The 56,912-nt window shown below is 71.6% G+C and carries 47 protein-coding genes, 3 pseudogenes and 1 riboswitch; of the genes and pseudogenes, 24 read left to right on the top strand and 26 right to left on the bottom strand.

Annotated features, from left to right (window positions below; all coding sequences use genetic code 11):
• Positions 1-159: 159 nt before the first annotated feature.
• Positions 160-609: a nuclear transport factor 2 family protein gene (locus ACIQE0_RS34100; protein ID WP_402339183.1), complete on the bottom strand. Its 450-nt coding sequence runs from the start codon at positions 607-609 to the stop codon at positions 160-162.
• 276 nt (positions 610-885) lie between these two features.
• Between ACIQE0_RS34100 and ACIQE0_RS34095 the strand changes: the two genes are divergently transcribed.
• A complete protein-coding gene (locus ACIQE0_RS34095) occupies positions 886-1,476 on the top strand; it encodes a hypothetical protein (protein WP_366329717.1) in 591 nt (196 codons plus the stop codon).
• 38 nt (positions 1,477-1,514) lie between these two features.
• Positions 1,515-1,685, top strand: a pseudogene (locus ACIQE0_RS34090) (transposase); the annotation flags it as partial.
• A 433-nt stretch (positions 1,686-2,118) separates the two neighbouring features.
• Here ACIQE0_RS34090 and ACIQE0_RS34085 read toward each other — a convergent pair.
• The 3 genes from ACIQE0_RS34085 to ACIQE0_RS34075 form a co-directional block, all read right to left on the bottom strand.
• Positions 2,119-3,594, bottom strand: a complete 1,476-nt coding sequence (locus tag ACIQE0_RS34085) for an alpha/beta hydrolase (protein ID WP_402339181.1) — start codon at positions 3,592-3,594, stop codon at positions 2,119-2,121.
• A gap of 333 nt (positions 3,595-3,927) precedes the next feature.
• Positions 3,928-4,578: a response regulator gene (locus ACIQE0_RS34080; RefSeq protein ID WP_402339179.1), complete on the bottom strand. Its 651-nt coding sequence runs from the start codon at positions 4,576-4,578 to the stop codon at positions 3,928-3,930.
• 4 nt (positions 4,579-4,582) lie between these two features.
• Positions 4,583-5,746 carry a sensor histidine kinase gene (locus ACIQE0_RS34075; protein ID WP_402339177.1) on the bottom strand — a complete coding sequence of 388 codons (1,164 nt, stop codon included), beginning with the start codon at positions 5,744-5,746 and terminating at the stop codon, positions 4,583-4,585.
• Positions 5,747-6,025: 279 nt separating this feature from the next.
• Between ACIQE0_RS34075 and ACIQE0_RS34070 the strand changes: the two genes are divergently transcribed.
• Positions 6,026-6,391, top strand: a complete 366-nt coding sequence (locus ACIQE0_RS34070; RefSeq protein WP_366329713.1) for an SH3 domain-containing protein — start codon at positions 6,026-6,028, stop codon at positions 6,389-6,391.
• A gap of 153 nt (positions 6,392-6,544) precedes the next feature.
• Here the strand turns inward: ACIQE0_RS34070 and ACIQE0_RS34065 are convergent, their stop codons facing one another.
• Positions 6,545-7,306: a sulfite exporter TauE/SafE family protein gene (locus ACIQE0_RS34065; RefSeq protein WP_366329712.1), complete on the bottom strand. Its 762-nt coding sequence runs from the start codon at positions 7,304-7,306 to the stop codon at positions 6,545-6,547.
• A gap of 84 nt (positions 7,307-7,390) precedes the next feature.
• Between ACIQE0_RS34065 and ACIQE0_RS34060 the strand changes: the two genes are divergently transcribed.
• Both ACIQE0_RS34060 and ACIQE0_RS34055 read left to right on the top strand, forming a co-directional pair.
• Complete coding sequence (locus ACIQE0_RS34060; protein ID WP_366329711.1) at positions 7,391-8,341, top strand: LysR family transcriptional regulator; 951 nt, start codon at positions 7,391-7,393, stop codon at positions 8,339-8,341.
• A 91-nt stretch (positions 8,342-8,432) separates the two neighbouring features.
• Complete coding sequence (locus ACIQE0_RS34055) at positions 8,433-8,828, top strand: GNAT family N-acetyltransferase (protein WP_402339174.1); 396 nt, start codon at positions 8,433-8,435, stop codon at positions 8,826-8,828.
• Positions 8,829-8,951: 123 nt separating this feature from the next.
• Here the strand turns inward: ACIQE0_RS34055 and mdlC are convergent, their stop codons facing one another.
• The gene (gene mdlC, locus ACIQE0_RS34050) at positions 8,952-10,583 is read right to left on the bottom strand and encodes a benzoylformate decarboxylase (protein ID WP_402339172.1); all 1,632 of its coding nucleotides are present in this window, start codon (positions 10,581-10,583) and stop codon (positions 8,952-8,954) included.
• A 499-nt stretch (positions 10,584-11,082) separates the two neighbouring features.
• Between mdlC and ACIQE0_RS34045 the strand changes: the two are divergent.
• Positions 11,083-11,241 (top strand): annotated as a pseudogene (locus ACIQE0_RS34045) (ISL3 family transposase); the annotation flags it as partial.
• A 70-nt stretch (positions 11,242-11,311) separates the two neighbouring features.
• Here ACIQE0_RS34045 and ACIQE0_RS34040 read toward each other — a convergent pair.
• On the bottom strand, positions 11,312-12,301 hold the full coding sequence (locus ACIQE0_RS34040) for an alpha/beta fold hydrolase (protein ID WP_402339170.1): 990 nt from the start codon (positions 12,299-12,301) through the stop codon (positions 11,312-11,314).
• 608 nt (positions 12,302-12,909) lie between these two features.
• On the opposite strand from ACIQE0_RS34040, the gene ACIQE0_RS34035 reads away from it, so the two are divergent.
• The 4 genes and pseudogenes from ACIQE0_RS34035 to ACIQE0_RS34020 all read left to right on the top strand — a co-directional run bounded on the left by ACIQE0_RS34035 (position 12,910) and on the right by ACIQE0_RS34020 (position 15,742).
• A complete protein-coding gene (locus ACIQE0_RS34035) occupies positions 12,910-13,353 on the top strand; it encodes a YciI family protein (RefSeq protein WP_402339168.1) in 444 nt (147 codons plus the stop codon).
• Entirely contained in the window at positions 13,350-14,579 is a 1,230-nt protein-coding gene (locus ACIQE0_RS34030; RefSeq protein ID WP_402339166.1) for an RNA polymerase sigma factor, read from the top strand. The genes ACIQE0_RS34035 and ACIQE0_RS34030 overlap by 4 nt, the downstream gene beginning before the upstream one ends.
• A 295-nt stretch (positions 14,580-14,874) precedes the next feature.
• Positions 14,875-15,021, top strand: a pseudogene (locus ACIQE0_RS34025) (ferredoxin); the annotation flags it as partial.
• Positions 14,954-15,742, top strand: a complete 789-nt coding sequence (locus ACIQE0_RS34020) for a serine hydrolase (RefSeq protein ID WP_402339164.1) — start codon at positions 14,954-14,956, stop codon at positions 15,740-15,742. The pseudogene ACIQE0_RS34025 and the gene ACIQE0_RS34020, both read left to right, overlap by 68 nt.
• Positions 15,743-15,879: 137 nt before the next feature.
• On the opposite strand, the gene ACIQE0_RS34015 is transcribed toward ACIQE0_RS34020, so the two are convergent.
• Entirely contained in the window at positions 15,880-16,584 is a 705-nt protein-coding gene (locus tag ACIQE0_RS34015; RefSeq protein ID WP_366329706.1) for an HdeD family acid-resistance protein, read from the bottom strand.
• A gap of 237 nt (positions 16,585-16,821) precedes the next feature.
• On the opposite strand from ACIQE0_RS34015, the gene ppk2 reads away from it, so the two are divergent.
• A complete protein-coding gene (gene ppk2, locus ACIQE0_RS34010) occupies positions 16,822-17,649 on the top strand; it encodes a polyphosphate kinase 2 (protein ID WP_366329705.1) in 828 nt (275 codons plus the stop codon).
• 51 nt (positions 17,650-17,700) lie between these two features.
• Here the strand turns inward: ppk2 and ACIQE0_RS34005 are convergent, their stop codons facing one another.
• Together ACIQE0_RS34005 and ACIQE0_RS34000 are read right to left on the bottom strand one after the other, a co-directional pair.
• Positions 17,701-18,483, bottom strand: coding sequence for a sirohydrochlorin chelatase (locus ACIQE0_RS34005; RefSeq protein ID WP_402339162.1), 783 nt, complete (start codon positions 18,481-18,483; stop codon positions 17,701-17,703).
• Entirely contained in the window at positions 18,480-19,631 is a 1,152-nt protein-coding gene (locus ACIQE0_RS34000) for a uroporphyrinogen-III synthase (RefSeq protein WP_402339160.1), read from the bottom strand. The genes ACIQE0_RS34005 and ACIQE0_RS34000 overlap by 4 nt, the downstream gene beginning before the upstream one ends.
• A gap of 191 nt (positions 19,632-19,822) precedes the next feature.
• On the opposite strand from ACIQE0_RS34000, the gene ACIQE0_RS33995 reads away from it, so the two are divergent.
• The 6 genes from ACIQE0_RS33995 (at position 19,823) to ACIQE0_RS33970 (ending at position 31,646) form a co-directional block, all read left to right on the top strand.
• On the top strand, positions 19,823-21,970 hold the full coding sequence (locus ACIQE0_RS33995; protein WP_402339158.1) for a molybdopterin oxidoreductase family protein: 2,148 nt from the start codon (positions 19,823-19,825) through the stop codon (positions 21,968-21,970).
• Positions 21,967-23,190, top strand: coding sequence for an FAD-dependent oxidoreductase (locus ACIQE0_RS33990; protein ID WP_366329701.1), 1,224 nt, complete (start codon positions 21,967-21,969; stop codon positions 23,188-23,190). The genes ACIQE0_RS33995 and ACIQE0_RS33990 overlap by 4 nt, the downstream gene beginning before the upstream one ends.
• On the top strand, positions 23,187-25,808 hold the full coding sequence (gene nirB / locus ACIQE0_RS33985) for a nitrite reductase large subunit NirB (protein ID WP_402339155.1): 2,622 nt from the start codon (positions 23,187-23,189) through the stop codon (positions 25,806-25,808). Before ACIQE0_RS33990 ends, nirB begins: the two co-directional genes overlap by 4 nt.
• A complete protein-coding gene (gene nirD / locus ACIQE0_RS33980) occupies positions 25,805-26,248 on the top strand; it encodes a nitrite reductase small subunit NirD (RefSeq protein ID WP_366329699.1) in 444 nt (147 codons plus the stop codon). Before nirB ends, nirD begins: the two co-directional genes overlap by 4 nt.
• Before the next feature lie 469 nt (positions 26,249-26,717).
• Complete coding sequence (locus ACIQE0_RS33975) at positions 26,718-27,530, top strand: GNAT family N-acetyltransferase (protein ID WP_366329698.1); 813 nt, start codon at positions 26,718-26,720, stop codon at positions 27,528-27,530.
• Between the two features lie 675 nt (positions 27,531-28,205).
• Positions 28,206-31,646 carry a hypothetical protein gene (locus ACIQE0_RS33970; protein WP_402339153.1) on the top strand — a complete coding sequence of 1,147 codons (3,441 nt, stop codon included), beginning with the start codon at positions 28,206-28,208 and terminating at the stop codon, positions 31,644-31,646.
• A gap of 121 nt (positions 31,647-31,767) precedes the next feature.
• Here ACIQE0_RS33970 and ACIQE0_RS33965 read toward each other — a convergent pair whose 3' ends face one another.
• The 5 genes from ACIQE0_RS33965 to ACIQE0_RS33945 all read right to left on the bottom strand — a co-directional run bounded on the left by ACIQE0_RS33965 (position 31,768) and on the right by ACIQE0_RS33945 (position 35,719).
• A complete protein-coding gene (locus tag ACIQE0_RS33965) occupies positions 31,768-32,619 on the bottom strand; it encodes a class I SAM-dependent methyltransferase (RefSeq protein ID WP_402339151.1) in 852 nt (283 codons plus the stop codon).
• Positions 32,620-32,663: 44 nt separating this feature from the next.
• Positions 32,664-33,311, bottom strand: coding sequence for a TetR/AcrR family transcriptional regulator (locus ACIQE0_RS33960; protein WP_402339149.1), 648 nt, complete (start codon positions 33,309-33,311; stop codon positions 32,664-32,666).
• 199 nt (positions 33,312-33,510) lie between these two features.
• A complete protein-coding gene (locus ACIQE0_RS33955) occupies positions 33,511-34,275 on the bottom strand; it encodes a chitinase (protein ID WP_402339147.1) in 765 nt (254 codons plus the stop codon).
• 387 nt (positions 34,276-34,662) lie between these two features.
• Positions 34,663-34,923: a hypothetical protein gene (locus ACIQE0_RS33950; RefSeq protein ID WP_366329693.1), complete on the bottom strand. Its 261-nt coding sequence runs from the start codon at positions 34,921-34,923 to the stop codon at positions 34,663-34,665.
• A gap of 364 nt (positions 34,924-35,287) precedes the next feature.
• Complete coding sequence (locus ACIQE0_RS33945; protein ID WP_402339145.1) at positions 35,288-35,719, bottom strand: hypothetical protein; 432 nt, start codon at positions 35,717-35,719, stop codon at positions 35,288-35,290.
• A 501-nt stretch (positions 35,720-36,220) separates the two neighbouring features.
• On the opposite strand from ACIQE0_RS33945, the gene ACIQE0_RS33940 reads away from it, so the two are divergent.
• Entirely contained in the window at positions 36,221-36,823 is a 603-nt protein-coding gene (locus tag ACIQE0_RS33940; protein WP_402339143.1) for a hypothetical protein, read from the top strand.
• A gap of 75 nt (positions 36,824-36,898) precedes the next feature.
• Here the strand turns inward: ACIQE0_RS33940 and ACIQE0_RS33935 are convergent, their stop codons facing one another.
• The 4 genes from ACIQE0_RS33935 to ACIQE0_RS33920 all read right to left on the bottom strand — a co-directional run bounded on the left by ACIQE0_RS33935 (position 36,899) and on the right by ACIQE0_RS33920 (position 41,845).
• Positions 36,899-38,122 (bottom strand): glutamate--cysteine ligase, encoded by a 1,224-nt coding sequence (locus tag ACIQE0_RS33935; protein ID WP_402339141.1) that lies wholly within the window; start codon positions 38,120-38,122, stop codon positions 36,899-36,901.
• A 959-nt stretch (positions 38,123-39,081) separates the two neighbouring features.
• Positions 39,082-39,846 carry an ABC transporter ATP-binding protein gene (locus ACIQE0_RS33930; RefSeq protein ID WP_366329689.1) on the bottom strand — a complete coding sequence of 255 codons (765 nt, stop codon included), beginning with the start codon at positions 39,844-39,846 and terminating at the stop codon, positions 39,082-39,084.
• A complete protein-coding gene (locus ACIQE0_RS33925; RefSeq protein WP_402339138.1) occupies positions 39,843-40,862 on the bottom strand; it encodes a FecCD family ABC transporter permease in 1,020 nt (339 codons plus the stop codon). The genes ACIQE0_RS33930 and ACIQE0_RS33925 overlap by 4 nt, the downstream gene beginning before the upstream one ends.
• On the bottom strand, positions 40,859-41,845 hold the full coding sequence (locus ACIQE0_RS33920) for an ABC transporter substrate-binding protein (protein ID WP_402339136.1): 987 nt from the start codon (positions 41,843-41,845) through the stop codon (positions 40,859-40,861). The genes ACIQE0_RS33925 and ACIQE0_RS33920 overlap by 4 nt, the downstream gene beginning before the upstream one ends.
• Positions 41,846-41,881: 36 nt before the next feature.
• Positions 41,882-42,054, bottom strand: a riboswitch (cobalamin riboswitch).
• A 28-nt stretch (positions 42,055-42,082) separates the two neighbouring features.
• Here ACIQE0_RS33920 and ACIQE0_RS33915 point away from each other — a divergent pair.
• Positions 42,083-42,793, top strand: coding sequence for a ferric iron reductase (locus tag ACIQE0_RS33915; protein WP_402339134.1), 711 nt, complete (start codon positions 42,083-42,085; stop codon positions 42,791-42,793).
• Between the two features lie 164 nt (positions 42,794-42,957).
• Here the strand turns inward: ACIQE0_RS33915 and ACIQE0_RS33910 are convergent, their stop codons facing one another.
• The gene (locus ACIQE0_RS33910) at positions 42,958-43,167 is read right to left on the bottom strand and encodes a cold shock domain-containing protein (RefSeq protein ID WP_366329685.1); all 210 of its coding nucleotides are present in this window, start codon (positions 43,165-43,167) and stop codon (positions 42,958-42,960) included.
• 206 nt (positions 43,168-43,373) lie between these two features.
• On the opposite strand from ACIQE0_RS33910, the gene tpx reads away from it, so the two are divergent.
• Positions 43,374-43,874, top strand: coding sequence for a thiol peroxidase (gene tpx, locus ACIQE0_RS33905; RefSeq protein WP_366329684.1), 501 nt, complete (start codon positions 43,374-43,376; stop codon positions 43,872-43,874).
• A gap of 72 nt (positions 43,875-43,946) precedes the next feature.
• Here the strand turns inward: tpx and ACIQE0_RS33900 are convergent, their stop codons facing one another.
• Positions 43,947-44,804, bottom strand: a complete 858-nt coding sequence (locus ACIQE0_RS33900) for a helix-turn-helix transcriptional regulator (RefSeq protein ID WP_402339132.1) — start codon at positions 44,802-44,804, stop codon at positions 43,947-43,949.
• Between the two features lie 133 nt (positions 44,805-44,937).
• On the opposite strand from ACIQE0_RS33900, the gene ACIQE0_RS33895 reads away from it, so the two are divergent.
• The gene (locus ACIQE0_RS33895; protein WP_366329682.1) at positions 44,938-45,840 is read left to right on the top strand and encodes an MBL fold metallo-hydrolase; all 903 of its coding nucleotides are present in this window, start codon (positions 44,938-44,940) and stop codon (positions 45,838-45,840) included.
• 52 nt (positions 45,841-45,892) lie between these two features.
• Complete coding sequence (locus ACIQE0_RS33890; RefSeq protein WP_402339129.1) at positions 45,893-47,320, top strand: carboxylesterase/lipase family protein; 1,428 nt, start codon at positions 45,893-45,895, stop codon at positions 47,318-47,320.
• Positions 47,321-47,501: 181 nt separating this feature from the next.
• On the opposite strand, the gene ACIQE0_RS33885 is transcribed toward ACIQE0_RS33890, so the two are convergent.
• The gene (locus ACIQE0_RS33885) at positions 47,502-48,272 is read right to left on the bottom strand and encodes a PIG-L family deacetylase (protein ID WP_402339127.1); all 771 of its coding nucleotides are present in this window, start codon (positions 48,270-48,272) and stop codon (positions 47,502-47,504) included.
• A 274-nt stretch (positions 48,273-48,546) separates the two neighbouring features.
• Here ACIQE0_RS33885 and ACIQE0_RS33880 point away from each other — a divergent pair, with 274 nt between their 5' ends.
• Positions 48,547-53,391, top strand: coding sequence for a CHAT domain-containing protein (locus ACIQE0_RS33880; RefSeq protein WP_402339125.1), 4,845 nt, complete (start codon positions 48,547-48,549; stop codon positions 53,389-53,391).
• A gap of 12 nt (positions 53,392-53,403) precedes the next feature.
• Here ACIQE0_RS33880 and ACIQE0_RS33875 read toward each other — a convergent pair whose 3' ends face one another.
• From ACIQE0_RS33875 to ACIQE0_RS33865, 3 genes are all read right to left on the bottom strand, one after another.
• Complete coding sequence (locus tag ACIQE0_RS33875; RefSeq protein ID WP_402339123.1) at positions 53,404-53,598, bottom strand: hypothetical protein; 195 nt, start codon at positions 53,596-53,598, stop codon at positions 53,404-53,406.
• The gene (locus ACIQE0_RS33870) at positions 53,582-54,229 is read right to left on the bottom strand and encodes a DUF6338 family protein (RefSeq protein WP_366329677.1); all 648 of its coding nucleotides are present in this window, start codon (positions 54,227-54,229) and stop codon (positions 53,582-53,584) included. Before ACIQE0_RS33870 ends, ACIQE0_RS33875 begins: the two co-directional genes overlap by 17 nt.
• 207 nt (positions 54,230-54,436) lie before the next feature.
• Complete coding sequence (locus ACIQE0_RS33865; protein ID WP_402339121.1) at positions 54,437-55,561, bottom strand: hypothetical protein; 1,125 nt, start codon at positions 55,559-55,561, stop codon at positions 54,437-54,439.
• 434 nt (positions 55,562-55,995) lie between these two features.
• Between ACIQE0_RS33865 and ACIQE0_RS33860 the strand changes: the two genes are divergently transcribed.
• Entirely contained in the window at positions 55,996-56,556 is a 561-nt protein-coding gene (locus ACIQE0_RS33860; protein ID WP_402339119.1) for a GNAT family N-acetyltransferase, read from the top strand.
• A gap of 22 nt (positions 56,557-56,578) precedes the next feature.
• Here ACIQE0_RS33860 and ACIQE0_RS33855 read toward each other — a convergent pair whose 3' ends face one another.
• Positions 56,579-56,884, bottom strand: coding sequence for a hypothetical protein (locus tag ACIQE0_RS33855; protein ID WP_402339117.1), 306 nt, complete (start codon positions 56,882-56,884; stop codon positions 56,579-56,581).
• Between the last annotated feature and the right edge of the window lie 28 nt (positions 56,885-56,912).

Raw genomic sequence — 56,912 nt, 5'->3', positions numbered from 1 at the left:
CGGGATCCCTGCCCCCTGGCCGGAACTCCCGTCGCGTGAATGCCAGTTGATGGTGAGCTGAACCGCCCCCTCGGCTTTGACGCAACACCCGTTCCGGAAATCGGGTGCGGGACCACCGCGGATTTCCATGAGCCATGTCAATGCCCTGACATCAGACCATCAGTCGCGGCCTTCCAGCGCGCGGGCGATCGGAAGGGTGTCGCAGGTCTGCTGGAGCCGTGTGATCTGGCCGTTCCGTAGCGTGAAGACGTGGGCGAATCGCGAGGTCACCGCTGCGCCGCCGTTGGTGACGCCGACGTAGCGGCCGAGCACGATGACGCGGTCCTCGGCCTCGAAGTACTCGTCGCCGATGACCTGGAACTCCCTGAAGTCGGAGAGAAAGCCGAAGAAGTCGTCGAGGATGCGGTCCAGGCCCTGATAGACCCCACCCTTCGGGAACGCCTCGACCACGTCCCATTCGGCGTCGGGCGCCACCACCGACCTGATGACCTCCCGGTCACCCTTGGCCCCGTAGAACCGGCGGACGATCTCGACCTGCGAGGTCTGCGAGGCAGACGGGGTCTGCGAGGGCGAAGAAGTCCGAGGGGTCTGCGCGTTGTCGTCCGGCATGTCGCTCCTCCTGGTGCCTCGTGACGCTGCTGATGGCCGGCGGGTCACCGTGCCGGCTGCGCGCCGCGATCACCGCGCGGACACCTGTGAGGCGGTCGAGGCACGCAGGGGCCAGTGTGACGGCCGACCACCTGGCCCGCCCATGGATTGGGCATTTGGGTACCCATGGGCGGGCCATCACCTAGTGACCTGTCCGTGCGATCATGACGCGATTACCCTCGCCTTGTAACTGATCACGCCAGTTCCGCACCAGACCGAGGACCAGGACACCGCTTCATGACCTCAACTCCGGACGCCGTCCGCGCCAGCGCCGCTGCCGTCTTCGACCTCGATGCCAGGTTGCCCGCGCGGGTCTTCCGGGAACTCGCCGACGAGGCGGTGTTCTGTGAGTTCGACCTGCTGCTCACCCCGGATGCCTGGCCGGCGCTCTCCGCGCTGGCCAGGCTGCACGGGGACCGGCAGGTCGACCTGCTCGTGGTCGAGGCGGACGGCATCGCCGGACCCGCGCTGTCGCTGTCCGTCGAGGCCACGCCGGACGACTACTGGGCGGAGGTCGGGTTCGACTCGGGCCGGGAATTCCTGGATTCAGTCACCATCGCGGCGCGGGCCGTTGCACTGACCGGCCCTTCCGGCTGTTGGGGCTGCTGGGGCGAACGGGACCCGGAGGTCGCCGTCGTCCGAGGCTTCCCGGGCGAGGCCGCGCGGCACGATTGGCGCGTCCGGTACGGGTCGTGCGCCGACGCGGCCTACGCGCTGGCGGCCTGGCTGCCGCAGGTTTTCCGCAATCGGCGCGTCCCCGACGCCTACGCAGCCGAGCTGACCGCCAACTACGGTGCGCCGCAGAGGAACCGGGACTCTTCTCCCTAATAGTGCGACTATTGCCTGTCTTGCTCGTTGGTCGAGGCATGGGGCAGGGTGACCTGACGGATGCCGAGTGGAAACGGCTGCGGCCGTTCCTCCCGGTCAGCAACAGGCGTTGTGGCAGATGGCGGGATCATCGACAGGTGATCGACGGGATTCTGCACCGGGTGCGGGCCGGCGTTCAGTGGCGTGATCTGCCCGAACGGTTCGGCCCGTGAAAGACGGCCTATGAACGTCACCGCCTGTGGTCGGCCGACGGAACCTGGGAACGCCTGCCGAAGGTGCCGGCGATGCCGCGACCGCGCAGAAGGACGCCGCGGAAGCCGCTCGCGTTGCCGCCATTGCGAGAAGACTGCCGCCGAAGCCGACAAGTACGCCAAGCAGGCCGATTGACAACGGAGGGAAAGGTGGCTACGTGGGTGCAGTATCGTATTCTTGCGCCGTTTGCTTTGATGATGTCGCCGAGTCGGACCCTGAGTTTCTTCAGCTGACCGCATCTCGGCCCGGATCAGTGGCATCGCAAGAGTTCTATGTTCACAGAAGGTGCCTGCTCCCGAGTCTGCATCGAAGGATTCCGCTTGGCGAGTTGTTCGAGGATGAGCAGCATCTGGTAAGTGGATGGGTCGACTTAGGCGAACGCGGGAGATCCTAGGCAGTGCATCGCAGGTCGGTCGTCGGGCGGCGCCCGGATACGAGGTATTCCGTCACCGCCCGGTCGCCGCAGGCGTTGCCGTTGGCGAGGTAGGCGCCGTGGCCGCCGCGGTCGACGGTGACCAGGCGGGCGCGTCCGCCGAGGGCGGTCCGCATGCGCAGAGCGCCGAAGTAGGGCGTGGTCGGGTCCCGGAGGTTCTGGAGCATCAGGATGTTGGACGGTCCGTCCGAGGTGATGCGGACCGGCTTGTCGGCCGGCTTGCTGTGCCAGAAGGCGCACGGGGTGATGGTCACCGGCTCCCCGGCGGTGAGCGGATGCCGGACGCGGTCGACGGCCACGTCCTGGGCGTAGCCTGGAGCGTCGCGAGGCCAGCTCACGTCGTTGCACTGTGTCGCGATGAACACCGTGGTGGCCCGGTCCTCCAGCGGCATGGCGTACCCCGGGGGCAGAGCAGGTGTGGTGCGGGGGTCCTTCGCCTCCTTGATCAGGCGGGCCAGCCAGGGGAAGTCGGCGTCCCCGTTGAGCGCCTGCTGGACGGCCTGGCGCAGGATGTTGCCGGTGAGCGGTTTGTTCGGCGAGGTGGTGGCCCGGGGTGTGCGGTCCAGGCGGTCGGCGAGCACCAGCACCATCGGCCGTATCGCGCTGGGGAGTTCGGCCAGACGCAGCCCGTCGCGGTCGCGGGCCGGGTCGGCGGCCCAGCGGGCGAAGTCGGGGAACCGCTCGTCCGCGCCGGCCGCCGTGTTGGCCCGCCAAGCACGCTCCACCTGGGCCGGGTTGGGATCGTCGGTGCTGTCCAGTACGACACGGTCGGTGTTCTCGGGGTGCTGCTGCGCGTAGGTGGCGGTCACGTACGTGCCGTACGAGACCCCGTACATCGAGAGCTGCGCGGTGCCCAGGGCCTGGCGGATGCGGTCGATGTCGCGCACCTGGTTCGCTGTGGAGTAACTGCGCACCACGGCACCGCCGTTGCGGGCGCAGGTGTCGGCCATGCGATGGGTGCGGGCGACGCCGTCGCTGATGTCGCCGCCGGGCCCCGGCCAGGCGAGGGAGTTGATCACATCCCGGTCGTCTGCGCGGAATCCGCAGCCGGTTCCTTCGGAGCCGCCCACTCCGCGTGGGTCGAGGCTGACCAGGTCGTAGGCGCCGTGCAGGGCCTTGCGCAGTGCGTTCCCCCGGTGGGCGAGTACCTCGACGCCGGAGCCGCCCGGGCCGCCGGGGACCACGAAGAGGACGCCGCGCCGGGCGGCCGGCCGGTCGCTCGGCAGGCGGGTGACGCGCAGGGTGAGGCGGGCGCCGTCCGGCTCGCGGTAGTCGACGGGGACGGACATGGCGGCGCACTGCTGGTCGGCGGGTCCGTTCGGCTGGGGGCACGGCGTCCAGGACAGCGGGGCCGCTGACGGTGACGTGGCGAGGGCGAGGGAGACCGCGCTGAGGGAGAGGACCCCCAGTGCCAGGGCGAGTGTGCGCTTCATCTCTGCTCCACGTTCGAGGAGTTGACGGGTTGCTGGAGCGCCCGCACGGCTACGCGGTCCCTCCGGTGGGCCGTGGGCGCCGACGGGCCTTGCCGTGTTCCCCACTCTGCTGTGCGAGGCTGCGGCTGCGCCTCCCCCGCGCGTGGGAGCGGTCTCCTTCCCACGAGGGAAGCTGCCGGGTGGCAGGCAGGCGCGCCCTGTTGCGGTCTGTGCCCTGCACGCCGTGTCCGCACGAGGAAGCTCGACGACGTCCACCGCTCGTACGTAGCCGGGGCGTTGCGCGTCACCGGCCCCGCTGAAGGAAGGCATCGCGGCCACTGGGGCCGCAGCTGCTCAGCCGGGGGTGACGAACCCCGACTCGTACGCAGTGATCACCGCCTGGGTGCGGTCCCGTGCCCCCAACTTGGCCAGTACCGCGCTCACATGCGTCTTGACGGTTTCGGTGCCCAGCACCAGTTCCGCGGCGATCTCCGTGTTGGACATCCCACGGGCCATCAGGCGCAGGACACCGGTTTCACGGTCCGTCAGTGCGGCGCGCTCCAGCACGGCGCGGGCCTGTGGGTTGGTGTGGGCGGCGGCCATGCGGCGCAGGGCGGTGGGGAAGAGCAGCGAGGAACCGGCGGCGACCAGCCGGATCGCCTGGACCACCTCCGAGGGGTGTGCGCGCTTGAGGAGGAAGCCGTCCGCGCCGGCGCGCAGTGCCTCGTACACGTACTCGTCGTTCTCGAACGTGGTGATCACCAAGATCTTCGGTGGGTTCGGGAACGCGGCCAGGATGGCGCGGGTGGCCTCGATGCCGTCGAGCAGCGGCATCCGGACGTCCATCATCACCACGTCCGGGCGCTGTTGGCGGATGAGCGGGATGACGGCGGCGCCGTCAGCGGCCTCGCCCAGCACCTCGATGTCCGGCTGTGCCTGCAGGATCGCCTGCAGGCCGACTCGGACCAGGGGCTCGTCGTCGACGAGGAGCACGGTCAGCGGCATGGGATCACCTTATGGCGGTCGGCAGTCGGACATGGACCCGCCAACTGCCCGCGTGCGGTCCGGTTTCCGCGTGTCCGCCCAGCAGACTGGCCCGTTCGCGGATGCCGCGCAGTCCCCTGCCTGCGCCTGACACGGGACTGGGGGCGCCCAACTGGTTGCGGATGTCCAGTTCGACGACGTCGTCGTGCACGGCGATCCGCACGGTGACCGGTACCGGGCCGGCGTGCCGGAGCACGTTGGTCAGCGATTCCTGGACGATGCGGTAGCCCTCCCGGGACACCGGGCCTGCGAGGGTGTCCAGTGGGCCGGACACCTCGGCCGTCACCTCGGCCCCGGATCCGCGCGCGGCGTCCAGCAGTCGCGCGGTGTCGGTGAGCGCGGGACGTTCTTGGGGCGGTGAAGAGTCCTCGCGCAGTACCTCCAACACGCGTTCCAGCTCTTCCAGGGCGTGCCGTCCCGTCTCCTCGATGGCGGTCAGGGCCTGTTCGGTGAATTCGGCCGAGCTGGCCGCCCGGGCCGCACCCGCCTGCACCACCACCACGGTGAGCGCGTGGCCGATCGAGTCGTGCAGTTCCCGGGCGAGCCGGTTGTGTTCCATCAGTCGTTCGGTGCGCTCCTCCAAGGCAGCGATGCGTTCGACCGTTGACGGCGCGAGCAGCCACCGCGCCGCGGCGGCGATGAATTCGCCCGCGCCCACCGCGACAGCTGCCAGGCCCAGCAGGGGCAGCGGTGCCAGCAGGGCGTACCCGTCGTCGCGGCGCGCAAGACGGACCGTCAGCACGGGAAGCCATCCCGAGGCGCTCAGCGTGAGCGTGCCCAGCTGCACCCTCAGCACCAGCCAGCACACGGTTCGCCACACGTCGGCGACCGATGCCGCCGGTGCCGTCGTGATCCTGGCACGGCGGGCATCCCGTTGGGGAGAGGGCCGCCCTGCGATGAGCATCAGTTGCGCCTGCATCCCCTCGGCGCGCCGCACCACCGGTACCAGCCCAAGGAGGACGAGCAGCGGCACTGACACCAGTGCCGCGTGCAACAGCACGATCTGTCCGTGGGCGGCAGGCATCGGGGAGACGAACATGCAGAGCACCGCGAGCATGCCGCCGGTCACCAGATGCAGCCAGCGACTGCACACGTTGGCGAGGGTCACGGGGCGAAGCAGCCTGTGCATGGCCGTCATCCTGACACCCCGTGCGGCACCTGACCTCCCCCGCATGGGGGAGGTCCTTCCACCGCTGGGGGGATGTACGACCGCATGTGGGGCGCCAGGGTGGAGCCATGGCTTCGATCGACGGGCACGCCGGTGGGACGGCACGCGCCGTGTGACGGAGTTCGGGCCATGCGCCACGGCCCGTCCGGCTGACGCGACTTCGGCGGAAGACGCGGACCGGATGATGCTCGACATCCAACAGACACAGGACACTCAACGGACACAGAGGACAGTCTCAACATGAAGAAGTATCTGGCCGGTACGGCCCTCGCCGGACTCGCGCTCATCCCCTTGATGGCAGCGACAGCCACGTCCGCGCAGGCGGCACCGGGGCCAGCCACGAGCCCGGCCCATGCCTCAACCCGGCTTGCCGGCTCCTGCACCGTGCGGGCCGAAGAGTCGCTCAACCTACGCCAGAAGCCGACGACCAGAAGCGTCGCACTCGGCGTGGTGCCCAAGGGCGCCACTGCCAGATGCTACGGACGCATCGTGGACGGTGGCACCTACAGGGCCTGCAGCCGGTACAGCGACAACTACTGGATGCCGATCTCGTACAAGGGCACCTACGGCTATGTGCCAAGGACCTGCATGGACTTGGTGTCCTGACTGCCGCAGGATCTCCGCGGGCCCGTGAAGGAGCGGAGCGCACACCGGAGACATCGCGACAACCGCCCTGGTCCGGAACCACTACGGGGGTGTGGGTCCGTATCAGGGCGCCTGCCGCATCCGTGCGCGCCGCAGCGACTGCTCCCCGCACGCTCAGCCGCGTACGACATACATGACGGTCATGATCACAGCGATGGCCAGGATGATGCCTCGCAGCAGCGAGGCGGAGAGGCGGCGGGCGAGATGGGCGCCAGCCCAGCCGCCGGCGACCGCGCCGACGAGCATGGCGGCGAGGACGAGCGGAGCGGTGAGTATGTCCGATGCGAAGAGGAAGAGCACGGCGGCACTGAGGAAGACGGCCGCGAGTTGCACGACCCGCATCGGGTTGCTGGTCGCGGCGTCGAGTCCGAGCCCGATGCTCCACAGCGCCAGCATCGTGATGCCTACGGCGCCGCCGAAGTAGCCGCCGTACACGGCGAGGAAGAACTGACCGATCAGGACGGCTCGGGAACTCATGCCGACCGGGCGGCCCAGCACAGTACTCAGCATCTGAGGAAGGCGGCGGCCGAAGGCGAGGATCAGTGTGGCGGTGGCGAGCAGCCAGGGCGCCGCGGCGTCGAACGACGATGCCGGCAGTGCCAGCAGCAGACCGGCGCCGACTCCGCCGCCGACCATGCTGACCACCGTCAGCGTCTTCGTGGACGTCCCCCCGACCGGGGCGAGTTCACGGCGGTAGACCCACGCGCTGGCCACGGCCCCGGGTACGAGGGCGACCCGTGACACCGCGTTCGCGGCCACCGGTGGCAGGCCGAACGCGACGAGGGCGGGCAGCGCGACGAACGTGCCCCCGCCACCGATGGCGTTCAGCGCTCCGGCAACGATTCCGGTCAGCAGAACAAGCGATATCTCGATCACGGAGCGAGCATCGCGCCGCGGCCGGCGGGTCCACAATGCGTAATCGGCGTACCCAGCCTAAGGCTGGACCGTAGGCTGGGGTGGATGCGCTATGACTTGGACGACCTGCGGCTCTTTCTCCACATCGTGACCGAGGGGTCGATCACGGCGGGTGCTCACCGGATGCACCTGAGCCTGCCTTCGGCCAGCGCCAGGGTGCGCTCCCTGGAACACCACGCCGGCGTGGCCCTGTTGATCCGCGGTCGGCGCGGCGTGCGACCGACACCGGCCGGGACGACCCTGGCCCGCCATGCACGGGACGTGCTCGCCCAGACCGCGCGACTCGAAAGCGCGGTCGCGAGCTACACCCGCTCCCCCACCGCTCCCCTGACGCTGCTGGGCGGCGGCTCCGCGATGCACCGGCTCGTACCGCGGGCACTGGTCTCGTTCCTCCGCGCGCACCCGGACGTCGACGTCACGGTGTCCGAGAGCCGCACCCCCCAGACCGTGCGGATGCTCGCCGACGGCGAGGCGGACCTGGGGGTGGTCCTCGACGACGAGGCCCGCGACTGCGGCCTGCGCATGGAGCCCCTCGGCGACGACTCCCTCGTCGTGATCGGCCAGGCCGGCGGCATCCTCGCCGGGCGGACCGCGTTGGCCTACGAGGAGGTCGCGGAGCACCCTCTCGTCGGGCTCAACCCCGCGTCCTCGTTGCGTCGTTGGATCGAGAAGCGCCTCATGCCGCACGCTCCGGTGGTGCGCTACCGCACCACGGTCGCCGGTCTCAACGTCCTGGTCGCGCTCGTCGCCGCCGGTGTCGGACTCGCCGTCGTTCCGCGTCGCGCCATCGACCCCCAGCAGCCGCTTGAGGTGTGCGAACTGCAGGACCCCTGGGCTCGCCGCCACCACTTGCTCGCCTGGGGCGTCAGGGACCACGCCGCCTCGGCGGCCGTCGCCTCGCTCGCCGAACACCTGCATCACGCCGCGCGCTTCGCCCCTGCCTCCCGCAGCACATACGCCTACCCCCTCGACGGGCACCCCCTCCACGACGACTGACCGGCCATTGCCCCCCATACGCCAACTTCCATTTCACCAGGGCGTTTTCACCACCCCGTCCTGCCTTGGCAAGGGGCTTATGATCGAGGGCGTGACCATCTCGTACGCATGGAGGGGCGACTTCGACAACGCCGCCCTCAACGCGCTGCACGCTGACGGCTTCGGCCACCCGGTCGCTTCGACCGACTGGCGGGGACGGCTGCGACGCCACAGTCTCGGGTGGGTCTGTGCGTGGGAAGACGGCGCTCTGATCGGCTTCGTCAACGTCGTCTGGGACGGTGGCGTCCATGCCTTCATCCTGGACACGGTGGTGGCCCAGCACTGCCGGGCGCGGGGAGTGGGTGCCGCGCTCGTCGCCACCGCGGCCCATGAAGCGCGTGCGGCGAAGTGCGAGTGGCTCCACGTCGACTTCGAGGAACACCTGCGTCCGTTCTACTTCGATGCCTGCGGTTTCAAGGAGACGGCGGCCGGTCTGATCGCTCTGTAGGCCGTTGGCCGAGCGTGGGGTTGAGGCGCGCACAACTGGGAACCGGAGCGGCTGCCCTGTACTGAAGAACCCCAACCTTCCGAAAGTCCGCTGTTCGTCGGCAGTTTCCTGGCCGACGGCGCCCTACAGTGCGGCCTTCTGGGGCTGTGTGGAGACCACGATGACCGTTGTGCTGTCGGCGGTGAGTGCCTGGGTGAACTCGCGTTCCAGGTCCTCGGTGGTGTCGACGTCGACGGCGTGGCAGCCGAAGCCGCGGGCCACGGAGGCGATGTCGATGCCGGGCAGGTCGAGTCCCGGCACGCCGGGGGTTTCCTCCAGTTCCGCAAAGGACTTGAGGATGGAGTACTCGTTGTTCCGCATGACCACGTAGGCGATCGGCAGCTTGTGCTGGGCAGCGGTCCAGATGGCCTGGACGGAGTACTGGAACGAGCCGTCGCCGATGAGGCCGATGACGGGGCGGGAGACGCCGCTCTCGCGGTCGGCCAGTGCGACGCCCACCGCTGCCGGGGTGCCCCAGCCGATGCCGCCGCTGGCGGTGGCGAAGAAGGACCCGGGGTTGACGGTGGGGAGCCACTCGATCTGCTGGGCCATGGTGGAGGTCGACTCGTTGACGATGACGGCGTCGAGCGGTCTGGCCTTGCTGAGGGAGGCGTAGACCTCGGCGGGGGTGAGCGGGCGGCTCGGGGTCGGCGGGAGTCTTCGGGGTCTTGCCATGGGTGTGGGGGTGTTGCGTGCTGCTCCGTCGGCGACGAGTTCCAGGAGCCGGTCGATGGCGGTCCTGGTGTCTCCCAGGAGGCTGTCGCCCATCCGTGCGGCTGCGGCGACTTCGGGGTTGGCGGTGATCTGCAGCAGTTCCGTTCCTGCCGGGAGGTAGTCGCCGGACACGTAGGGGTAGTAGCGGAACGCCTCACCGCCGATCACGACGACCAGGTCGTGCCCGGCCAGCCGGTCGCTGATGGCCTTGATGGAGATTCCGAGTGGGCCGCCGAAGAGCGGGTGGTCCTCGGGGAACGAGGCGCGGTCCAGCAAGGGGGCCCCGTAGACGGCGGCGCGCAGCTTTTCCGCCAGGGCGATCGCCGCGTGCCAACCGCCGCTGCGGTCCACCTCCGGTCCGAAGACCAGGGCGGGTCGGCTGCTGGCCGAGATGCGGTCGGCGAAGTGCCGTAGCCGCTGTTCGTCGGGGAGCGCTCGTCGGCTCACGGTCCGCAGGCGGGCCGGGCCGGCCAGCGGCCGCTTCCAGTCGTCGAGCGGAATCGACAGGTAGACGGGTCCGGCCGGGGGTTGGAGGGCCATCGCGTAGGCCCGCATGAAGGCGTTCGGGACGTCTTCGGCGCGGGCGGGCTCGTAGGACCACTTCACCCACGGTTTGGGCATGGTGGTCGCTTCCCGATTGCCCAGGTAGGGGTCGCCGATGACCATCTCGCGGTGCTGCTGCCCGGACGTGAGGATCAAGGGGGTGTTGCCGTGGTAGGCGGCCACCAGGTTTCCCAGGGAGTTGCCCAGCCCTGCCGAGGAGTGGACGTTGACCAGCGCCGGGCGGCGCGTGACCTGGGCGAAGGCATCGGCCATGGCGATGACCGAGGCCTCTTGGAGCGCCAGCACGTAGGTGAAGTCGTCGGGGAACTCCTGGAGGAACGGCTGCTCGGTGGAACCGGGGTTGCCGAAGACGGTGGTCAGTTCGAGGGTGCGCAGCAGGTCATAGGTAACGCTGTGGACCGTTGATTGCGGAGCCATGGACACCACCAGTTCTGTCATGGGGACGCTGGTGCTCATCGCGGCGGGAGGTCGGGATGCCGTGCGCCGGTGTAGTTGCGTCGGCATGCCGCCTGAGCGAGGAATCTCGGTCCAGTATGTGGCGGACGGAGTGGCCGCCGAGGTGCCTTGGTCGTGTCCGTCGCAGGTTGCGCCGGTCGCGTGAGCTTGCCTGCCCGTGACGGCCAGTGTGCCGTCGGTGCGACGGACCGTGTGGGCCGTAACGAAGGGGGCGCCGGAGACCTCGGTGGCGAGAGTGCTGCCACCGCCCCTCAGGGCGGTGGTGAGCATCCGCAGGGTGTAGTAAAGCGCGAAGGGCGTGCCGGCCGGAGGCTGACAGAACGTGTCCTTGCGGCACTCGCCGGAAGACAGCAGACCGTAGTCCCCACCGTCCTTGGAGTCCGGAAGTGGGTGTGTCCAGTTAACGGCCCTGTCTCACATTCGGTGGTGACGGAGAGTCGTGAGGGGACGTTGACATGCGCGTGAAGGTGTCAACGAGCTCGTGCAGACGGTGTTTTCGGGTTTGTCGCCGCTGGTCATCGAGGATGTGGTCGACGAAGGTGAGCGGATCGTGGTGCGGGCACGAACTCCGCGGGACACTGCGGTCTGCCCGGTGTGCGGGGCCTTGTCGGAACGCGTGCACGGCTCTCACTGGCGAACTGCATTGAAGCCGGCCGTACGCCCTCACGGCCGTCGGTGGCACAGGAGGGAACGCCATCCCGAGCGCCTTCTCAGGGCGTGGGGCGCCTCAGTCGGCGGCCGAGGAGGATGACTCCTGCGCCCGCGATCAACGAGGCGGCGGCAATCGCGGTGAGCGCGGTCTCGGCTCGGGCGGCGGGGGTGGATCCGGTGGCGGGCAGCTCGGGCCGGGCGGATTCGGCTGCCGCGGCGGCTTGGAGGACGAGGTCGGTGACCGCTTCGGGGTGGGCGATCATGGCCACATGGGAGGAGTCGATCTCCACCGTGTGTGAACCCGCGCGCTTCGCCTCGAAGCGTTCCTGGTCGGGGTTGATGGTCCTGTCCTGCTTCGCGACGAGGAACCACGACGGGATGTGTTTCCAAGCGGCCACCTTGGCCTTCTCCGAGAACGCGGTGGTTGCCGCGGGCCGTTGGGTCACCGCCATGAGCCTCGTGGTGCTCTCCGGTAGGTCAGCGGCGAAGACCTGATGGAGCCTGTCGGGCCTGAGATAGAGGTCGGTCCCGCTGAGGCCGCCGCCGGCCCGGTAGGGAACGGACTTCGTGGCGGTCCCGAGTTCGCTGGGAAACCTGGGAGCCAGGGACATGCCGCTCTCGCCCACGTCGGGCATCAGCGCCGACACGTACACCAGGGACTTCACTCGACCGTTGCCCGCGGCGGCCGAGCTGATCAGGGCGCCGCCGTACGGGTGGCCCACCAGTACGAGCGAACCCTTGATGCTGTCCAGCACGGAGGCGATGTAGGCGGAGTCGTTGTACAGCCCGCGCAGCGGGTTGGCGGGGGCGACGACGGTGTAGCCACGGCGTTCGAGCCGCTCGACCACCCCGTTCCAGCTGGAGGCGTCCGCGAACGCCCCGTGCACCAGCACGATGGTGGGTTTGGCCGTGGTCGTGGCCGCGCCGCCGTCCGCGGCGGCAGGAGCTGCCACGGTCGCGCACAGGGCCATGGCGCACCCGGCCACGATGACGGGCGTACGACGTATTCGGCGCCGTGAGCCGGGGATCGGAAATACCAGCATGTCCATCTCGCCTTCTCTGTGAGACCTACGGCACCTGAGTGTTCACCCATCCGCACCAGCAGGCGCTGCCACGCACCCCAACCGGGTCACAAAGCGAGCCATGAGAGTGAATGCCGGAGTCAACGGTTTCCAAAGCCAGCCGCGGCGTGGGCTTCGACTATCTCGGCGACGGTTGAACCCTCCCTCTGACGGCGGATCAAAAGTGACCCACTTGGTGATCTTCAGCTCGGCGGTGTACAGCGCGGTACCCGTCGCGCATGCTGGCTACGAGCCGGGTGGCGCGGTCAGGTGACAGCTTCTCCGACCAGTCGCCGCGTCCAGTTCGCCCTTCGCCTCGTCGGGCCGGGTCAGATCGAGCACGGAGTGCCGTTGGTGAACTTGGTGACGTATCCACTCGGAACTCCCGGGCTGAGGTCGGTGCTGACCGGCGTCGTCACACTCGCCCAGGCCGGGCCGCCCTCCGCCTTGCCCAATTCGGCCGCGCTCGCCGCCGTTTCCCTTCTACGATCCGTCGTCGGAGCAGCACATCGGGGGAGCCGGGGAGGCCACGGGATGCTGGAGTGGATCACTGTCAGCAGGGACGATCTGGAGGGCGCAAGATTTTCTTCGGCGCGATGTCGATCCGCGGCGGTGCCGTTCGTCAATCTTGCGTCGCCGCGGCCGCGGCGACGCTGGATACCGACGAGAGCGAGGAACCCCTCATGAAGTACATGCTGTTGATCATCGGTGACAGCGGCACCGAGCCGGTTGCCGAGGGCGAAGGCCCGGATCTTTTCCAGCAGTTCCAGGACTACCACAAGCAGGTGCTGGACGCCGGGATCATGGTGGACAGCAACGTGCTGGACTCCTTCGAGACGGCCACCTCGGTGCGGGTGGACGGTGGCGGGCGGCGCCTGGTGACCGACGGGCCATTCGCCGAGACCCGCGAGTACCTCGGCGGCTACTACCTCCTGGACCTGCCAGACCTGGACGCCGCGATCGACTGGGCGGCACGCTGCCCAGGCGCACGCGCGGGTCGGATAGAGATCCGCCCGATCCAGCAGCTCGACCTGCCGTGACGGACCGTCGGGCGGCCGGATCAGCCGTCGAGGCCGTGTTCCGCGAGGAGCGGGGGCGCCTGCTCGCCGCACTGGTACGCCGCTTCGGCGACCTCGATCTAGCCGAAGACGTCGCCTCCGAGGCGATCGAGGCGGCGCTTCAGCGGTGGCCGATCGACGGGGTGCCGAGCAATCCGGTGGCCTGGCTGCTGACGGTCGCCCGACGCCGGGCCGTCGACCGGCTCCGGCGCGATCGGGCCCACGCGGCCCGGCTCGCGCTGCTGCTGGCCGACGCCCGGAACCCCGGCCCGGTCGGCGGCGCAGTCGTGGACGACAGGCTCGGCCTGTTCTTCGCCTGCTGCCATCCCGCGCTGACGGTGGAGGCACAGACCGCGCTCACCCTGCGATGCCTGGGCGGACTGTCCACCACCGAGGTCGCGCGAGCGTTCCTGGTCCCGGAGGCGACGATGGCCCAGCGCATCGTGCGGGCCAAACGCAAGATCCGCGACGCGCGCATCCCGTTCCGGGTGCCCGAGGCAGGCGAACTGGGCCAGCGTCTGCCCGTGGTGCTGGGCGTCATCTACCTGATCTTCACCGAGGGCTACGCCGCCGGCGCGGGCGAGCAGCTGGTACGGGTCGAGCTGAGCGAGGAGGCGCTGCGGCTCGCCCGGATCCTGCACCGGTTGCTGCCGGCGGACGCGGAGGCCGCTGGGCTGCTCGCTCTGCTGCTCCTGGTCGACGCCCGCCGCCCCGCCCGCACGGGCCCGGCAGGTGAGCTGATCCCCTTCGAGGAGCAGGACCGCGGCCGTTGGGACGCCGACCGCATTGCCGAGGGACTCGCCCTAGTCCCCGCGGCCCTGACGGCCGGTGCGCGGGTTGGGCCGTACGCGCTGCAGGCGGCGATAGCCGCCGTGCATGCCGAGGCCACCGGCGTCTCGACCACCGACTGGCCGCAGATCGTGGCGCTCTACGATCTCCTCGCGCGGGCGGCTCCATCACCGGTGGTTGACCTGAATCGGGCCGTGGCGATGGCTATGCGCGACGGCCCGCAGGTCGGCCTCGATGCGCTCGACTCCCTGGATGCGGATGCGCTGCGCGGCTACCACCTGCTCCCGGCAGCCCGCGCCTACTTGCTACGGCGGCTGGGCCGCACTGCCGAGGCAGCCGTCGCCTACCGGGCCGCACTGGAACTTGTGGGCAACGGCCAGGAGCGTGCCTACCTGCGTCGCAAGCTTGGGGAGCTGTGACGCAGGTGACGGCGGTGTCAGCAGGCAACATGGAGGTGTCGGGAAGCTCGAGCTGGTCGCGGGCGGAGCTCCGCCGCCAAGACCATCAGCCAGCGGGCGACTTCCCTGCGGGTGAGCACCAGCAGTTGCACGGCTTCGGCATCACCGGCTGGCAGGACGCGGCTGTCGGCACCGGTTTCTCCGCCGGCGACGTCTACGGTGCCTACCTCGCCGCCACCGCGTCCGGTCAGCTCACCGCCAGGGTGCAGGGAGCCCAGTGGTGGCAAGGGCCCGACGCGACGGAGGGAGCGGTGGCATGCGGATCGTTGTTGACCTCACCCGCTGCCAGGGCTGTGCGCAGTGCGTGTTTCTCGCGCCGAAGGTGTTCCCGTTGCGTGGGGAGGAGGGGCTGTTGTACTCCCCGGCCGTCCCCGACGAAGGTCCCGCTCGCGCTCGTCGCGCTGGACCGGATCGCGACCGGGGAGCTGGGCGCCGCGTGTCCGGTGGTCGTCGAGCCGGCCACGAGCAGTGTCGGGTCCACCGGACTGGCGGCGTTCCGGCATCCGGCCACCGTGGCGGTCGGCGATCTCCTGCTGATGATGCTCGCGGTGAGCGACAACGCCGCCGCGGACGCGCTGTTCACCCTCGTGCCGGCCGACGAGCTCGATGCCCGGCTGCGTGCCTGGGGATGTGGGGGCATTCGCCTGCGCCATCGAATGAACCGCATGTACGAGTGCACCGCCGGTGCCGCAGGCAACGACTTCTCGCTCGCCCTGGAGTTGGCCATCCGCGACGACCACTCGGGGCGGCACACCATCGAGACGTTGGATCCGGCGCATGCCCATGTCGGTACCGCCGCCGGTCTGGTCGACCTGTTGCAGCGGGTGTGGCGGGACGAGATCGCTCATCCCGACGCGAGTGCGGAACTGCATCGCTTGATGGGGCGGCAGGTGTTCACCCAGCGTCTGGCGAGCGAACTGCGCGCGGACACGCTCCGGGTGAGCGGCAGGACAGGCACGTTTCTGCATCTGCGGCACGAGGTCGGTGTGGTGGAGTCCGAGGCCGGTGACCGGGTTGCGATGGCCGCGCTCACCCGCTCCGACCGCCGGGCCAACCTCGCGCCGGACATCGACCTCGCCATCGGGACGGGCGCTCGGCCGGCCTTCGAGGCGCTGCGCCGCTGAGGCCCGGGCATGCCTGCGTCCCGTGACGACGGACCGAGAGTCCGTCGTCACGGAACGCGTTCACCGGGTCGTCTGCGCCTTGCCGGCGCCTCTTCGAGGAGTGGCCGACGTGACTGGCCAGTGCCTGGTGCGGGTGGTCAGTGCTGCGGGTGCGGGCGGGTGTGGAACATGGCCCGCCGCTCCTTGGTTTCGGCGCCCCGGTCGAGGTGGCGGCCGACATGGATGCGCAGCTGAATGGCGTGGAACACCTCCACCACACCCAGGACGATGGCCATGATGCCCACGACCAGGGTGAGTGCGGCGATCGAGCTGAACGGCGAGACGATCAGCACGATGCCGGCGAGGAGGGTGATGACGCCCAGGAAGATCTCCCAACCCCGTGCGGGCATTTCGGGAGCCGAACTCGCGGTCGCCGTCATCATGATGCCGCGGATCAGCCAGCTGAAGCCGATCCACAGGGCGAGCAGCAGGATCGACTGCATGATGCCCCGGAGGCTGATGAGCCCGAGGAGGATGCTCAGCGCACCCGTGATGAAGTGCAGGGCCCGCAGATGTCCGGGAATGTGTGTGCCGAAGGCCGCGGCGAGTTGGAAGACACCGGTGACCAACAGGTAGACGCCGAAGGCTATGCCGATGACGTGCAGGGTGCCGTGTGGCCACGCCAGGATGACCACGCCCAGGGCGATCGATGCCAGGCCGATGGTGATCAGGGCCTGCCAGCCGAGGTTCGCCAAGGGGCCGAGGGCCGCGCCCCCCGGTGTGCCGAAGGCTTCGCCTCCTGTGGTGCCGCCTTGGGCATGGGGTGGGGGGTTGTCGCCCGGGCTTGCAGTGGGGGATGTCATGCCGCTACCCCTCTCGTGAACAGCGCGGTCGGATGCAGACACCTCCATCGTCACCCCATCGGCCCTGTCCCGCTCGGGGAGGATTTCGGGCGGCTTTTCGGGGGGTTTCGCCGTACCATGACCGCTCCCGCAGGGGGCGGCGGCCGCACATGGACGGCCTGCGGCCCGGCGCTTCCCGCCCCTCCATTCAGCCCACCCGCCCACCCGCGACGGCTTCGGACTTCGTACCGTCGACGCATGGCGCATGACAGTGAAGCCGGCAGGCACGGGCCCAGAAAACTGTCCAGGACCCGGTACGAGCGTGAGCTGTACCGGTTGCAGACGGAGCTGGTGAAGCTCCAGGAGTGGGTCCGTGCCGAGGGCGCCCGGCTCGTCGTGATCTTCGAAGGCCGTGACGCGGCCGGCAAGGGCAGCACCATCAAGCGCGTCACCGCCTACCTCAACCCGCGGGTGGCGCGCATCGCCGCGCTCCCCCAGCCCACCGAACGCGAACGCACCCAGTGGTACTTCCAGCGCTATGCGGAGCACCTTCCGGCGGCGGGCGAGATCGTGCTGTTCGACCGGAGTTGGTACAACCGGGCCGGTGTCGAGCGGGTCATGGGATTCTGCACGCCCGTCGAGTACCAGCGCTTCCTCCAGCAGTGCCCGGTCTTCGAGCGCATGCTGGTCGAGGACGGCATCCTGCTCCGCAAGTACTGGTTCTCGGTCAGCGACGAGGTGCAGGAGGAGCGCTTCCGCCAACGCCTGGACGACCCGACCCGGCGCTGGAAGCTCTCCCCCATCGACCTCGAATCGCTGACCCGCTGGGAGGACTACTCCCGGGCCAAGGACGACATGTTCGTCCACACGGACATCCCCGAGGCGCCGTGGTACGTCGTCGAGAGCGACGACAAGCGGCGGGCCCGGGTCAACATGATCGCCCATCTGCTGTCGACCGTGCCGTACCACGACGTCACCCCGCCCCTGTTGGAACTCCCGCGCCGGCCGCCGAGCACGGGCTATCGACGGCCGCCGCGCGATCTGCAGACCTATGTGCCCGACCACGCTGCCGACCTGGAGAAGTGAACGGGACGGGGCCAGGCGTCGGTGGCCGGGTGACCGGCCCGCATCGCTGGCTCAGTTGCCGGGCGGCGAGGTGCCGGCGCTCGGGCGGGTGGGCGCTCTCCGCCGCTTGTCGGCGGGTGTCTGGCGGAGGTGGCGTACGGCCTCGTCGTAGCGGATGGTGACGAGGCGGGCGACGGCGTCGTGGGCGCCCAGGGGGGCGGTGGTGAGGCCGGCTCCGGAGCGGGCGGTGCGACGGGCGAAGTGGCCGGGGCTCAGCAGGTACTCGGCGATGGCGATGCGGGGGTGGCCGGCGGCGCGCAGTGCGGCGACGGCCTCGGCCGGGGTGGGGCCGGTGGCGCAGAGGTAGGCGGGGACGACGGGGCCGCCGTGCGGGAGGCGGGTGCGGAGCAGTTCCGCCATGGCCGCGGTGTCGGCGTTGGCGCGCGGGTCGGTGGAGCCGGCGGCGGCCAGGACGAGGGCTCCGTTGTCGGCGTGCTCGTCCGGTTGCCAACCTGCCTGGTGCAGCCGGTCGGTGAGTGCCTCGGCGAGGAGCGGGTCGGGGCCGAGTGCGCGGGCGATCCGGGCGTGCAGGTGGGGGGCGTCGGCCAGGGCGGCGGGGATGTCGACGCGGATGTGGTAGCCGGTTCCGAGCAGCAGGGGGACCACGACCACCTCGCCGGCCAGGCCGGCCAGGGCCTCGGGGAGGGAGGGGGTGAGCAGGTCCAAGTAGCAGTGCTGGAGGGGGAGTTCGGGGCGCTGTTCGCGGGTTCGGGAGATGAGGGCTTCGGTGGCGGCTGCGCCCTGTGGGTCGCGTGTTCCGTGGGCGACGGCCAGCAGGGTCGGGGGGCGGGTCATCGTGTCGCCAGTCGGTAGCCGCGCTTGGGGACGGTGCGGATCAGGTCGCCGTGCCTGCCCAGTGCCTGGCGTAATCGGCCGACGGCGGCCTCGACGGCGTGTTCGTCCGCGTCGGAACCGGCCCAGGCGCGGCGCAGCAGTTCGGCGCGGCTGAGCACCCAGCCGGGGTGTTCGGCGAGGGCGCGGAGCACGGTGGTGCCCTTGGGCGAGAGCCAGTAGCTTTCGTCGTCGACCAGGAGGGCGCTGCCCTGGAGCACCAGGTCGTGGCCGTCGACCTGGAGCGTCCGGCGGCTGCAGTGCGGCAGTTCCTCGGTGACGGTGCGTACCAGGGCGCCGAGGCGGCCGCGTTCGGGCCAGAGCACGGGCAGTCCGGCGTCCAGGAGCTGGCGGGCGCAGACGGGGCCGACGCAGACGGCGAGCACGTCGGTGCGCAGGGCCTCGATCACCTGCTCGTGGAGGCCGGCCGCGGTGGCGGTGGCCAGGAAGGCGGCGATCGCGGGAGCGCTGGTGAAGGTGAGGGCGTGGATCTCGCGTCGGGCGGTCTGCTCGATCAGGCGTCGTACGGGGGCGGGGTCCTCCGGTGGTGCCCATCGGTAGATGTGTACCGGGATCACCTCCGCGCCGCGTTCGCGTAATGCGGCGGCGAACGCCTCCAGCGGCAGGCCGTGTTCCTGTACCGCGATCCGGCGGCCTTCGAGGGGGCGGGCCAGGAGCCAGGTGAGCAGGTCGTCGGTGGCCTCGGTCGGTGGTGACCAGCTCTCGTCCAGGCCGCTGGCCCGCACCGCGCCGGTGGCCTTCGGGCCGCGGGTGAGGACGATCGCGGCGCGGCAGGCGGCGGCGAGTTCCGCGCCCCAGCCCCAGCCCTCGGCGGCGCTCATCCATCCGCGCCAGCCGACTCCGGTGGTTGCCACCACGTAGTCCAGCGGTCTGGCCAGGCACTGTCGGGTGGCGCGGCGGAGTCCGTGGTCGTCCTCCAGCGGGAGGATGCGCAGGGCGGGTGCCTCGACCACACGGGCGCCGCGGCGGGTGAGGAGGGCGACGAGTTCCTCTCTCCGGCGTACGGCGGTGACCCCTACGGTGAAGCCGGTCAGTGGGAGATCGGCACCACTGGCGGGGGCGGTGGGGAGAGAGGGCGTGGCAGTTCCCATAAGTGCAGGGTCGGGCATGTCGGTTACTCGCAGGTTGCTCAATGATCACAGCGATGTTAGCGAATCGTTCGCTGTGTGTACGGCATATGTCAGAGGTCTCACCACCTGGCAACGGTGGTGTGAGCAAGACGTATCACGGGCGCAACACCGCAGGTAAGGCGGTGTAACGCGATGCGGTCAAGGTCGTGGGCATGACCGACAGCAGCGCCACTGCGACGCACTGCCCGTACTGCTCGCTCCAGTGCGGTATGCGGCTCAGTGGCGGGGCGGCCCCGCAGGTGCGGGAGCGCGCCGACTTCCCGGTCAACCGGGGCGCGCTGTGCGGCAAGGGGCAGCATGCCGCGGCGCTGCTGGCGCCGGCGGCGCGGCTGACCACGCCGCTGATGCGGGACCGGGGCGAACTGCGGTCCGTGAGCTGGGCGGTGGCGCTGGACCGGGTGGCGGCCGGCCTGTCCGCGGTGCGGGCGGAGCACGGCGCGGACGCGGTGGGGGTCTTCGGCGGTGGTGGGCTGACCAACGAGAAGGCCTACCAGCTCGGCAAGTTCGCGCGGGCGGCGCTGGGAACCGCGTCGATCGACTACAACGGCCGGTTCTGTATGTCCTCGGCCGCCGCCGCGAATCGGCTGGCGTTCGGGCTGGATCGCGGACTGCCGTTCCCGCTGGCGGACATCCCGCACACCGGGTGCCTGATCCTGGTCGGTGCCAATCCGGCCGAGACGATGCCGCCCGCCCTGCGCTACTTCCGTGAAGTGCGGGAGGACGGCGGCACGTTGATCGTGGTGGATCCGCGTCGGACGCGGACCGCCGAGCAGGCCGACCTGCATCTGCAACCGCTGCCCGGCACCGACCTCGCGCTGGCGCTCGGTCTGCTGCACGTGCTGATCGCCGACGGCCTGGTCGACGCGGAGTTCGTCGCCGCGCGCACCACGGGGTTCGCGCGGGCCCGGGCGGCCGCGATGGCGCACTGGCCGGAGCGCGTGGAGCGGATCACCGGTGTGCCGGTGGCGCAACTCCGTCTCGCGGCACATCACTTCGGGCGGGCCCGGACCGGCATGGTGCTCTCCGCGCGCGGCCCCGAGCAGCAGAGCAAGGGCACCGACACCGTCGGCGCCTGGATCAACCTCTGCCTCGCCACGGGCAAGGCCGGCCGGCCGCACTCCGGCTACGGCTGTCTGACCGGCCAGGGCAACGGCCAGGGCGGACGCGAACACGGCCAGAAGGCCGATCAGCTCCCCGGTTACCGCTCCATCGAGGACCCGGCCGCCCGTGCCCATGTCGCCGCGGTCTGGGGCGTCGCCCCGGAGGCGCTGCCGCGCTCGGGGCGTACCGCCTACGAGCTGCTGGACAGCCTCGGCCGGTCCGGTCCGGAGGGGGTGCGCGCGCTGCTGGTGATGGGGTCCAATCCAGTGGTCTCCGCGCCGCGCGCCGCCCATGTCACCGCGCGACTGCGGGCGTTGGACCTGCTGGTCGTCTCCGATGTGGTGCTCTCGGAGACCGCGCAGCTGGCCGATGTGGTGCTGCCGAGCACCCAGTGGGCGGAGGAGACCGGCACGCTGACCAACGTGGAGGGGCGGGTGGTCCTGCGGCAGCAGGCGACCGCTCCCCCGCCCGAGGTCCGCAGCGATCTGTGGATCCTGCGCGAGCTGGCCGAACGTCTGGGTGGTGAGGGGGACGGCGGGCAACACCCCGTCACTCGGGTCCGGTTCGACGACGATCCGGAGGCCGTCTTCGCCGAGCTGCGTCGGGCCTCGGCGGGCGGGCAGGCGGACTACGCGGGCATCAGCTACGACCGGATCCGCGCCGAGGACGGTGTCTTCTGGCCCTGTCCGAGCGAGGAGCATCCCGGGACGCCGCGTCTCTTCCTGGACTCCTTCGCCACGCCCGACGGTCGGGCGCGGTTCGCCGCGGTCGGCCACCGGCCGGCGGCGGAGGAGCCCGATGCGGAGTATCCGCTGTACCTGACCACCGGCCGGGTGCTGGCGCAGTACCAGAGCGGTGCGCAGACCCGCCGGGTCACCGCGCTCACCGACGCCGTGCCCGGCCCGTTCGTGGAACTGCATCCGCGGCTGGCGGCGCGGCTCGGTGTCGCGGAGGGTGCGCCGCTCGCGGTGGTCTCCCGGCGCGGCCGGGCCGTCGCCCCGGCGCGGATCACCGAGGCGATCCGGCCGGACACGGTCTTCATGCCGTTCCACTGGCCCGGTCCCGGCCGGGCCAACACGGTGACCAATCCCGCGTTGGATCCGACGTCGAAGATGCCCGAATTCAAGGTCTGCGCCGTGCGGTTGGAAGCGTTGCAAGGGGAGCGGGAACGCGTCGCGGGGAGCGGTGAGCGCATATGAAGGAGCCTCGTATAGCGGTCGTCGGGGCGGGTATGGCCGCGGCGCGGTTCGCCGAGCGGTACCACGCGCTGGGCGGGTCCGGGCGGGTCACGCTCTACGGCGCCGAGCCGCGCGCCCCGTACAACCGCGTCCTGCTCGCCCACGTGCTGACCGGCCGCTATGACGCCGAGGCCCTCACTCTGCCGTCCGGGGATGCGGTCGTGCGGCCCGGCTGCGAGGTGGTGGCCGTCGACACCGCGGCGCGCACGCTTGCCCTCGCGGACGGTCGGAGTGCGGCGTACGACGAGCTGGTGCTGGCCACCGGTGCCAATCCGGTGCTGCCGCCCGTGCGCGGTCTGCGCCGTGGCGACGGGCGCGGGCTGCGGGACGGTGTGCACGCCCTGCGGACGCTTGCCGACTGCGCCCGGCTCGCGGAGGACGCCGTCCACGCCAAGCGGGCCGTCGTCGTCGGCGGTGGGGTGCTGGGGGTGAGTGCGGCGCGGGCGCTGGCCGCGCTCGGGCTCGAGGTGGAGATCGTGCACCAGGCCCCGTACTTGGTGGAGCGCCAACTCGACGCGGAGGCCGCGACCGCGTTGCGGGGCGCCCTGCGCGCGTTGGGCGTCGAGGTCTATCTCGGCAACCGCGCCCGGGCCCTGACCGAGGACGGCGAGGTCGAGCTGGCCAACGGCTATCGGCTGGGCACCGATCTCGTGGTGCTGGCCTGCGGTGTGCGGCCGCGTACCGCGCTCGCGCATGCCGCGGGCCTGGCGGTCGGCGCGGGAGTCGTCGTCGACGACGCCCTCGCGACCTCCGCCCGGCGGGTGCACGCGCTCGGCGACTGCATCCAGCACCGCGGCATCGTCCACGGGCTGGCCGAACCGGCCTGGGAGCAGGCGGACGTGCTCGCCGCCCGGCTCTCCGGTGCCGCCCCGGACGCCCGCTACACCGGCTCCCGGCCGCTGGCCCGGCTCAGCGCCGGGCCGCTGGAGTACGCGGCCTTCGGCGAGGTCCACCTCGACGAGAGCGCCCCGGGTGCCGACCCGGGACTGGCCGTGGTGCGTCTGGCCGATGCCACTCGCGGCAGCTACAAGAAGCTCGTGCTGCGCGGGGACCGCCTGGTCGGCGCGATCCTCCTCGGCGACCTGACCACCGTCGGCGACCTCGCCCGCGCACTGGAGCGCGACGAGCCGCTGCCCGATCACCCTCTGCACCTGCTCACGACCCTCGGAGCCGCCTCATGACGCAGCGCCCCTCGAACCGCCCGCTCAAGGACCTGGTCCTGGTCGGCCATGGCATGGTCGGCCAGCGCTTCCTGGAGACCTTCGTCGAGCAGCCCGGCGCCGCGCGGTGGCGGATCACCGTGCTCGCGGAGGAACCCCGCGCGGCCTATGACCGGGTCCATCTGACCTCGTGGTTCTCCGGCACCAGCACCGAGGAGCTCTCCCTGACCCCGGCCGGTTTCCTCGCCGAGCACGGCATCGACCTGCGGCTGTCCGACCCGGCGACCGCGATCGACCGCGACGCCCGCACCGTCGGCTGCGCCTCCGGCGCGACGCTGCGCTACGACGCGCTGGTGCTGGCCACCGGCTCCGCCCCGTTCGTGCCGCCGGTCCCCGGCCACGACGCCCCCGGCTGCCACGTCTACCGCACCATCGAGGACCTGCAACGCATCCGGGCCGAGGCGGAGTCGGACGGTACCCGGATCGGTGTGGTCGTCGGCGGCGGGCTCCTGGGGCTGGAGGCCGCCGGCGCGCTCACGGCCCTGGGCCTGACGACCCATGTCGTGGAGTTCGCCCCGCGCCTGATGGCCCTCCAGGTCGACGAGGGCGGCGGCCGACTGCTGCGCCGCAAGATCGAGGATCTCGGGGTCTATGTGCACACCGGGGCGGGCACCCAGTCCCTCGTCACCGGCGACGACGGCCGGGTCCGCGCCATGGGGCTGTCCGACGGCCGCGAGCTCCCCGCCGACCTGGTGGTCTTCTCCGCCGGTGTGCGGCCGCGCGATCAGCTGGCCCGTGACTGCGGACTGCCGGTCGGGGAGCGCGGCGGCATCGTCGTCGACGAGCGCTGCCGCACCCGGGACCCGTACGTCCATGCCATCGGCGAGTGCGCGCTGACCGTCGACGGCAGGGTCTACGGTCTGGTCGCGCCCGGCTATGCGATGGCGGAGACCGCCGCCCGCTCGCTGCTCTCCGAAGAGCAGGGGCAACTGCCCGAGGACCAGCACCTCTTCACCGGGGCGGACACCTCCACCAAGCTCAAACTGCTCGGGGTCGACGTCGCGAGTTTCGGCGATGCGCACGGCGCCACGGAGGGCGCGGCCGACGTCCTTTACACCGACAGCCGGGCCGGGATCTACAAGAAGCTGGTCATCGGCCGGGACGGTCGGCTCCTCGGCGGGGTGCTGGTCGGTGACACCGAGTCCTACGGCCTGCTGCGCCCCCTCTCGATGGGCGGCAAGCCGCTCACCACCGCGCCCGAGCAGCTGGTGCTGCCCGCCGGGCTCGCGCCGGCGGCCGGGCCGGCCGTGCTGCCGGACGACGCGGTCGTCTGCTCCTGCCACAACGTCACCAAGGGCGCCCTCCGCGCCGCGGTGTCCGAGCAGGGCTGCACCACCGTTCCCGAGGTCAAGAAGTGCACCAAGGCCGGTACCGGCTGCGGTAGTTGTGTCAAGCAGCTCGGCACGCTCGTGGCCGAGGAGCTGGCGGCCGGCGGCGTCACCGTCGACACCGGCCTGTGCGAGCACTTCGGGCACACCCGTGCCGAGCTCTACGAGATCGTCCAGGTGGCCGGGATCGCCACCTTCGGGGAGCTGCTGGACCGGTACGGGCGGGGCGGTGAGGGCTGCGAGATCTGCAAGCCGGTCGTCGCCTCGATCCTGGCGAGCCTGGCCGGTGGCCACATCCTCGACGGGGAGCAGGGCGCCCTCCAGGACACCAACGACCACTTCCTCGCCAACTTGCAGCGCAACGGCTCCTATTCGGTCGTCCCGCGGGTCCCCGGTGGTGAGATCACTCCGGAGGGTCTGATCACCATCGGGGAGATCGCCCGCGACTTCGGCCTCTACACCAAGATCACCGGCGGTCAGCGCATCGACCTCTTCGGCGCCTCCGTCGACCAGCTCCCCCTGATCTGGCGCCGCCTGGTCGATGCCGGCTTCGAGTCCGGCCACGCCTACGGCAAGTCGCTGCGGACGGTGAAGTCCTGCGTGGGCGAGACCTGGTGCCGCTACGGCGTGCAGGACTCGGTCGGGCTCGCCATCGAACTGGAGCTGCGCTACCGGGGGCTGCGCTCGCCGCACAAGATCAAGGCGGCTGTCTCGGGCTGTGCCCGCGAGTGCGCCGAGGCCCAGGGCAAGGACTTCGGCATCATCGCCACCTCCGCGGGCTGGAACCTCTACATCGGCGGCAACGGCGGTATGACGCCCCGCCATGCCGACCTGCTGGCGGCCGACCTGGACAAGAAGACCCTGATCCAGACGATCGACCGGTTCCTGATGTTCTATCTGCGCACCGCCGACCGCCTGGAGCGCACCGCTACCTGGCTGGACCGGATCGACGGCGGCCTGGACCACGTCCGAGCGGTGGTGCTGGACGACTCGCTGGGCATCTGCGCCGAGCTCGAACTGCAGATGGAGCGTCATATCGACCGCTACGAGGACGAGTGGGCCGCGGTGCTCGCCGATCCGGAACGGCTGCGCCGCTTCACCTCCTTCGTCAACGCCCCCGGCACCCCCGACCCGGCCGTGACCTTCGTGCCCGAGCGCGGCCAGATCCGCCCGGCCCGTCCCGGCGAGGACGGGCACCCCCTCACCCCGGCGCTGGTCGCCGGCCCCCGACTGGAGGTACGCACCGCATGACCGACACGGCACCCCGGACCAGCACGGCGAACGGGACCAGCGCGCCGGTGGAGACAGGCACGGCACTCGGGGCGGGCCCGGCGGTCGGCACCGTGGAGATCCAGGACGGCCAGGAATGGACCCGGGTCTGCGCCTATGACGAGCTCACCCCCGGGCGCGGCGTCGCCGCCCTCAGCGCCGGTGGCCGGCAGGTCGCGGTCTTCCGGGACCGCGCGGGCGGGTTGTACGCGGTCGACAACCGCGATCCGTTCAGCGGCGCCCATGTCCTCTCGCGCGGCATCCTGGGCAGCCGCGCGGGCGCACCGACCCTGGCCTCACCGATGTACAAGCAGACCTTCGACCTGCGCGACGGCCGCTGCCTGGACGAGGAGACCGCCCCCGACGGCCGCCCCGCGATCCTGCGCACCTTCCCGGTCCGCGTGGCGCCGCCCACCGCATAGCGCCCGCGCACCACACCCCGTGCGCGTGCCGTAGGTCCGGGCATCCCCTCTACGGCACGCTGCTCGCGGGCGTCGGCGGCGGCTCGATGCCGCGTCCCCCCACCGCCGACGCCCGCCCATAACGGTCGAAAACCCAGCTCATCAGGGCCCCGTCAAGAGGTCCGGGCAGCGCTTGCGGCCGGCTGCCGCATGGCATTCGATGGTGACGTGAACAGCGCCTGGCCCCTGCCCGAGCATCCGCCCCATCCGGCGGACCCGCAGCACGCCTCGCGCTGCCCGGAGACCGCTCCCGCCCCCTGACACGTCTCCGCACGCCGCACCCGCAGGCCACCGCGACCTGACGACTGGGCCCCCTTTTGCGTACCCGGACTCCCTCACGCTGAGGGCCGGTTCGGCGCACCCATCGTCGCTCAGGCTCCCGCGCGGGCCCCAGCCCTCCCCTCCCCCGCGCCAGTCCGAAGGAGCCCTCATGTTCGAAGTGTCGCCCCATCAGCTCCCGGGTCTCGCCGGCCGGTTCGCCGACGGCCCCCCTGGCGCGACGGCGCTCTCCCACCACGCGCTGATCAGCGGCGCCGGTCGCTGGTGGGTCGACCGGGTGCACGCCCCTCGCGCGGTGGCCGTCTCCTGCGCCGACCATGTGCTCTTCCGCGGCGACCCCACCGCGCTGGCGCCGCTCTCCCTGGCCGGATTCGCCGCCCACTACGTCCAGGCGCCCGCCCGCTTCCTGCCCCTGCTGGGCAGCTCGTTCGACCTGCTCGTGCCCTGGGAACGCATGGTGTACCTGCACCGCGTGCCGGTTGCCGTGCCGCGTACGCCCCGTGGCGTGAAGGTGCGCCGACTGGTTCCCCAGGACGCCGAGGCACTGAGCGCACTTGACGCGAACAACTCCTGGATTCAGGCCAGTTGGGGTGGGCCGGCAGGGCTCGCCGCCTCCGGGCACGGCTGGGGCGCCTTCCATGCGGGCCGTGTCCTGGCCGTCGCCTGTACGTACTTCCGCGGCAGCACATACGAGGACATCGCCTGTGTGACCCTGCCCGAACACCGCCGCCAACGCCTCGCCCTCGCCTGCGTCACCGCCCTGTGCCGGGACATCGCCGCCCGGGGCCACACCCCGAGCTGGACCTGCTCCCGCGACAACCGCGCCAGCCGCCTCCTCGCCTGGACCGCCGGCTTCCGCCTGACGGACGAGTACGTCCACTACGTCACCGGCCAACCGGTCCGGCAAGGCGCCGGGCTCCTCGTGGAAACCACGGAGCCGTTCGCGATGACCGAGGTCGGCTAGAGCCGGGCCTCCCCCTCTGTCACAGCAATCCTCGACGGACCGTCAGCACTGCGTTTTCTGACCACCGGTGATCACGCCTCAGCTCCGCACGGGCCGATATCCGCTGCCCTGGCGCCGCCACCGCCCCACGGGCCCCTCGCGCGCCTCGTCGTGGGCAACGTCCACGCCATCCCGGCCAGGACGTCGTCAGGGTCATAGCGGTTGGGCTCAACGGTCGAGCGGGATGTGATGCCCCGTCAGTCAACCCGGAGCGTCAGACGTCTCTCGCCGCCGATCGCTTGCGTCCGACCGGGTTCTTGATACCCCCCTACGGCTCGTTGCCAGGTTCGTGTACGGACCGTAACTGGTACTTAGATCGGTATGAGACGAAAATCCTATTCATCGCCGTTTGGCCTACATTCGGGATTTTCCCGTCTGGCCGCGGCAGCGCTGGCGCTCTTTGTCGGTGCCGGCATGTCGACGACGGCGGATGCCGTCGGCCCCTCGCACACCCAGCCCGTCAAAGCCCACGCGCGCCAGGGCAACGGTTCGCCGCTGGTCCAGGAGACGTTTACGCAGGCCACGGCACCGGAGTTCACTGGGGTGGGGTCGGCCTGTCTCACCGGTGCACCGACCGCCGCCGCACCGGGGCCGGGGGACCATCCCCTCGGCGGCTGCCCTCCGAGCACCGGCCCGGTGCCTCCGCCGAACGGTGCGCCGCACGGCTACCTCCAGCTGACCGACGCGTCCAACGACCAGTCAGGTGCCGTCCTCTACAACCAGGCACTGCCCGCCAACGAGGGTCTCAACGTCACGTTCGACCAGTGGCAGTACGGGAGCACCACCCCGAACACCCCCGCCGACGGGATCTCGTTCTTCCTGGTCAACGGTGACACCGCACTGACCCAGCCGGGGGCCTTCGGCGGCAGCCTCGGGTACGCGCAGAAGCTTCCCAACGACGACCCCAACGCCACGTTCCTGCCCGGCGTGGACCGCGGCTACCTGGGCGTCGGCCTCGACGTCCTCGGGAACTACTTCGGTGACTGGGAGCACCGTGGCAACGGTTGCCCCAACCGCTCGCCCGCCGGTACGGCATTCCATGTGCCCGCACCCGGCCCCAACATGGTCACGGTGCGCGGCCCCGGCGACGGTTTTGAGGGCTACTGCTTCCTGACCGCCACCACCAGCAACTTCACCACGACCGGCCCGTGGCCGTCGACCCTCCCCGGAAAGTTGCAGGGGCCGCTGACGACGCTGCCCCCGGGCGTCACCCCCGCCGAGGCGGAGACCGCGCTCGAACCGTCGCGCCGCAGGGTGCACATCGAGCTCACCCCGGCGCCCAACCCGGTGCTGACGGTGTCGATCGACTTCAATGACGGTACCGGCTCCCACCAGGTGCTCAGCACGCCCGCACCGACCCCGGTGCCCCCCACCTACAAGTTCGGTTTTGCGGGCTCCACCGGCTCCTTCACCGACGTCCACCTCATTCGCAACGTGGACGTCACCAGTGACCAGCCACTTCCGGAGCTGAACCTCGTCAAGCAGGTGCGGCAACCGCTACCAGGTGATCTGGTCGCCGGCACCCAGGTGCCCTATGACTTCGTGGTGACCAACTCCGGAACGACGGACATCACCGATCTCGCGGTCAACGACCCGAAGATCGGCCCGGTGTCGTGTCCCACAACGACACTGGCGAGCGGTCATACAGTGACCTGTACCGCGACCTATACCGTCACAGCCGCCGATGTGAGACATGGCTCCATCGACAACACCGCCACCGCGACAGGCAATTCGAACGGTACGCCAGTCACCTCGCCGCCATCCTCGGAGAGCGTGCCCATCGAACGACCACCCGGCCTGGAGGTGGAGAAGAAGGCCACCACCCCCGGTCCGTACGCCGTCGGGCAGACGGTCGAATTCGCCTACACCGTCACCAACACGGGCGGCACGGAGCTGACCAACGTCCATGTGAACGACGACCACGTCCACAACATCACGTGTGACTCGACCACACTGACGCCTGCGGAAACCCCGGGTGATACCACCACCTGTCGCGGCACCTACACGATCACCGCGAACGACGGCACGGTCGGCCACGTGACCAACATCGCCACGGCGACCGGCACCTCGAACGGCCAGGAGATCACCTCTCCGGAGACCGAGCAGACGCTGGAGGTGGGCGCGCCCCACATCTCGCTGACCAAGCAGGCGACGTCGCCGGGTCCGTTCACCGTCGGAAGCACGGTCGACTACACCTACAGCGTCACCAACACCGGTACTCTCCCGTTGCACGACGTGCTGGTCAGTGACGACCGCGTCGCCGACATCACCTGTGACGCGACCACGCTCGCCCCCGGCGCCACAACCACCTGCCACGGCATCTACACCGTCACGCAGGCCGACCTCGACAACTGCAACAACACCATCCCCTGCACCGTCACCAACGTGGCGACGGCGGCGGGCACCGACCCGCAGGGCAACCAGATCGCCAGCGAGCCCTCCGACGCCACCATCACCGTGACGCCGGCGCCCACGCCTCAGATCTCGCTGAAGAAGGAGGTGACCTCGCAAGGGCCGTTCACCGTCGGGAGCACGGTCGACTACACCTACACCGTCACCAACACCGGCAACACCCCGCTCCGCGACGTGACCGTCACCGACGACCGCGTCACCAACGTCACCTGCGAAACGACGACACTGGGCCCCGGGGCCTCCGCCACCTGCCACGGCACCTACACCGTCACCGAAGCCGACGCCACAGCCGGCCACGTGACCAACACAGCAACCGCCAGCGGCACCGACCCGCAAGGGCAAACGGTCACCAGCGAACCCTCCCAGGTCACCATCACCGTCCAACCCGCACCCGCGCCCCACATCACCGTCAAGAAAGAGGTGACCTCGCAGGGGCCGTTCACCGTCGGGAGCACGGTCGACTACACCTACACCGTCACCAACACCGGCAACACCCCGCTCCGCGACGTGACCGTCACCGACGACCACGTCACCAACGTCACCTGCGAAACGACGACACTGGGCCCCGGGACCTCCACCACCTGCCACGGCACCTACACCGTGACCCCGGAAGACGGCACCGTCGGCCATGTGACCAACACGGCGACGGCGAGCGGCACCGACCCGCAGGGGCAGACGGTCACCAGCGAACCCTCCCAGGTCACCATCACCGTGACGCCGGCGCCCGCGCCCCACATCACCGTGAAGAAAGAGGTGACCTCGCAGGGGCCGTTCACCGTGGGAAGCACGGTCGACTACACCTACACCGTCACCAACACCGGCAACACCCCGCTCCATGACGTGACCGCCAATGACGACCGCGTCACCAACGTCACCTGTGAGGCGACCACGCTCGAACCTGGGGCCTCGACCACCTGCCACGGCACCTACACGGTCACCGAAGCCGACGCCACAGCCGGCCACGTGACCAACACGGCGACCGCCAGCGGCACCGACCCGCAGGGGCAGACGGTCACCAGCGAACCCTCCCAGGTCACCATCACCGTGACGCCGGCAACCGCAGCGCACATCACGTTGAAGAAGGAGGTGACCTCGAGGGGGCCGTTCACCGTGGGAAGCACGGTCGAGTACACCTACACCGTCACCAACACTGGCAACACCCCGCTCCATGACGTGACGGTCAGGGACGACCTCGTCTCCCATGTGACCTGTGAGGCGACCACGCTCGAACCCGGGGCCTCGACCACCTGTCACGGCACGTTCACGATCACCCAGGCCGACATCGACAAGTGCAAGATGCCCCAGGGCGGCGAGGATCACGGCAAGACCTGCACCATCACCAACGTGGCGGTGGCGACGGGCATCGACCCGCAGGGTCAGAAGGTCACCAGCGAGCCCGCTCGGGCCACCATCACCGTGAAGGTGGAGAAGCGCCCCTGCCCGCCCGACGGTGGTCACAAGCCGTGCCGTCCGAAGCCTCCCGGCCATCGGCCTCCTGGTGGCCACAAGCCGCCCCACGGGAACCGGCCGCCCTGCGGTCACATGCCTCCCGGCGGCCACCTGCCCCTTGGCGGCAACCGGCCTCCCTGCGGCGAGATGCCGCCTGGCGGCCCCATGGTTACCGGCCACGGGAGTGACGCGCGAATCGCACCCGAGATGCGCTGAAACCCGATGGTCTAGGGAGCACCCTTCGTAGTTCGCTCCACCGAGCCCCCTCCGGACATTCCGGAGGGGGCTCGGCGCGTTCCCGGCCGGCTCGGTCGGTGTGCTGTGCGGTCCGGCGTGTCTACGGCTTCGGGCCTGAGGGGTCGGCGTCGGCTGCTGCCCGTCCCAGGAAGAGGCTGGTGAGCACCTTCACGGGTGCGCGTCCGCCGTGTTCCTCGACGATGCGGGCGGTCTCGTCGAGGATCAGATGTCGGGACTCGGGCGGGAGTGCGCGGTAGCCGGCGTAGGAGGCGAGCAGGCCGATGAGCTCCGGCGTGGAGCGTTCGTGTACGGAGGTGTAGAGGCGGTGGTCGGGGTCGAGGAAGCCGTTGGCCGTCATATCGCGCCACTGGCGGGCCTGTGGGCCCCGGCGGGCGGGCCGGGGACCGGGGTCGAGGAGGGTGTCCGCCGGTATCGCGATGCCGCGTCGGGTGTGGGCGGCGGTGAGCCGGTCCGCCAGTTCGCCGCTCTGGAGGAACCAGTGGTTCCAGAAGAGGGCTATCGCTCCGCCCGGAGAGAGCGCGGCCCGGGCCCGGGCCCAGCGCACGGCTGGATCGACCCAGTGCCAGGCCTGGGCGCTGTACAGCAGTCCGTAGTGTCGCGTGGGACGCCAGGACTCGAAGTCGGTGATGGTGATGGTGACTTGAGGCAGTTGTGCGCAGCGGTGGCCGAGGACCTGGGCCATGCGGGCGTCCGGTTCGATGCATGTCACCGGGATGCCGGCCCGCGCGAAGGGCAGTGTCGCCTTGCCCGTTCCGGCACCGGCTTCCAGTGCCGGCTCGCCCTCTCCGAGGGCGGCGAAGTCCAGGACGTCCTCGATGAGTTGCCGGGGGTAGCCGGGCCTGGCCGTGTCGTACTGTTCGGCGTCGTCGCCGAAGATGTGGCGACGTGCCCGCGTCGGTGCCGGGTCGTCGCCGGGAGTTCCCTGCGGCATGAGCGTCAGCGTAGGCGACGCGCGCTGCGGGTGGGAGGGGGCGATTATGCGGTGTCGGAGTGCGGACGTCCGTCGTCCTCGGCGGTGTTCTGACCACCTGTGGTGAACAGCCTGTTGAGGTGGTGGTCGAGGGCGGTGAGCGCTTCCTGGGGTGCGACCACGTCCAGTTCGATGAGGGTGCTGAAGCCGGTGAGTGCGAGGAGCAGGTTGGTCTCGGCCACCGGGTCGCGGTCGGGGCCGATGTGGCCGTCGGCGATGGCCCGGCGGAGCAGTTGCTCGATGAGCAGGCGTCCTTGGGCCATGCCGTCGCGTGCCTGTGCGTGGATGTTCTCGTTGTGCAGCGCCTCCAGGACGTAGGCGGCGCTCATCCGGCTGGCCGCGCGGGCGTCGGCGTGCAGGGGGAGCATCTCCGTGAGCATCACCCGGATTACGTCGCGGGGGTGCGGTCGGTCGCCCAGTGCCGCAAGGCCCTGGGCGATGCGCTGTGTCTGCTGTTCGGTCGCGAGCTCCATGGCGAAGGAGAGCATCGCTTCCCGGGAGGTGAAGTAGTGCTGGAGCGCGCCGTGGGAGATGCCGGCTTCCTTCGCGACCTCGCGGACGGACAGCTGGGAGACGCCGCGTTGCTCCACCACCTGCCAGAGCGCCCGGGCGATCTCTTCACGGCGTTCGCGATGATCCACCTGCTTCGGCATCGTCGCGTCCTCCGTGGCCTTCCGCTTCCCGCTCGTACGGCCGACATCATACGCGTGGCCGAAATCCCTGGCCCGTGGGCGTCGGGGGGTGGGCGACGGCCGCGGGGTGCGGCCGGCGGGAGCGCGGTCGGCGGGAGCGCGGTCGGCGGGAGCGCGGCTGCGCGCCGGGGCGTGTTCCGCCCCGGCGCGTGCCGTCGGGTCAGCAGCTCAGGTGGTCGCCTGGCGTGGTCCCGAGGATCTGCGTGAAGCGCTTGTAGTTGTCGATCCGGCTCTGCACCTGGCCGGGGTTGCCGCCGTTGCACTCGATGGAACCGTTGATGCTGCGGATGGTTTCACCGAAGCCGCGGCCGTTGACGATGGCGTCGTGCGGGGTCATGGTGCCCGCGCCGTTCTGGGTGTTCCAGAACCAGAGCCCGGTCTTCCAGGAAACGGCGGGGTCCTTCTCCACCAGGTACGGGTTGTGGAGCAGGTCGATGCCCAATGCGTCGCCGGCGGCCTTGTAGTTGTAGTTCCAGCTGAGCTGGAGCGGACCGCGTCCGTAGTAGGCGGCCTGACCGGCCGGGCATCCGTACGGCTTGCTGGCGTCGCAGTAGTGGGGGTAGTTGCCGGTGTTCTGTTCCACCACGTAGACGAGTCCGCCGGTCTCGTGGCCGACGTTCGCCAGGAAGGCCGCGGCCTCCTGGCGCTTGACGGTGTCGTTCCCGGTGTTCGCAAACTTCGGGTAGGCGCTCAGCGCGGAGACCAGGCCCTGGTAGGTGTAGAACTTGTTCCGGTTCGGGAACATCTGGTTGAACTGCGCCTCGCTGACGACGAATCCCTCGATTCGGGTGCCGGCGCCGGCCGGGGCCGTACAGGAGGCGGAGACGCAATCGGCCGCCGCTGCCGCGGGCGAGGCCGGTAAGGCGAGGGCGAGGCCCATGGCCATGGTGGTGGCGCTCAACATGGTGGCAAGGCGAGAGCTCATGACGGTGACTCCTTCGTGCGGCCGGACTCCCGCGCAGCACGGGGCCGGCAGTGGCGGATGGATGAAGGGTCGTACGGGACAGGCCTGTTGACGCCCGCGTCGGGGGCGGTCAACCGCTGCCACCGGAAGAGGGGCGACGGTCCAAAGCGCCGTCACCCTGTGGGTGGCCGCGCGGATATATCCACACCCATGGATGCCCGGGGCAGTGGGCCGAACACCCAGGGTTGCCCTTCACGCCAGAAGATTGGGGAATTCCCTAAGGGAAGGGTGACTAAGGAGACGGCGGGTGCGACAGATGCCTTCTGAGGTCTTCGCTGTCGGTCGCTGAGCGCAGGCGACCGGGCACCCTTCGTCCGGAGGCCCGGTGGTGTCGAGGAGGCGTCAGCCTCACTCCTGCTTGTCCCTGCGGCGGGTCATCCGCCTCTCGCCCGTGGCGAACGCCGCCACCAGGTTGGCGCCGCGTGCTGCCAGTGCGCGCCGGCGCTCCCAGCGCGAGCGCGGGCGCACGTTCGCTCGGGTGCCCTGCGGCGCGAGCGCTTGCGCGGTGAGGCGCCGGCCGGCCTGGGCGAGGTCGGCCAGGATGCGTTCACGTTCGCGGTCGTTGGGCGCACTGCGCAGCGCGGTGTACAGGCCCTCGATCTCGGCCACGGCCGCCCCCATGCGCAGGTTCGTGCTCCCTGTCGCTGACATCCCGCCCCACGCCACTGACAGCCTCCTTCGTATGAACGGTCGTCCAGCGCACCACACTTGCCTACGTGCGCAATACTGCAACCTTACTTGAAGAGGGGGCCCTGCGGCTCGGGAGAATCCACGATCGGTCAGCAAATTCGGGAGGGGGAGAAAGGTCCAACCCTCAACTGCCGCAACGGGACTGCGGTCGTACCGTAGTGGATCGGTCTTCGCGCGGAGTGCCACGAGGGGGCGGTGCGGCGGGTGTTGACAGTCCAAGGCGGTCGAGGCTCGGGTCCCGGTCCCTGGGCGAAGGGGTGCTTCGGTGCACGCGGTTCCGGGGCTATGCGATGTCGGCAGTCGTGGGAGAGGCCGGGTCGCCCGGCCTCTCCCAGAGGTGTGGTGCCGTGGCCGGGTTACCGGTTGAGTGCCCGGCGTAGGGTGATGCCGCTGTGGCCCCGCCGCCGATCACGTACCGGAACAGGAACCACAGCAGGGCGGGGCAGCCGAACAGTGCGCAGAAGCCCGTCACGGGTGCGATCAGGCGGCGCCCGTAGAGCCTGCGCACCGGTGGGCGGGCTGCCAGCACGAATCCGGCCAGTGCGAGTGGGCCGGCGACCAGCAGGATCCCGGTGTTGGTGAAGATCTCGCCGAACTTGTTCTTCGCCAGGTCGGTGGCCGATCCCTGGAGTGGAGAGGCGTAGAGCAGCCAGAGCGTCGCCAGGGTGCCGATGACGGTACGGGCGGTCTGCGCCCGCTCGATTCCGCTGTCCACGACGCGGTCGGGCCGGGAGGGTCGGAACACCCTCGACGCCAGTACCCAAGGCAGTGTCAGACAGCCACTGCAACCACCGCGGGTCTCCGTGTCGCTCCCCCGGTCCTGCGCACGCAAGTTCACTTGCCGCTCTCCGTGGTCCTCGGACGTCCCGAACCGTGTGCCCCATCGGCGGATTCGCAGGCCAGAGGGGTGGTTCGACAGCCGGTCACTCCTATAGGGGGGGCGGTTGACGCGCTCGCTGCACGGGGGGTGGGTAGGCTCCGGGCGCCGTTTGTCAGCGGGCCGGGGCAGCACGCCAGTTGGGCTGCGAAATCCGTCGGCGGACGTGTGGTGTGCGGGTGGTGATCCGGGCCGTGGTGCCTGTCCGCAGCGCGTCTTCGCCTGGGGTGATGCGCTCCGGATGCCTGGGCGGGCGGAGTCGGCGTCAGCCTCGTGCAGGCCGTGGGGAGTGTGTGTGATGCGGCCATGAGGACGCCCCTCGGCTGACAAGGTTGATCCATGTCGAATCTTTCACACCTCACCTATGAACGGATCGCGGAGGTCCTTCAGCAGGCCGACATGATCTCCCCCGCCACGGCACAGGCGTGCCTTGCGGAGCTCGGCTCCTCCGACCCTCACCTGACGCCCTATGATGTGGCCCTTTCCCTCCGGGAGTTCGGGGTGGCGGTGTCGATCCACTCCGATGACATCGACTTCCTGGAGGACTCCTACGGCTGGCTGCTGGACGAGGCCGCCAAGGTCACCGGCGGCGCCGTCACCGTCGCGAAGGTGCGGCTGGTCGAGGGAGAGGAGGACGAAGGGTTCGGTCCTCCCGAATTCGACTCGCGTGATGATGTCCTGGAGTTCGAGCGGAACGGCCGGTCGGTCTCCATTCCGGCCGAACACTTCTCGGAGGACTACTACGACACCGCCGCGGCCGTGCAGGCCGTAGCCGAGATGTCTCCCGACGACAGCCCGCGCGCCTTTCACATCGTCGACTTCGCGCGCGAGCGGAACGGGGTCTACGACACCGTGATGGCCCTGGTCTCGCCTGAGCAGGCGCGGATTCTGGAGGAGAATCTGGGCCTGGAGATCCGCGGAGCCAGGCACTCCGTGTCGTAACGGCGCATGGGTGCCGCTGCTCGCCGGCCACTGCGCCGCGGCGCACGGGGTGCTGATCGCTTGCGGGGCATGGGCCTATTGGCGGTCGGTCTCGCCTCCGCTGGGCCTCGGGCGGGCGCGGCGGCGTGCCCAGCCGGGCGGTCGGGAGAGCGGGGGGTGGCAGGACGCGGCGCCCTTGGTGGCCTGGATCGCGTAGTCGACGACGTCCGCCGCGTCTCCCCCCGACCTCTGGTAGACCTCGCGGAGCCGCTGTGCGCCGTTGCCGTGGGTGCGGAGCCATCCGGTGGCCTGCTCGACGAAGGGGAGGTCTCCGGCGTCCAGCAGGGCCGGTCGGATGTGCGCGATCAGCGCGTCGACGGCTTGCCAGGCCGGGACGAGGCGTCCCGTGATGCCGTGGGGCAGTTGCCCGGTCAGCCCGTAGCGGGCCGCTCGCCAACAGGAGGCGCGGAGCACCTCGTTGGGGACGGGCGGCGTGGCGGGCGGGTGGGGTTCGTGGTGCAGGGCGGTGTGGACCAGACCGCGGCACAGGGCGGTGAGCAGCAGCTCCTCGTCCACGGTGAGGGAGACGTCGGCGATCCTCAGCTCGATGGTCGGCCACTTGGCCGAGGGGCGGGCGTACCAATACAGCATCCCGTCGTCGAGGCCCGCGGCGCAGTGGACCAGTTGCTCGACGGTGGCGTGGTAGGCGGCGGCGTCGGGCAGGTGCGGGGGCGGTCCGGTGGTCAGCCACCTGGACCAGGCGATCGTGCGCCAGCTGGCGTATCCGGTGTCCGTGCCGTTGTGCACCGGGGAGTTGGAGAACAGGGCGAGCAGGGTGGGCAGCCACGGGCGCATGCGGTTGCAGGCGTGCAGGGCGTCGTCCAGGCCGTCGACGCCGACGTGGATGTGGGTGCCGCCGACGCATGAGGTGTGGGCGACCGAGCGGTAGGTCTCCTGCACGTACGCGTACCGGTCTTTGGGGGTGAAGACGGGTGGGCTCTCGACGGGCGGCATGCCGACGGCGACGAGTCGGCAGCCGTTCTCCTCGGCGGCGCGTCCGAATCGCTGGCGTCCGGAGGTCAGTTGTCCTCTCAGTTCGTCGAGGTTGTGGCAGACGCCGGTGACGAGTTCCAGCTGCGCGGCGTGCATTTCGGGTTCGGCGTGCGGGGTTGCCGACGCCAGTGTCGCGCAGACCTCCGGGCCCTTCGGTGCCAGTTGCCTGCTGTGCGGGTCGATGAGCAGGAACTCCTCCTCCACGCCGATGGTGGGCACGGTTCGCGCCCGGACGGCTGCGCCGGCGGGCGTGGGCGCTTGCCTCATGGGCGGGGACCCGCCTCCTGGCGGGGGCGGCCGTACCGGCCGGCGTCAGTCGGCTGTGCGGGAGTGTCCGGGCGGCGCACAGCGGAGGCACTCGGAGGACTCGAAGGCATGATCAAGATCGTATCGCCCGATGCTGCGGTGGCGGTGCCGGGAGAAGTAGCCAACAAATCGAGCCGGTTGGTGGCGATCTCCGGTGCGGTGATGTGGGGGTGACGGGGCGTCAGTGAGGGGTGTGATGGGGATTGTCCGGCGGTTTCCGGGACGGCTGTCGGTGATCCGGTTTCCGTGTTTCCGTGATCGACGCCCCGCGAGGCGTGATCCGCGACAGACGGCCCGGCATGGGGTGATCGTGTGGGGAGACGCCGGGTGAACTGGGCTTTGCCTGGGGCGGACGCCGGTCGTTGAAGGGCGCGCCTGCCTGTATCCCGGTGGGCGGTGGTCAAGTGCACAGGGCGGAGGCGGTGTTGGGGAGGGATGTCTTCGGTTCGGGTGGTTGCGCAGGAGCGGTTGACGGGTTCCTTGGTCATCATGGCGACCGGAAGTGGTGTGCCCGCGAGGGTGTCGGGGGCCGCGAGCGCCTCGGTGTGCGGCCGGTGGGTGGGTGTCACGCGGGTGTCGCCGTCGGCCCGTCGGGGTCCCGGAGCTTCCGTGGTGCGGCCGGCCCGGCGCGGTTCCATGGCCCTGGCCTTGCTGATCGTGCGGGGCGGGCGCGGGGAGCCGCGGATGTCGGGGAGGACGCCGTACTCGGTCTCCGGCTCGGCCGGGGGCGGCGCGGCCGGCGGTGCGGAGGAAGGTCGGAGATCATGGCGCGTTCGCGGCCTCCGTCTGTGACGTCAACGGTGACGGCTGCGACGGGCGGGGCGGGCGGGGCCGGGCCCGGGCGGCGGACCCGTCGCGTCGACCGCGGTGTTCGGGTCTGCGCCCGGGGCGTAGGCGGGTGCCGGGGCGCGGCCCGGCCGTCAGGGCAGGATGACGATGTTGGGCTTCCCCTTCCCCGGGTGCAGGGTGACTTCCGTGCGCACCCCGTAGACCTCGGCGATCAACTCCTCGGTCAGCACGGTCTGCGGCGGGCCGTCGGCGAGCAGCCGCCCTTCGTCCAGGACGCAGACGCGGTCGCAGAACATCGCGGCGAGGTTGAGGTCGTGCACCGCGACGACGGCGGTGACGCCGAGGGTGCGGACCAGTCGCAGGGCGTCGAGTTGGTGGCGCAGATCGAGGTGGTTGGTCGGTTCGTCGAGCACCATGACCGATGGCTGCTGGGCCAGTGCCCGGGCGATCAGCACCCGTTGCCGCTCGCCGCCGGAGAGCCGGTCGAAGCGGCGTTCCGCCAGGTCGGCCACGTCCAGGGCGGCCAGCGCGGCGTCGACGGCCGCCGTGTCGTCCCGGCGGTCGGCCTGGAACGCGCGCCGGTAGGGGGCGCGTCCCATGGCCGCCACGTCACGGGCGGTCAGGCCGAAGTCGGGGGGCATCTCCTGGAGCACCGCGGCGAGCGTGCGGGCGACCTGGCGGGCCGGTAGGCGCCGGATGTCCGTGCCGTCGAGCAGTACGCGGCCGGAACTCGGCCGCAGGGCCCGGTAGCAGGTGCGCAGCAGCGTCGACTTGCCGGCGCCGTTCGGGCCGACCAGGCCGACCACCTCGCCCGGCCCGGCCCGCAGGGAGACGTCGTCGACCAGGGTGCGGCCGGCGGTGACGACGGTCACCGAGTCGATGTGCAGTTCGCTCATGCCAGCCCCTTGCGGTACATCAGCCACAGGAAGGTGGGACCGCCGACCAGGGCGGTGACGATGCCCACGGGTATCTCCTCGGGGCGGATCACCATGCGGGCGAGCAGGTCCGCGCCGATCAGGAAGACCGCGCCGAGCAGTGCGGCGACGGGCAGGGCGCGTCGGTGGTTGGCGCCGACCAGCAGGCGGGTGATGTGCGGCATCATCAGGCCGACGAAGCCGATCGCGCCACTGACCGCCACCATGACGCCGGTCAGCAGGGCGCAGAGCACGAACAGCAGGGCCCGGAAGCGGCCGACGTCCAGGCCCAGTGCGGCCGCGGCCTCGTCGCCGGCCAGCAGCACGTTGAGGTGCCTGGCCGTGCCCAGCAGGACGACCGTTCCGAGGAGTACCGCGGCGGCCGGTAGCCACAGGGCGTCCCAGCCGGTGCCGCCCAGGCCGCCGAGCATCCACTGCAATGCGGACTGGGCCTTCTGCGGTTGGTCGGAGGTCACGATCAGGAGGCTGCCCACGGCCGACAGGACCTGGCCGGTGGCGACGCCGGCGAGGATCAGCCGGACCGTGGTCATCCGGCCGCCGGCCCGCGCCAGGGCGTAGACGACCAGGAGGGCGGCCAGTCCGCCCAGGAACGCGGCGGCGGAGACCGAGTAGTGCCCGAACACGGTGACGCCGCAGACCACCACCAGTACGGCGCCGACGCCGGCGCCGGAGGAGACGCCGAGCAGTCCCGGATCGGCGAGCGGATTGCGGACCAGGGCCTGGAGCGCCATGCCGCAGACAGCCAGTCCGGCGCCGATCGTTGCGCCGAGCAGCACCCGGGGCAGTCGGACGCCGATCACGATGGTCTCCCGGACCCGTGGCCAGTCGGCGTCGACCAGGGACGGTGCGAGCCGGTGGGCCAGGATGCGCCAGACCTCGTCGGGCGGGACCGCGACCGAGCCGAGCGCGACCGCGCAGGTGGCCACCGCCAGCAGCAGGAGGGCCAGTGCGGCGACCACCGCCGCGTACCGAGTCACCTGAAGGAACCGGGATGCAGCTGCCGGGCCAGCGCCGCGACCGCGGACGGCACCCGTACGCCCAACACCGTCGAGCTCAGCGGCAGTACGGCGAAGCGTCGGTGGCGGATGGCGGGCACGTCCTGGAGGGCCGGCTGGGACAGCAGGAAGTCCTTCTTGGCGGAGACCGGCGTCTCGCCGTAGTCGTAGATCACGATCACGTCGGGGGCGCGCTGGGCGACCTGCTCGAAGGAGACCTTGCCGAAGCTCTTGTCGAGGTCGGCGAAGACGTTGCGGCCGCCGGCGCGCCTGATCATGTCGTTGCCGATGCCGGCGCCGCCGGCGGTGAACGCGGTCTGCTCCCCGCTGTCGTAGACGAACGCCTTGACCGGTGCGGTGCCGGCCAGTCGGGAGGTGACGCCGTCCAGGGTGCGGTGCAGGGAGGCGAGGAGTTTCCTGGCCCGGTCCTCGACCCCGAAGATCCGGCCGATGGTGAGGATTTCGCGGTCGTCGGTGGCCTGGGTCACCGGTCCCTGGGGGCAGCTCTCGATGCTGAGGTGGGTGTTGATGCCGTTGTCGCCGAGCGTGCCGCGGCCGCGGCCCTGGGACTGGTCGAAGGCGGAGGCGAAACCGCCGTAGACGAAGTCGGGTTCGGCGGAGAGCAGTGTCTCCTCGGAGGGGTACCGCTTGGCCAGTACCTTGACGCCCTTGTAGGCGTCCCGGTATTGGGGCAGGACGGCGTCGTCGAGGTAGGCGGTGCCGACCATGGACTTCTGCAGTCCCAGCGCCAGCATGATCTCCGTGGCGTGCTGGTTGAGCGTCACCGCCCGGGTGGGCGGGCGCTGGTAGGTGGTGGTGACGCCGCAGTTGTGCACGGTGTACGGGAAGCCCTTGGCGGCGTGGGCCGGCGGGGTCGGGCCGGAGGTGGGGGCGGCGGAGCCGCAACCGGCCACCAGCGGCAGGCAGAGGGCTGCGACCAGCCCGGGAAGCACGCGTATGCGCATGACGAAGGGTGAATCCTCTCACCGGAACCGGGCCGGAGCGGGGGTACGGCAGTGGGCCAGTCTCCTGACTCCCGGATCGACGTTCCCCTCGGCCTTCCCGCCTTGCGGCCGTGGCCTTGCGTGAGGTTCGCTCCCCGGTCACAGTGGCGCGACCGTGCCGGAATTGCACCGGCTTCCTGGCATCCGCAAACATCCTAATGGGTCGCTTTTCCACCGCGTGTGGCAGGATGCCCGGCCATGGCTGCCTCCCCGGACACCGACCGCGCCCTGCGGCTTGTTCCCCAACTGGCCGGTTTCGGTCGCTTCTTCGACGTCGGGATCGGAGCGGTCCCGGCCGGAGCCCGTCCGTGGACCGAGCTGGCGAGCGACCCGGCCGCGCTCGCCGGTCGGATCGACGGCGTCGCCCGGCGTCTCGCCCCGGTGGAACGGCGGGTGGCCGCCTCCGTGATGTTCCAGGGGCTGACGGCGCGGGTCTGGTCCCCGCTGATCGGCGCGCACCTCTGCCACGGCGTCCTGCTCGACCTCACCCCCGGCGCACTGCACTGGCTCCCCGCGCCGGGCGGCGCCGTGCCGCTGCACTGTGCCCGCCCCGTTGTGCACCGCGAGGCCGCGCCGGCTGCGGTGTACGAACGGGGGCGGGAGCTGCTGGAGCCGGTCGCGACGGCGCTGCGGGCCCTGCTGCCGATCTCGCCGAGGGTGCTGTGGGGCAACTCCGCTTCCACGGTGGCCGAGGCGCTCGGGGCCGTCACCTCGGCCCGGCCCGAGCTGGCGGAGCGGGCCCGGGAGTTGGGCGAGGCGCTGACCGAGCGCGGCAGGCACGCGGGACTGGGCATCTGGGTCCCCGGCGCGGCACCGGCGAACCGGCGTTACCAGCGGCTGAGTTGCTGCCTCTACCACCGCAAGTCCGGCGTCGCGCCGTGCGGGGACTGCGTCCTGCGCAGCCGGTGATCCCGGGGCGGGGCGCCTGCCGGCCGCCTACCGGGGCGCGCTCTCGGCCCGGCCCCTCAGGGGGCCGGGGCCGCCGCTTGCGGACGGCGCCCGGGCCACCCCGGCTCCATGACGGGCCGGGGTGGCCGACGTGCAGGATCCCCGTGAGCAGGGAGATCGGTCAGCTAGTCGACGACCCGCACGTGCTCGGCCTGCAGCTCGTCCTCGTCGTCTCCGACCACCACATAGGTGACGCGGAGTCCTTCGGTGAGGAAGGTGCTGTCGCCCAGCGCCTCGCGCCTCACCCGCACCTCGCGGCCGTCGTCCCCCTGGACGTAGCCGTACCCCCTGGCCTGGTTGTACCACTTGACCCGGCCACTGATGCGGTCGCTCATTCCCGTTCCCTCCGCCGTCGTCCTCGTCCGCGGCCCCAGGAGCGCCGAGGGATCGGGCCCCGCACCGCGGTCACGACAGATGTACCCATCCCGCGCACGGTCCACAGCGGGAACGCGGTCCGGACGACTCCGGGCCCGGAGCACCCCCCGCGCGCTCGGTAAGATCGCAGGCATCGGCATACAGCACTCTCAGGAGGCGTTTTCTCATGGCGCAGGTCACGTTGAAGGGCAACCCCGTCACGGTCGGTGGCACCCTTCCCCAGCAGGGCACTACCGCACCGGCGTTCACGCTGGTCGGGGCGGGCCTGGCGGAGCGTTCCCTGAAGGACTTCGCCGGCAAGCGCAAGGTCCTCAGCATCTTCCCCAGCGTCGACACGCCCACGTGCGCGGCGTCCGTGCGCAAGTTCAACTCCGTGGCCAATGACCTCGCGGACACGGTCGTGCTGTGCATCTCCGCCGACCTGCCCTTCGCGCAGGCGCGGTTCTGCGGCTCCGAGGATCTGGAGAACGTCCACAACCTGTCCGTCTTCCGCAACCGGGAGTTCCTCGGCGAGTACGGCGTGGCGCTTGAGGACGGCCCGCTGGCCGGCCTCGCGGCCCGCGCCGTGATCGTGCTGGACGCCGACGACAAGGTCCTGCACGCGGAGCTGGTCCCGGAGATCTCCCAGGAGCCCGACTACGACGCCGCCCTCGCCGCCCTGAAGTAATTCGGCACCGGTCGAGAACGGCACCGGCCCCGCCCTCCGCGCCACCTCGGCGCGGGCGGTGGGGCCGCGTCGTCAGCGCGCCGGACGGGACGCGTGAGCGCGCAGCAGCCCGAGCGCGTCCGCCGAGCGGCTCCCCTCCTCCGTGGTGACCAGGATCAGGGACTGGCCCGGCGCACGGGCGAGCACGAGGACCTGCTGGGTGATCGTGAGTTCGCCGACCAGCGGATGGCGGAGCCGGTAGGCGTCCGCCTCGCACGGCCGGACCCGGTGGTCGTTCCACAGCGCGGTGAACTCGGGGCACCGGACGGAGAGTTCGCCGACCAGTGAGGCCAGGAGCGCGTCCTCGGGGTGGCGTCCGGCGACCTGCCGCAGATGGCCCACGACCGCTCGCGCCTTGCGGTCCCAGTCCGCGTACAGGTCCCTGTGGTGCGGGTCGAGGAACAGCATGCGGGTCAGGTTCGGCCGGTCGGCGGGGCGGTCGGGCGCGGAGGGGTCCAGGTGCCCGGCCAGCAGCGCGTGGCCGGGAGCGTTCCAGGCGAGCACGTCGGCTCGGCGGCCGAGGACGAGCGCCGGGGTGTGGCCGACCGACCGCAGCAGATCACGGGTCAGCCCGTCGGCGCGTTCGGCCGGAGGGCGGCGCAGGGGCCGGGGGCGCCGGGCGGCCAGCTCCCGTACGTGGGCGCGCTCGTGCTCGTCCAGCCGCAGGGCGGTGGCGAGCGCCGTCAGGACGCCGTCGGACGCGCGGACCGGCTGGTCCTGTTCCAGGCGGGTGTAGTACGAGACGCTGACGCCCGCCAGTTGCGCGACCTCTTCGCGCCGCAGTCCGGTCACCCGTCGCCGTCCCGGCAGTACCGGAAGGCCCACGTCCGCCGGCCGCAGCCGCGCCCGACGGGCCTGGAGGAACGCACCGAGGTGGAGGGAATCGGCCATGCCGCCGAGTATGCCCGCCACCCTCTCCACAAGCCTGCCTCTGTCATGCATAGGCACGACTCGGGACTGGTCCGCGCCGCGCCCCCACGTCAGATTGGCCGGGACCCCAGCGGACGACAGGACAGGATCTGCCATGCAGGACATCGTGCTCGGGAACGTCTCGATCACCCGGATCGTCGAGTTCCACGGACCGGTCGGACTGGCTCCGGCCGCGTTCCTCCCCGAGGTGCCGGAACGCGCGTGGCGGGAGCACGAGGCCTGGCTGGCACCGGACTTCGTCGACCCCGCAGCCGACGTCTGCGTCAATGCCGTCCAGACCTGGCTGCTGCGCAGCGAGGGCCGGACGATCCTCGTCGACACCGGGGCCGGCAACCACAAGGAACGCCCGTACTCGCCGATCTGGAGCCGTCTCGACACCGACTTCCTCGGTGCGCTCGCGCGGGCGGGCGTGCGGCCCGAGGACGTCGACCTGGTGATCAACACCCATCTGCACGTCGACCATGTCGGCTGGAACACCCGGCTCGACGGCCGGGCCTGGGTGCCGACCTTCCCCAACGCCACCTATCTGATGGCGCGGCGCGACTTCGACTTCTGGAACCCGGCCAACGGCCACACCCCCAGACTGGGGCGCGGCAACCAGAACGTCTTCGAGGACAGTGTGGCGCCGGTGCACGAGGCGGGCCAGACGCTGCTGTGGGACGACAGCCACACCATCGACGGGAACCTCCGGCTCGAACTCGCCCCCGGGCACACACCGGGCTCCTCGGTGCTGACGCTGGAGTCGGGCACCGACCGGGCGCTGTTCCTGGGCGATCTGCTGCACAGCCCGATGCAGTTCGTCGCACCCGACGCCAACAGCTGCTTCTGCGAGGACCCGGCCGAGGCCCGGGCCACCCGCCGCCGGTTCCTCGGACGCGCCAGCGACACCAACGCCCTGGTCCTGCCGGCACATCTGGGCGGGCACGGCGCGGCGGAGGTCGTCCGGGACGGCGACGCGTTCGCCGTCAAGGCGTGGGCGCCGTTCGACCGCCTCTGAACCCGGCCCGCCGACCGGTCCGTTGCAGGTTCCCCCAGCGCAGGAGAGTCCGATGTCCGATCTGTTCGTGACCACGCCCGACGGGGCCGTCCGCGGTGCCGTCACCGGTGGTGGCGCGGTGCGGCGGTTCCTCGCCGTCCCGTACGCCGCGCCACCGCGGGGCGCCGCCCGGTTCGCGCCGCCCCTCCCCCACGCGCCGTGGCCGGGCGTGCGCGACGCCCTTGCCGCTGGGCCCACCGCGCCGCAGCCGCGTCGCGACGCGTTCGGGGCGCTCGACATGTCGCCGTATTTCGGCCCGGGTTGGGTGCGCGGCGACGACCACCTCACGGTGAACGTCTGGACGCCGCGCGGGGCCGAGCGGTGCCCGGTGATGGTGTTCGTGCACGGCGGCGGTTTCGTCGCCGGGTCCGGCCGGGCTCCCCTGTACGACGGCGCGGCGTTCGCCCGTGACGGGGTGGTCCTGGTGACGCTCAACTACCGGCTCGGCGTCGCGGGCTTCCTGGACCTGCCCGGGGCGCCGCGCAACCGCGGTCTGCTCGACGTCGTCGCGGCGCTCGGCTGGGTCCGGCGCTCCATCGAGGGCTTCGGTGGCGATCCCGGCAATGTGACGCTGTTCGGCCAGTCCGCGGGGGCCACGATCGTCGCGGGGCTGCTCGCCGAGCCCTCGGCGGCCGGGTTGTTCCGCCGCGCGATCGTGCAGAGCGGCAACGCCCTCGGGGCGTTCTCCCCGGAGCAGGCCGCCCGGGTGGCGCGCGCGGCCGCGGCGGCGCTCGGCGTCGCGCCGACGGCCGCCGGCTTCGCGGACGTCCCCGACGAACGGTTCGTCGCGGTGGTGCCGGAGTTGAGCGGACTGGATCTGCGCACGCCCGACCGGCCCGATCCCCTCAGGGGACTCAGTCCGTTCAGTCTCGTGCGGGAACGGCAGCCCGCCGAGAGCCGCCTGGCCCCCGTCGACCTGCTCGTCGGCACCACTGCCGAGGAGGGCAATCTCTACCTGGCTCCGCAGGGGCAGCTGGCCGCCTCGACCGCCGAGGACGTGCGCCGGACCGCGGCCGCCGCGCACGGCGACCCCGAGGCGCTCGTCGCCGCGTTCCGCGCCCGGCGGCCGGGCGCCGGACACGGCGAGGTGCGCTCGGCGCTCCTGGGCGACGCGCTGTTCGGGGCCGGCAGTCGCCGGCTGGTCGAGGCACACGGAGGCGCCCACGTCTACGAGTTCGCCTGGCGTTCCCCGGCCGTCGACGGCCGCCTCGGCGCCGCCCACACCGTGGAACTCCCCTTCGTCTTCGACCGCCTCGCCCTGCCCGAACTGCGGGGCGCGCGCGGACTGTTGGGCCCGGTCGAGCCGCCGGCGTGGCTGGCGACGCGGATGCACGCGGCCTGGGTCGCGTTCGCCCGGAACGGCGCCCCCGGCTGGCCGCCGTACGGCAGGGAGCGGCGGGTCCGCCGGTTCGGCGCCGACGGCGACGGCGACGGCGGTTGAGGGTTACCCCCGTGGACGAGCGGATCCAGGCGACGGTGGACTGGTGGCGCGCGCGGCCGGCGGCCGCCAGGTGACACTGGCGCACGAGGGAGCGCCCCCGCATCCTCGTGCGCCGCCGAGAGATGCGCCGCACGCCCCCGCGAAGGGACAGCAGGGGCGTCTCCGGGCGGAGCTTCACCGTTCAGGGAGTCAGTTCGGTCTGGGCCGGAGGCCTCGTCTTCGCGGGGGCGAGGGGGTGGCGGCTGTACCACTCGGTGGACAGCAGCCGTTCCCGGTCGGACGGAGGGAGGGCGGCGAGCCGGCCCGGCAGGGCTCCTCGCGCGACTTCGGAACGGTGGGCCAGTACGGCACCGGTCTTCTGCTCAAGCCATGGGCGGACGTTGACGGTTGCGGTGATCCACTCGTCCGGGACGCTGTGCATCGGTCTGCCGGGCCGGACCAGACGGTCGTCCAGGGCCCGTACAGCGGAATGGGGGTGCGTGGCGAGGTAGAGGGCGGTGGGCTGCCAGGGGGCGCCGGCCTCCGGGTAGAGCTGGTCCAACCCGGAGGCCTGCACGGCGAGCACGGTCACCCGGTGGGTGTGGACGTGGTCCGGGTGACCGGACAGCCCGCCGTAGGCGTCGTGGGTGACGACGATGTCCGGGCGGAACTCGCGGAGGTGGCGGACCAGGCGGTGCACCGTCTCGTCGAGCGGTGCGTCGCAGAGCCGGGGGCTGCCCGGCGCGGACTCGGGCACGCGTGCATCGGCGTAACCCAGCAGCCGCGGTGGGCCGGCGCCGAGGATGCGCAGCGCGTCGGCCAGTTCAGCGGCGCGTCGGCTGCCCTCCGTCCAGGTCGCGGTGACGACGGCGGTACGGGCTCCGCCGGCGGCGTGGCGGGCGAGCACGCCGCCCGCCGACAGGGACTCATCGTCGGGGTGCGCGAAGACCGCCAGCAGGCTCGGAGGGTGCATGGCTGGGCCGCCTTTCCTTGCGGGTCAGGCCGGTTGTCCGGCGCGTGCAGGCTACTTCCGGGGGCTGGGGCGGCCAACGGCGTGGGCGGGAGCCGAAGGAATGTGCCGTTGCGCGGGCCGACGGCCGGGGGCGTTGCTGCCTCGGGCGTTGCTGCGTCGGTCGTTGCTGCTGCGGTCGTTGTTGACGCTGTCTGTCGCCGGTGTGCGTGGTGTTTCCCGGGTAGGGGCCGCACAATTGGGGGCGGGATCGACTGCGTGGGGGAAGGACGATCGCGTGACGGCCGAAGCGGCGGCGCAGCGCATTCTGGAGCAGGTGCAGCGGGTCGAGGCCGATGCCGGGGCCCTGGGCTGGTTCCTCGGTCCGGAGGCGGTCGCGGCCGCCGATGCGGTCCGGGCCGGTGCCGTGCTGCCCGACGGCAGCGTACGGGCCCTGGCGGTCTGTGCGCTCGCCTATGCCGACTGGTGCCGGTTCCTCGCCGGTGAGGGGCAGGACCGGGCGGCGCTCGGTTCGGCCGTGTTGTCCTTCGCCGGCCTGGGCGATCGCGAGCGCGTGCCCCCTGTGCTGCACCCGGTCCTGGACGCGCTCGCCGGCCGGGAGGCCGGAGAGGACCTCGATCCGCTGCTGGCGTACGAGGCCGGTGTCGGCGTGTTCCTGGTCTATCAACAGGGGCGGCACTCGGGGGCGTTGCGTGCTGCCGAGGTGCTGCTGCGGCGGGCCGTCGCCGGATTTCCGGTCGGCAGTGCCGAGCAGGGCGCCTGCCTTTCGGATCTCGGTTTGCTGCTCGTCCACGCCTTCCGCGACGGTGCCGGACGGCAGGTGCTGTCCGAGAGCATCGAGCGGGGCCGCGCCGCGGTGGCCACCGCTCCCGACGATCCAGCCGAACGGGCCCGTCGGCACGGCAACTTGGGCTTCGCCCTCCGGACCCTGGCGGCCGCCGCCGACGACCGGGACGCGGCCCGGGAGGGCGTGGCCGCACTGCGGACCGCGGTGCGGCTGAGCCCTCCGGGCGATCCGCATCGCCTGCTGCACCGCGCCGCGCTGGGGTCGGCGCTCGCCACCACCGCGCCCGTCCTCGGCGACCCCTCGGTGCTGCCGGAGGCGGTCGTGCTGCTGCGTGAGGCGGCCGCCGAGGCGGAGCCGTCCCCGTCCGCCGCCGTCCTGGCCGATCTGGGCATGGCGTTGATCATGCGCGCCATGGCGGGCGGGGACGATGCCGCGCTGTACGACGAGGGCATCGGCACCTGCCGACGGGCCGCCGATGCGGCGCCCAACCCCGTCGAGCGCACCGCGTACCTCGCCAACCTCGGTCTGTTCCTCAAGGGCCGTGCCCTGCGCACCGATGGTGCCGACGTGCTGGCCGACGCGTACACCGCGGCCCGTGATGCCGTCGAGGGTGCTCCGCGGGATCATCCGGTGTACGCGCAGGCGTGCTTCGTGCTGTCCGGTGTGCTGCGTTCCCGGAACGTGACCGGTGGTCGGCTCGCCGATCTGGAGGAGGCGGTGGCGCTCGCCCGGGAGGCGTTCGAGGCCACGGCGGCCGGGGAGGTGCGTCAACGGGCGCTGCGTGGCGTGGAGTTTGCCGATCTCATGCGGCTGCGGGCCCTTGCGGCCGGGGCGTCCGGGGGCCTGGCGGAGCCGATCGCGCTGCTCCGCGGCCTTGCCCGGGAGGTCCGGGAGGGCTCCGAGGAGCGGGCCGAGGTGCTGCTCCAGCTCGGCCGGTGCCTGGCGGCCGGCGGCCGGAGCGGGGGTGCCGTCGAGTCCGACTGGTCCGCAGGCGCCGATCCGGACTCCGGTGCCGCCGCGGACGAGGCGATCGCCTGTTTCCGCGCCTGTCTCACGCTGCCGGCCCCCGGCCGCAACTTCGAGGCCACGGTGCGCTTCGCCTTGGGGGCGGCCCTGGCCGCCCGCGCCGCTCCCGATGACGAGGCCACCTGGCGGGAGGGGGCCGACGAGATGTGCCGGGGCATCGCCCTGCTCCCGGACGGCGATCTGTGCCGCTCGGAGTATCTCTCCGATCTCGGCGGTGCCCATCTCCGGCGGGCCGTCGTCACGGGCACGTCGCGCCGGTACGAGGAGGGGGTGCGTCTGCTGCGCGAAGCGCTGGCGTGCGCGCCCCGTACCAGCGCGTCCGAACGGGCCGTGCGGCACTCGAACCTCGGCGCCGCCCTGGCGACGTCGGGCCGGCGGGCCGGGGACGTCGATCTGGTGGCCGAGGCGGTGCGGGCCCACCGCGCGGCCGTCGAACTGACGCCGTCGGACGACCACTTCCGGGTGCACCGGATGGGCAACCTCGGCGATGCGCTGCAGCATCTGGCGGAGGTCCGCTCGGAGCGGGCCCTGCTGGCGGAGGCGGTCGGCGTGCTGCGGGAGGCGGTGGCCGCCGCCGGTCCGGACACTCCCGGCAGGGCGGACACCCTCACCCGTCTCGGCCACGCCCTGCGTTCCCTCGCCCGTTTCACCGGTGAGTCCGGTCCGCTCCGGGAGGCCGTGCAGCGGCACCGGGAGGCGTGCGCGGCCCTGCCCGGGCGGCCCGTGCCCCGGTCGCTGCTCGGTCTCGCCAACGGGCTGATGGAGCTGTTCCAGTACACCCTTGACGAGCGGGTCCGCGAGGAGGCGTTGGAGCACTACGGTGCCGCTCTGGCCGCCACGCCTGCGGCGTCCGACGAACGGTGCCTGGTGCTCACCAGTTTCGGCCACGCCGCGTGGGGCCGCGCCGCCGCCATCGGCGACGAGGCGCTCATGGACGCGGCCGTCGACAAGCTCCGCGAGGCCGCCGCGACCGTGCCCACCGGACATGCGGCGCACGGCAACGTCCTGACCAACCTGGGTGCGACGCTTGCTCACCGCGCCCAGATGACCGGCGATCGCACCTGGCAGGCGGAGGCGGTGGCGGTGCTGCGCCGGGCCGTGGACGAGGGGCCGCCGGACGCCTTCGACCGGGCCAGGTTGCTGAACAACCTCGCCGAGGCGCTGCGCTGTTGGTACGAGATCACCGGCGAGACGGCCGCCGCCGACGAGGCTGCCGCGCTGCTGCGCCGGGCGCGGGCGCGGGAGCACGGGGAGCGGTCCGGTCCGCAGTTCGCGGCGCTCAACCTCGGTCTGCTGCTGCAGAGTCGTGTCCTCACGGAGGAGGAGTCCGACGGCTCCGCGATCGCGGAGGCGCAACGGGTCCTGGAGGAGGCGGTGGCCGGGCTCGGCGAGGACCATCCGTGGCGCGCCCTCGCCCTGACCAATCTGGCCGCGACCCATCTGATCTCCGCCCAACTCACCGAGGACGGCGCCGATCCGGCGGTGGCCGGGACGCTCCGGCGGGCGGTCGACGCCGCTCGGGCGTCCCTGGCCGGACTCCCCGAGGGGCACCCTGATCGGGCCCGCGCCCAGTGGGTGCTGGCAGCCGCGCAGGAGCGCCGGGCTTTCCTCGGCGAGCGTGTCGATCTGGTGGAGGCGGCCCGTCTGGCGCGGGAGTCCGCGCGGAATCCGGCCTCCCCGCTCGCCGTCCGTCTGCTGGCGGCCCGCACCTGGGGGCAGGCCGCGGCGCACGCGGGGGCGGACGCCGAGGCCCTCGACGGGTTCGCGTACGCCGTCGGGTTGTTGCCGCGGCTGGCCCCGCGCAGTCTCGCCCGTACCGACCAGGAGGAGCGGTTGCGTGCCAGCACCGGTCTGGCCAGCGACGCGGCGGCGCTCGCACTGCGGGCCGGCGACCCCGGCCGGGCCCTGACGCTGCTGGAGCAGGGGCGCGGTCTGCTGCTCGCCCAAGGGGTGGAGGATCGCGCCGATGTCTCCCGGCTGCGTGCCGTCGCGCCCGTCCTCGCGGCCGAGTTCGAGCGGCTGCGGGAGCGGCTGAGCGCGCCGGCCGCGCGCCCGCCGGCGCTGCTCGGCTCCTTTGGGCTTCCGGTCTCCCCGCAGGCCGGGCCGCCGGCCGGGGTCGCGGCCGAGGCCCGGCATGCGCTGGCCCGCCGCTGGGACGAACTGCTGGCACAGATCCGGTCGTTGCCCGAGTTCGCGGGCTTCCTCCGCCCGCCGGAGCTGCCGCGTCTGCTCGCCGCCGCCGCCGACGGTCCGGTCGTCGTCCTGAACGTCAGCGCCTACCGCTCCGACGCCCTCCTCGTCACCGCCGATGCGGGCGTCGAGGTGCTGCCGCTGCCCGGGCTCACGCCGGCCGCCGTCATGACCCGGGCGGCGGCGTTCGTCGAAGGCGTCGAGGCGGCGTACGGCGAACAGGGGGTGCCGCGGGCCCTGGAGGCGATGCGCACCCTCACCGGAACCCTGGAGTGGTTGTGGGACACCGTCGCCGCTCCCGTTCTCGACCGGCTCGGTCTGCGGACGGTGCCGTGCGACGGCGCGGTCTGGCCCCGGGTGTGGTGGTGTCCCACGGGCTGGCTGTCCTTCCTCCCGCTGCATGCGGCCGGGCGCGGGGCGCCGGACTCCGGCAGCTGGGTCGTGGACCGGGCCGTCTCCTCGTACACGCCCACCCTGCGCGCCCTGCTCCAGGCGCGCGGCCGTCTGGAGCGCGGGGCCCCGCCGCGGCCGGCGCCGTTGGTCGTCGCTCTCGCCGAGACGCCAGGCGGTACGCCGTTGCCCGGTGCCTCGGACGAGGCCGCGCTGCTGACCGAACTGTTCCCCGGGGCCCGGCTGTTGACCGGTGAGCGGGCCACGGTCGCGGCCGTGGGCGAGGCACTGCCCGCGCACCCGTGGGTGCACTTCAGCTGCCACGGCGTCAGTGACCTGCTCAGTCCGTCGGACAGCGGGCTGGTCCTGTACGACGGGCGGTTGACCGCGCAGCGGGCCGCGGCCCAGCGTCCGGGCAGCCCGGAGCTGGCGGTGCTGTCCGCCTGTTCCACCTCACAGGGCGGCATCATGCTGCCGGACGAGGCGGTGCAGTTGGCCTCGTCGTTCCAACTCGCCGGATATCCACATGTGATCGGCACGTTGTGGACCGTCTCCGACACGTTGGCGACGGGTCTCGCCGGGGAGTTCTACGCGGCGCTCGCCGAGGACGTCGCCCGGCGCCGCCCCCTGGATCCGGCGCTGGCGCTGCACGGCCCGGTGCGGTCGCTGCGCGACCGTTTCGTGCGGGCGCCGCATCTGTGGGCCGCGCACATCCACACCGGTGCCTGATCCGGCGCGCCTTCAGGGCGCGTCCGGTTCCCCGCCGCCCGAGCCGGTCGCCGAGGTGTCTCCCATGGCCGTGCCCGAGGATGCCCGGGGCAGTTCCTCGGGCTCGGTCAGGTCGTCGGTGGGCCGGTAGGTCCTGCGGGACGAGAACTCCCCGATCAGGGCCGCCAACGCCGCGTCGTCGCCGCCGTTGTCATGACGTTCCGTCATCGCCGTCTCCTTCCGTCTCCCCCGCCGCCGGCGGCAGCAGGACTTCCAGCACTTCCACGTCGGCGGCCCGTACGTACACCCCGCCGGTGTCGGGTACCCGTTCCAGGAACCTGCCGTCGGGTGCCATCCGGTACTGCGCCTGGAGGTAGAGGTCTCCCTGTTGCGGGTAGGTCGAGACCGCCGAGCGCGAGCCGAGCCAACCGCCCACCCACAGTCCGCTCTTGAGCCGGACCCGTATGAAGCAGGACCCGCGGGCGTAGAACAGGGCGTCCCAGGCGGTCGGCGTCGGGTCGTACCGGGCGACCGCGCGCCGGCTGCGCCATGCGCTCTCCGCCCAGGCGACGGCGGACGGTACGACGACGATCAGCAGCAGGGCGGCCGCCCCGGCCCGTTGGGGATGCTGCAGCACTCCGGTGAGCGGTCCGTGCCCGCCCCCGGCCAGCAGGCCGACCAGCCATGGTCCGGCGGTCACGGCGTACAGGGCGTCGAGCAGGGCGCCTGCCGCGACGGCCCGCATCAGCCGGTTCTGCGGTTCCTGTTCGGCGGCCAGTCCGCCTTGCAGTCGCTCCCGCACGGCCTGGTAGAAGACGCCCGGCAGTACGAGCACCAGCAGGATCGTCAGCTGTGCCACCGTTCCCGGAACCATCGAACCCCCCGCACCGGCGCCCAGCGGCCCCGTTCCCCGCACCTGTCGGGCCCCAGCATGACGTACGCCGCCGGGGCCCGTCATGGCGGCCCGGCGATCCGCCACATCGCGGGACCGGGCCGGCTCGAAGGGGCCGGCGGCCGAGTCGGTCGGCGGCCAACCCGCCTGCGCGGTCCGGGACTTCCGGTCGGCTCAGCGGTGGGCCGGTCGCGCGAAGAGCGCGGTGCGCTGCGGGCCGGCGTACCGGAGCAGCGCGCCCACGCCGTCGGCCAGCGCCAGCTCGTGCTGCGGCACCACCACCAGTTCCGCGCCCGTGCGCACCGCGGCACGGATGACGGCGGCGTGTGCGGGCCCGGCGTGGAAGCTGAGCGCGCCGTAGGGTTCCCGGGCCGCCTCGGGCAGATCGCTCGGGGCCGCCCCGGCGTCGACCTGGAGTTGCGCGGGGAAGTGCACGGGGTCGTTGAGCAGGAGGGCGGCGACGTGGGAGCGTCGCAGCGCGGCCACGACGTCGGGCAGGCCCTCGACGGCGCCGTGCCCGCTGGTGCGTCGGGACAGGAACAGGTCGAGCCGGGCCCGGTCCGCGGTGCGCAGCTGGCCTTGGAACACCTCGGCGAGGGTGTCTTCCATCAGGGCCCGGCCGGGCCGGGGCGGGTATCCGTCGCCGCTGGTGGTGACCAGGCGCCTGCGCCACCGGGTGGACAGCTGGTCGGCCAGCACCTCACGGGCCCAGGTGATGCCGCTGAGCACGATCGTCTCGGCGTCGTTGCGTCCGGCCAGTTCCACGATGCGCTCGGCGGCGTGCCGGGCTCCGCTGGACCACCCCACGGCCGAGCCGGTCGCCCGGTGGCAGTCGCCGGGCGCGACGGCGCTGCTCGGCCACGTCCCTGCCTGGAACGCCACCTCCAGTACGTCGGGGAGCTCGCGCTGCGGGTCGGGGAGGCTGTGCACGGTGGCGGCGACGTAGCGGATGTCCGGTGCGTACTGGACCGCCAGCGGCATCAGGTCCGGCAGTGCGGTGAACGTGGCCTGGTCCCGCTCCGGGGGCCGGGGCAGTTCCTCGGTCAGCACCACCTGCCCGCCGTGGGCGACGATGGCCTGCCCGTGCCGGCCGGCGATGCCCCGGTCGGAGCCCGCGACCGCGGCCACGGCGTCCACCGTGGCGGCGTCGGCGCCCTGCTCCGTGAGTGCCGCGCAGATCTGGCGCCTGCGGAGCACCATCGCCCGCTCCGACGATTCGGTGTCACGCGAGGTGTCGAGGTAGGCGCAGGCACACGGTCCCCCGGCCGCGTACACCGCGTTCAGGAAGCCCAGTTCCACGATGCCTCCACGTACTGTGGCGTGCCGCTGACTGTCGTTCCGTCCCTCCAGTACAGCCCCGGGTCCCCCGGCCCGCTCGCCGAGACCGGCCGTGCCTGGTGAGCCGCGCTCCGGAGTGCCTGGCCCGGGGCGCGGTCACGCTTCAGACTGCCTGGCACCGTTGCCGCGGGCAACCACAACCAGTGGAGGACATGGCAGAGGTCTGGTACCAGGAATGAGGGCCCGGACGGGGTGTCCCCGCACGTCGTCGAAGGCCTTGCGGTCGCCGTCCCGGCGGGTGCGGCCACCCCGCGAGCAGCCGCAGACAGCCGTGTCACCGCCCATGAGAAAATCCCTGGCAGTGTGCCTGGCTCCGCTGCCAGGCAGCTGTGCTCGACCCCGATGCCCGGCTCCGATGCCCGGCCGCTGTTCTTGGTTTCGATCCTGGAGGAACGATGTTCGCAAAGTGCCTGGGCGACGACGGCGCCGAGCTGCGCCCGCTTGAGCCGCGGCATGCCGAGGAGTTCCTGGCCAACATCAACCGGGGTCGGGAGTTCATCGGTCAGCACATCGGATTGCCGGACGCGGTCACGGACCTGGACACCGGCCGCGCGTACCTCCAGGCGTACGCGGAGAAGACGGCGGCCGACACGGGGCGGCTCTACGGCATCTGGACGGCGGGCACGCTGGTGGGCGGGGTCCTCTTCCGGACGATGGACGTCGAGCGCGGCACCGCCGAGGCGGGGTGCTGGCTGGAGCCGTCGGCTGCGGGCAGGGGGCTGGTGACCCGGGCCGCGCGGATGATCGTTGACTGGGCCGTCGAGGAGCGGGGCATCCACCGCGTGGAGTGGATGGTCTCGGCGGAGAACGAGCCCAGCATCGCGGTGGCCCGACGCCTGGGGATGACGAAGGACGGCGTGCTGCGCGAGAGCCACCCGTACCGGGGCAAGCGGCAGGACATCGAGGTCTGGTCGGTGCTCGCGCCCGAGTGGCGGGCGGGCAAGCAGGCCCGCTGAGACACCGCACGGGCCGGGGCGGTCACGCTCGGCAGGCCCGGATCAAGGCGTCGAGAAGGCCCTCCGGGTCGTGGAGCCGGCGGGCGCCGTCGGTGACGACGCGGCGCGTGCCGGGATCGACCGGGTCGGTCCGCGCCCAGTCGGGAGAGCCGATGTCGACTTCGACCTCCAGGCCGGAGGGCCGGGCGTAGCGCCGTTCGGTGACGGGCCCCCATGCCTGGATCCGCACCAGGTCGCCGAGGGCGAGCCCGTCGGCCCAGGGGTGAGTCGGCGGCGGGAATCTCACCCGCCGCCGCTCGCAGAACCGTGCGGGAGCCTCTCGGCTCACACGGCTCCCATCGCCCAGCCGTCAGGCT

This window comes from Streptomyces sp. NPDC093097 (assembly GCF_044754325.1).
GTDB lineage: Bacteria > Actinomycetota > Actinomycetes > Streptomycetales > Streptomycetaceae > Streptomyces.
The sequence above is the reverse complement of the archived record's forward strand: the minus strand, read 5'-3'. Positions and strand labels throughout refer to the sequence as shown.

Coding starts and splice junctions, on each gene's coding strand:
- ACIQE0_RS34100 (WP_402339183.1), bottom strand. CDS start 609: ATGCCGGACGACAACGCGCAGACCCCTCGGACTTCTTCGCCCTCGCAG.
- ACIQE0_RS34095 (WP_366329717.1), top strand. CDS start 886: ATGACCTCAACTCCGGACGCCGTCCGCGCCAGCGCCGCTGCCGTCTTC.
- ACIQE0_RS34085 (WP_402339181.1), bottom strand. CDS start 3,594: ATGAAGCGCACACTCGCCCTGGCACTGGGGGTCCTCTCCCTCAGCGCG.
- ACIQE0_RS34080 (WP_402339179.1), bottom strand. CDS start 4,578: ATGCCGCTGACCGTGCTCCTCGTCGACGACGAGCCCCTGGTCCGAGTC.
- ACIQE0_RS34075 (WP_402339177.1), bottom strand. CDS start 5,746: ATGCACAGGCTGCTTCGCCCCGTGACCCTCGCCAACGTGTGCAGTCGC.
- ACIQE0_RS34070 (WP_366329713.1), top strand. CDS start 6,026: ATGAAGAAGTATCTGGCCGGTACGGCCCTCGCCGGACTCGCGCTCATC.
- ACIQE0_RS34060 (WP_366329711.1), top strand. CDS start 7,391: ATGCGCTATGACTTGGACGACCTGCGGCTCTTTCTCCACATCGTGACC.
- mdlC (WP_402339172.1), bottom strand. CDS start 10,583: ATGACAGAACTGGTGGTGTCCATGGCTCCGCAATCAACGGTCCACAGC.
- ACIQE0_RS34040 (WP_402339170.1), bottom strand. CDS start 12,301: ATGGACATGCTGGTATTTCCGATCCCCGGCTCACGGCGCCGAATACGT.
- ACIQE0_RS34035 (WP_402339168.1), top strand. CDS start 12,910: ATGTCGATCCGCGGCGGTGCCGTTCGTCAATCTTGCGTCGCCGCGGCC.
- ACIQE0_RS34015 (WP_366329706.1), bottom strand. CDS start 16,584: ATGACATCCCCCACTGCAAGCCCGGGCGACAACCCCCCACCCCATGCC.
- ppk2 (WP_366329705.1), top strand. CDS start 16,822: ATGGCGCATGACAGTGAAGCCGGCAGGCACGGGCCCAGAAAACTGTCC.
- ACIQE0_RS34005 (WP_402339162.1), bottom strand. CDS start 18,483: ATGACCCGCCCCCCGACCCTGCTGGCCGTCGCCCACGGAACACGCGAC.
- ACIQE0_RS34000 (WP_402339160.1), bottom strand. CDS start 19,631: ATGGGAACTGCCACGCCCTCTCTCCCCACCGCCCCCGCCAGTGGTGCC.
- ACIQE0_RS33995 (WP_402339158.1), top strand. CDS start 19,823: ATGACCGACAGCAGCGCCACTGCGACGCACTGCCCGTACTGCTCGCTC.
- ACIQE0_RS33990 (WP_366329701.1), top strand. CDS start 21,967: ATGAAGGAGCCTCGTATAGCGGTCGTCGGGGCGGGTATGGCCGCGGCG.
- nirB (WP_402339155.1), top strand. CDS start 23,187: ATGACGCAGCGCCCCTCGAACCGCCCGCTCAAGGACCTGGTCCTGGTC.
- nirD (WP_366329699.1), top strand. CDS start 25,805: ATGACCGACACGGCACCCCGGACCAGCACGGCGAACGGGACCAGCGCG.
- ACIQE0_RS33975 (WP_366329698.1), top strand. CDS start 26,718: ATGTTCGAAGTGTCGCCCCATCAGCTCCCGGGTCTCGCCGGCCGGTTC.
- ACIQE0_RS33965 (WP_402339151.1), bottom strand. CDS start 32,619: ATGCCGCAGGGAACTCCCGGCGACGACCCGGCACCGACGCGGGCACGT.
- ACIQE0_RS33960 (WP_402339149.1), bottom strand. CDS start 33,311: ATGCCGAAGCAGGTGGATCATCGCGAACGCCGTGAAGAGATCGCCCGG.
- ACIQE0_RS33955 (WP_402339147.1), bottom strand. CDS start 34,275: ATGAGCTCTCGCCTTGCCACCATGTTGAGCGCCACCACCATGGCCATG.
- ACIQE0_RS33940 (WP_402339143.1), top strand. CDS start 36,221: ATGTCGAATCTTTCACACCTCACCTATGAACGGATCGCGGAGGTCCTT.
- ACIQE0_RS33935 (WP_402339141.1), bottom strand. CDS start 38,122: ATGAGGCAAGCGCCCACGCCCGCCGGCGCAGCCGTCCGGGCGCGAACC.
- ACIQE0_RS33930 (WP_366329689.1), bottom strand. CDS start 39,846: ATGAGCGAACTGCACATCGACTCGGTGACCGTCGTCACCGCCGGCCGC.
- ACIQE0_RS33920 (WP_402339136.1), bottom strand. CDS start 41,845: ATGCGCATACGCGTGCTTCCCGGGCTGGTCGCAGCCCTCTGCCTGCCG.
- ACIQE0_RS33915 (WP_402339134.1), top strand. CDS start 42,083: ATGGCTGCCTCCCCGGACACCGACCGCGCCCTGCGGCTTGTTCCCCAA.
- ACIQE0_RS33910 (WP_366329685.1), bottom strand. CDS start 43,167: ATGAGCGACCGCATCAGTGGCCGGGTCAAGTGGTACAACCAGGCCAGG.
- tpx (WP_366329684.1), top strand. CDS start 43,374: ATGGCGCAGGTCACGTTGAAGGGCAACCCCGTCACGGTCGGTGGCACC.
- ACIQE0_RS33900 (WP_402339132.1), bottom strand. CDS start 44,804: ATGGCCGATTCCCTCCACCTCGGTGCGTTCCTCCAGGCCCGTCGGGCG.
- ACIQE0_RS33895 (WP_366329682.1), top strand. CDS start 44,938: ATGCAGGACATCGTGCTCGGGAACGTCTCGATCACCCGGATCGTCGAG.
- ACIQE0_RS33890 (WP_402339129.1), top strand. CDS start 45,893: ATGTCCGATCTGTTCGTGACCACGCCCGACGGGGCCGTCCGCGGTGCC.
- ACIQE0_RS33885 (WP_402339127.1), bottom strand. CDS start 48,272: ATGCACCCTCCGAGCCTGCTGGCGGTCTTCGCGCACCCCGACGATGAG.
- ACIQE0_RS33875 (WP_402339123.1), bottom strand. CDS start 53,598: ATGACGGAACGTCATGACAACGGCGGCGACGACGCGGCGTTGGCGGCC.
- ACIQE0_RS33860 (WP_402339119.1), top strand. CDS start 55,996: ATGTTCGCAAAGTGCCTGGGCGACGACGGCGCCGAGCTGCGCCCGCTT.